Below are 55,961 nucleotides of genomic sequence, written 5' to 3' on the forward strand. Positions count from 1 at the left end.
TCGTACAAAAGCACATCCCGCAGGAGTCCTTCGAAAACCGTAAGTCCAGGCTCGGGGAACTCCTGCGCGACTTCGCGCGCTCAGGACTCACGGGCGGACACGTCATGGACCACAGCGATGAGACATCAGCGTTGCTTCACGCCCTCGAAGCCGACGGCGACCTGCCGCTCCGGCTGCGGACGGCGCCGTGGTGCATGCCCGGGACGACGGAAGACGATTGGGCGGCCTTGGCGCGGAGCGTCGGATCAGGTGGCCGACGCTGGGCAATCGAGGCCATCAAGCTGTTCGTTGACGGGACGATCGACAATGGCACGGCCTGGCTCTACGAGCCTGACCTGTATGGCGAATCCACTGCGCCTTTCTGGCCACGTCCCGAAGAGTATGCCGCGGCGGTCCACTATTTTGCCTCCCGGGGAATTCCCACGGCCACCCATGCCATCGGGGATGCCGGGGTGGAACACGTATTGAATGCCTTCAGTACGCTTCCGCCGGCCGCCAAAGCTGCCCGCGCGCATACAGTGCACCGCATTGAACATATCGAGACCGTCCCGGACGAGTTGGTGGAGGGGTTCAAGAAAGCCGGGGTGGTGGCCAGCATGCAGCCAACACACTGCACGCACTACTCCCGGGCGGACCACAGCGACAACTGGTCCACCCGGCTGGGAAGGGAACGCGCTGACCAGGCCTGGCGGTGCCGTGACCTCCGGGAAGCGGGAATCACCCTGGGCATCGGCTCCGACTGGCCGATTGCACCCTACGAGCCGCTGCCCATCCTGGCGGACGCCCAGCTGCGGCGCCGTGCGGGGCACCCGGAGCAGGAGCCGATTGCACCCGGCCAGGCTTTGACGGCACTGCAGGCCTTGGAGGGTTACACCTCACATGCGGCGAAGGCCGCCGGGCTGTGGGACGTTTCCGGCTCGATCACCGTAGGCAAACGGGCAGACTTCACGATCTTCGAACTGGACCCGCTGACGGCTTCCCCCGATACGCTCGCAGCCGGCACCGTGCTTGGAACAGTGGTGGACGGCCAAGTGCAGTTCATGCTGGACCGGCTCCGCTGAGCCGGCTGCCCTACATCCGGTTCTTGGTCTTCGCAGTTGCCGTGGCCGTCCAGGGGTCTTCGGGCCAGGGATGCTTGGGGTACCGCCCACGCATCTCTGCCCGGACCTGGGCATACGGGCCGGACCAGAAGGAGGCCAGGTCGCCTGTCACCGCCAGGGGCCTGCCGGCCGGCGACAGGAGGTGGAACAGCACAGGGACCCTGCCATTGACCAGCCGGGGAGTGCTGTCCCAACCGAAGCATTCCTGCAACTTGACCGCAACAACCGGCCGAGCGTCGTCGTTGCCGTCGCTGTGATCGGAAACATCCGGGTAGTCCACGCGGATCCGTGAACCACTGGGGACTTCAATGCGTTCCGGAACAAGACTGTCCAAGCCGGCCGCTTCTGGCCACGGAAGCAGTCGGCGCAAGGGCTCTTCAAGATCAATGGACGCAACACCCCTGCCCTCAGCCAAGGCTTCCAGCTCCGGAGCCAACCAATGGTCCAATCCTGCAAGCAGCGCGGGTTCGCTGACGTCCGGCCAGGGTTCGCCCAACTCGCGACGCAGGAGGGCAAGCCGACGGCGCAGCGCGGTTGCACCGGCCGACCACCCAATCGTCGCCAAGCCGCTCTTGGCCAAGGCTTCAGCCACGGCCCTGCGGCCGACTTCCGGCGTGGGGCGCACCGGCGTTGAGGACAAAACAATGGCGCCAAGGCTTCGTTCCAACCGAGCAATGACCCGGCCGTCATCGAAGCGGGCCCGGACAACCTCGCCAAGGAGACCGGGAGCCGTGGCGCGGGCCAATTCTTCCGATAACGGGGCTGCCGAACGGATCACGGCACCAGTCCCGGCGGCATCGCGCCCTTGGGCCCGGGATACCTCCGCCACGGCCAGCCACTGGTGGCCGGCCAGCGAGCTGCCCGCCGGGAGGCCGGCCCGGGTTCCGGACGTCAACAGGTAGGTAGAGCCTTCGCCCGGGACCTGCCTTGCGATGCGGTCAGGAAAGGCCAGCGCGACGATGAAACCGGGCACCTCTGCCCGGCCGGGTTTCTGCGGAGGCACCAGATGGACGTTCGTCGACGCCTCCCGGAGCGTGAGCGTTTCCAACCTCCGGACCTCCTCGGCAAAGCGTTTGGCGGCAGGGTCGGTTCCGTGGAGGGAGGACAGCAGTTTGACGAGGTCTGCACCCGGTGCCCTCTGGTCGCCCGATACGAGGGCCACAGCCTCGGCTGCTGCCTTCCGGCCCACCGCCGCTGATCCATCCAGCAGTGCCCTTGCCAGCCGGGGATCAACCGGCACCAGGGCCAGCGACTTGCCGAGGTCCGTAGCGAACCCGTCAGCACTGATCGCGCCCAGCTCCCGCAACACCTCCACTGCATCGTCAATGGCCGCGGCAGGCGGCTGGTCCGGGAGTGCCAAACCCTCTCCTCGCGGCGAACCCCAACACGCCAGCAGCAACGCCGCACCGGTCAGGTCGGCGACGGCGATCTCCGGGGTCTGGTGGGCCGGCGCGGCGGCAAAGGCCTGCTCGTCGTAGCAACGCACGACCCTGCCGGGACCTTGCCGCGCGGCACGGCCGGCGCGTTGCTCCGCCGACGCCTTTGAACAGGACACCGTCACCAGGCCGGACATCCCCCGCGCTGCGTCCCTGCGTGGCTCGCGGGACAGTCCGGCGTCTATCACGAGGCGCACGCCCGGAACGGTCAGGGAGGACTCCGCGAGGGCCGTGGAGACGATGATCCGTGGCGTGCCGCCGGCCGGCCGGCCTGACACAGCCCTGTCCTGCTGCTTGGGGGCAACCTGACCGTGCAACTCCAGTACTTCGGTCCCGTGACGGGCCAGGGAGCGGAGCCTCGCAGCCACCTCGTTCACCTCGCGGGCGCCAGGGAGGAAAACGAGGGCATCGACGAGCGGATCGCCGTCCAGCGCCTCTGCGTGTGCCGTTGCGGCGGTGCGCGCCACGTGGTCCAGGAATCCGGGCGAGACGCCCCGTCCGTCGAGGCGCGGAGCGGGAGACGGAACCCAATCGACGGTTAGGGGGTGGAGGGCGGAAGGGCAGTCCACCACGGGTGCGGGCGCACCGTCTTCGGCGGTCCGTCCCAGCAGGGTTGCAAACCTCGGCGCATCCACGGTTGCTGACATGGCCACCAGGATGAGGTCCCCGCGCAGTTCACGGACCTCGGCCAGCATGCCAATGAGCAGATCCGTTTCCAGGCCCCGCTCATGAATCTCATCGAGGACAACGGCCTGGACGCCGTCCAGTCCCGGGTCCTTGAGCAGACGGCGCATGAGGATTCCGGGGGTGACGAATTCCACCAGCGTTGCCGGGCCCGCCGTCGATTCTCCCCGGACGGTGTAACCCACACGGGCTCCCTTCGATGCGCCGGCCCGGCTCTTCGCATCCGGGGAAGCCTGCGCATCCAGGGCAGCCAACCGACGGGCAGCCGAGCGCGCCGCTACCCTCCTGGGTTGGGTCACGATGACCCGCGGTCCAGGCTCACCACGCCCGGATACCAGGTTTGCAACCAGGGGCGGCACCAGCGTGGTCTTGCCGGTGCCCGGCGGTGCCTGCACTACTGCCATGCCGGCGTCGTCCGAACGTGCCAGGGCCGCTGCCAGCGCGTCCAGGGAAGCGCCGAAAACCAGGCCCTTGCCCATGGCGTCCAGGTTGAAAGTCACCAGACCATTCTCCCCGGCATTCCAGCCACTTGTTTCCATGCTGGTTGACACGCGCAGGCCGGGCCGCCCCGAATCGGGCGGCCCGGCCTGTTGTCCAGCAGTTGTTATGCGATGGTGGCAGCGTCGATGACGAAGCGGTAGCGGACGTCCGAAGCCAGCACACGCTCGTAGGCTTCATTGATCTTCTCTGCGGGAATGACCTCAATCTCGGCACCCAGACCGTGCTCGGCACAGAAATCGAGCATCTCCTGGGTTTCGCGAATGCCGCCGATGGCCGAGCCGGCGAAGGAGCGGCGTCCGCCGATCAGTGCCCCGGCCCTGACAGGAAGCGGTTCAGCGGGTGCGCCCACGTTGACCAAGGTGCCGTCAAGTGCCAGCAGCTGAAGGTAGGCGCTGATGTCGATCGAGGCACTGACAGTGTTGATGATCAGGTCGAAGGTGCCCGCGAGTTCCTCGAACGTAGCGGCATCGCTAGTGGCGTAATAGCTGCTCGCGCCGAGCTTCAGGCCATCCTCCATCTTCTTCAGTGACTGCGAAAGGACGGTGACCTCGGCACCCATGGCGTGTGCAAGCTTGACAGCCATGTGTCCCAGGCCGCCCAGGCCAACCACTGCCACCTTCTTCCCCGGGCCGGCGTTCCAGTGGCGCAAAGGCGAGTACGTCGTGATGCCCGCACACAGCAACGGGGCGGCAACGTCGAGCTCCAGGCCTTCCGGGATGGAGACCACGAAGTCTTCGTTAACAACGATGTGGCTTGAGTAGCCGCCCTGGGTGATCGAACCGTCGCGGTCGACTGATGCGTAGGTGCCCACGTTGCCGTTCAGGCAGTACTGCTCCTCCCCGGCTTGGCAGTTGGCGCATTCCTTGCAGGAGTTGACCATGCAGCCCACTCCTACGCGGTCACCCGCTTTATGTTTTGTCACTTCGGAGCCAACCTCGCTGACGATGCCGGCGATCTCGTGGCCGGGTGCCAGCGGGTACTGCTGCGGGCCCCATTCACCACGAACCGTGTGGATGTCCGAGTGGCAGATGCCTGCGAACTTGATATCGATTCGGACGTCGAACGGTCCGACTTCACGGCGCTCGATAGTGGTCAGGGCCAGGTCGCCGGTGGCCGAGGGTGCAGCGTATGCGGTAGCGGTAGGCATGTTTCTCCTGCTGGTCATAACTTTGTGGATGATTCCATCAAACCTGACTTTTTCCGCCTGAGGGAGTGTCTGTTGAAACTGGGACCGGGAGTCCTACCCACGTTCAGCCACGCTCCAGGTCTCCGATCTTGCGTTCCAATGCGAAGCGTTCGGCCGCATTGGAGCACTTGTCCAGGGCGGCAAGGAGGGCCTTCTTGGCTTCTTCCCGACGGCCAAGGCGTGTCAGCAGCTCACCGCGGATTGCCGGGACAAGGTGGGAACCGTTCAGGGCACCGCTTCCTTCAAGTTGGTCCACCAATTCCAGCCCGGCTGCGGGACCGGAAGCCATGGCGACGGCGACGGCCCGGTTAAGTTCGACGATCGGAGACGGTGCAAGCCGGCCGAGCGCCTCGTAGAGAATGACGATCCGAGGCCAGTCGGTGTCCCCCGTTGTCCTGGCGATGGCATGGCATTCGGCGATTGAGGCCTGTAAACCGTACGCGCCGAGCCCCCGGCCCGCGGCCAGGGCCGTGGTGAGTGCCGCCCTTCCGCGGCGTATCGCGGACTGGTCCCACCGCCGTCGGTCCTGGTCTTCCAGCAGGACCGGGTGTCCGGCGGAATCCAGCCGGGCAGGAAAGCGTGCGGCGGTCAACTCCATCAACGCCAGCAGGCTGAAAGCCTCCGGTTGGGGTACCAGCCGGACCAGGACGCGGGCCAGCCGGATGCCCTCATTGGCCAGGTCCGTGCGCATCCATGCCTCACCGCCACTGGCGAACGACCCCTCGGTGAATATCAAGTAGAGAACCTGCAGCACCGAGCCGAGCCGGGACGGCAGTTCCGATGCTTCGGGAACCTCAAAGGGAATATGGGCCGCGGCCAGCGTCTTCTTTGCGCGGGTTATGCGCGCCTGAATGGTAGCAACCGGAACCAGGAAAGCTTTGGCAATCTCATCTGTCCCCAAGCCACCCACCACGCGGAGCGTCAGCGCAATGCGGGATTCCTTGGACAGGACGGGGTGGCAGGAGATGAAGATCAGCGCCAGCACGTCGTCGTCGACGGCGACAGGGTTGAACAGCGCGTCCATGGTTGGATCCTCTTCAGTGAGGCCATTGGCCAGCAGCGCTAATTTCCCGTCCCCCGCGGCGCGCCTCCGGAACGCGTCAATGGCCCGACGCCGACCCGCGGTGAGGAGCCAGCCGACAGGCTCGGTGGGGACGCCGTTGACGGCCCAGGACACCAGGGCTTCGGCAACGGCCTCCTGGGCCAGATCCTCCGCAAGCGGAAAGTCCCCCGTATAGCGCGCGAGGGCGCCGACAATGCGTGCGGATTCACTTCGCCACACTGCCTCGACGGCGGCCCTCGCTTGGTTATTGCCCACCCGGATGGCCTCTCGTGCAGCCCGTGGGGGCGGCTAGAGCTGTCCGGTCTGCTCGCGCCACGCGCGTTCCTTCCTGATCCACTCGTTGTCCTGCGGAAATTCGTCGATGCTCGGAACGCGGCGGATCTCGGTTTTGGTGCCGGCGGTCATTGGTGCGCGCTTGGCCCACTCGATGGCTTCCTGCTTGGAGGCGACATCAAGGATGTAGAAGCCGCCAAACAGCTCCTTTGTTTCGCCGTAGGGGCCGTCCGTCACTACCGGTGTCTCGCCGGTGAAGTCCACCACCACGCCCTCATTCGGGTCATCGAGGCCCTCGGCAGCCAGCAGCACGCCCGCACGGATGAGCTCGTCATTGAACTTGCCCATGGCTTCCAGCATCTCGTTGAAGTCGGCTTGCTGGAAGTTCGCAAGGGACTCGTCAGTTGCCCGCATGATCAGCATGTATTTGGCCATTTCAATCAATCTCCTTGGTTTCGGAAGGTCGCTCTCCGACCCTCTCACTACTAAGTCGAACGGATCGAGGGTAAATCGACACGGGAGCCGAAATTCTTTTGACAGACGCAAACAGGATCCCCCGGCTCGTGCGGGGGATCCTGTCTACCGTGCGTTGTTGCTGTAGCTGTTTCTAGCGGCCTCCGCCTCCAATGACTCCGGAGTTGACGGCTTTGGTTACCGCGTCCGCTTCGGCCTGCGTGAGCTTGCCTTCGGATACGGCCTTATCCAGCCTCGCCTTTAGTTGGGCCGCCCGGTTAGCCTGGGCTTCCGAGCGGATCTCGTCGAGGGCGGAGGTGACTTTGGACTCGTCGACGCCCAATGCGGACGCCAGTGACTTCGCCAGGGCGGCTTCCCGTGCCGTGCCGTCCGGCTTGGCGCCTTCGGTGCCTTTTGACGGACGCGTGGTGGGCTTGTTGGCTTCACGGAACGACTTCAGGGCGTCGGTGACCTTGGCCTGGTCAACTCCCAACTTGGTGGCCAGCTTCGAAGCCAGCTGGCCGCCGCCGTCGCGCCAGTGCCCGCCATGGCGGCCCTGGCCGTCGGCCTGGGGTGAACTTTCGGTTGACGATGTTGCACCGGGCGTCGGCGTAGTGGTGGCCGAGGCGACGCCCGTGATGCCCAGGCCGGCGCCCAGGGCCAACGCTCCAGCGGTGACGCCCAGCGTGATCTTCTTCGTTTTTGACATATGCCTCTCCTCACTTTGCAGCCAGGAACAACTGCTTCCCGCCGCCGAGCGGCGGGTGACGTGCGGACAGCCGGTTAGCGCCGTCCAACTTTCAGTTTGAGTCCCGTACCCAAAACCAGGCTGTCTCCAAGCTGTAGTTTTCCTGTGAAACCGGCGGCCACGCGGTGATTCCCCTGGCAACAACGCCGTCCCAACCAAGGTCTAACCGGTGACTTCAGCCCTTGCTGTCCAGCGCTTCCAACAATCTCTGCACGGCCCCGCCGAGGTTCCATTCGGAGCTCAACTGCTGCAGCTCTTTCCTCGAGGCTCCAGGGACGGGCTTCAGCGTGGCACCGGCCTGTTCCAAGCCGGGGATGTCCAGGTCGCGGGCCACTTTCACCACAGCCGGTGCCACCTTCAGGTAGTCGGTCGCGGCAGCCAGCTTGGCCTTCACCCCGGCGGACAGGCCGCCGTCGGGATCCTCGGCCGCCTCCAGAAGCCCTTCGAGCGATCCATGTGTGGCAAGGAGGGATGCTGCGGTCTTTTCGCCGATGCCGGCGACTCCCGGCAAACCATCCGAGGAGTCGCCGCGCAGCGTCGCGAAGTCCGCGTATTGTTGCGGCAGGACGCGGTACTTGCCAACAACTTCCACGTCCGTGAGGACCTCAAGGTTCCGCATGCCGCGTGCTGTGTAGATGACCCGGACGCCACGCGCGTCATCAACCAACTGGAACAGATCGCGGTCGCCGGTGACGACATCCACGGGCATGGTTGCCTGGCTCGCATAGCTGCCGATCACGTCGTCGGCTTCGTGGTCGTCAACGCCCACGACGGCGATGCCCGCGAGGTTCAGCACGTGGCGGATCAAGGGAATCTGGGCGGTGAGGGACTCGGGCACCTCCTCGATGTCCGGACCACCGGCCACCGTCCGCGCCACCCGGTGGGCCTTGTAGCTGGGAAGGAGGTCCACCCGCCAGTTAGGCCGCCAGTTGTTGTCCCAGCAAGCCACAAGGTGGGTGGCTTGGTAGTCCGTAGCGAGCCTGGCGATCATGTCCATCAGCCCGCGGACGGCGTTGACGGATGTCCCGTCGGAACGGCGGATCGTGTCCGGGACACCGTAGAAGGCGCGGAAGTACAGGGAAGCGGTGTCCAGGAGCATGAGGCGAGGCATACCTGATCCTGACACGGCTCTGCTTCATTCCCCGTATTTCTGCAAAGGGTCGTTAAAGCTCCGGGGACTTGAACCGGAATGTGAGCCGCATTACGATTAGTTGAGCGATAATCGAACGTGGTGTTCTATTATCGAACACGCCTATTCATCTCAGTTAGTTACCCACAAAGAAGTGAGGAAAGCCCGTGCAGTTCCACCACCACGGTTATGTATCCGGTGACCCGCGAGTAGAGCCGGCAGCCGGCGTCGGTATTGACCGCCCGGAGGCCCTGCCGGACGAGGTCGACGTCCTGATCGTGGGTACGGGCCCGGCCGGAATGCTGACAGCAGCCCAACTTGCCCAGTTCCCTCACATCACCACACGGATCATTGAGCGGCGTCCGGGGCGCCTCGCTATTGGCCAGGCCGATGGGATCCAGGCCCGCAGCGTGGAGACGTTCCAGGCGTTTGGTTTTGCCGAGCGGATCATTGCCGAGGCGTACCGGATCACCGAAATGGCGTTCTGGAAGCCGGACCCGTCGGACCATTCGAAAATTGTCCGGGCCGCTCGCGCCGTGGACGATCCAGCGGGAATCAGCGAGTTCCCGCATTTGATCGTGAACCAGGCCCGCGTGTTGGACTACTTCGCGGAGTTCGCGGCCAACTCCCCGGCACGGATCAAGCCGGACTACGGCTACGAGTTCGTGGGCTTGAAGGTCTCGGGCGAGGGCGAGTACCCGGTTGAGGTGACGCTTCTTCACACCTCCGGCGCGGAGGAAGGCCAGCAGCGGGTTATCCGTGCCAAATACGTTGTTGGTGCCGACGGCGCCCGCAGCAAGGTCCGCGAATCCATCGGCTGCCACCTCGCCGGGAACCAGGCAAATCACGCCTGGGGTGTCATGGATGTCCTAGCCGTGACTGACTTCCCGGACATCCGGACCAAGTGCGCCATCCAGTCCGGCGAGGGCGGCAGCATCCTGCTGATTCCCCGCGAGGGCGGACACTTGTTCCGCATGTACGTGGACCTGGGCGAGGTCGCTGCCGATGATCACGGCGAGGTCCGCAAGACCACCATTGGGCAGATCATCGCCAAGGCCAACGACATCCTCCACCCGTACACCCTGGATGTCCGCAACGTCGCCTGGCACAGCGTGTACGAAGTCGGTCACCGCCTCACTGACAGGTTCGACGACGTCCTGCCGGACGAACGCGGCATCCGCACCCCACGGGTGTTCATCACCGGCGACGCCTGCCACACCCACTCCGCAAAAGCAGGGCAAGGCATGAACGTCTCCATGCAGGACGGGTTCAACATCGGCTGGAAACTCGGCCACGTCCTCGAGGGCCGGTCCCCGGAATCGCTGCTGGACACCTACTCAGCCGAACGCCAGGTCGTGGCCAAGAACCTGATCGACTTCGACAAGGAATGGTCCACCCTCATGGCCAAAAAGCCCGAGGAATTCAAGGACCCCACCGAACTAGAAACCTTCTACACCAGCACCGCCGAATTCCCCGCCGGCTTCATGACCCAATACGCCCCCTCCATGCTCGTTGCCGAAGCCACCCACCAGGGCCTCGCCACCGGCTTCCCCATGGGCAAACGCTTCAAATCCGCACCAGTACAGCGAGTCTGCGACACCAACCCCATGCACCTGGGCCACCACGCCAAAGCCGACGGCCGCTGGCGGATCTACGTCTTCGCCGACACGGCACAGGCGGGTGCCCCCGGTGCCGTCGCGGACCTGGCCCAGTGGCTCGAAACCGCACGTGACTCACCGCTGGCGGCGACGCCGTCGAACCTTGACCGCGACGCGTGGTTCGATGTCAAGGTCATCTACCAGCAAGACCACACCGGCGTAGACATCACTGCCGTCCCCGCGGTCTTCAAACCCACCGTCGGGCCCTTCAAACTCACCTACCTCGAAAAGGTCTTCGGCACGGACCCCGGCAACGACATCTTTGAACAGCGCGGGCTCAGCCGCGACGGCGTCGTCGTGGTGGTCCGGCCGGACCAATACGTCGCCAACATCCTGCCCCTGACGGCAACGGCAGAACTCGGCCAATTCTTCGCCGGCCTGCGTCCGGCGACGCATGGCGCAGCGGTAGAGGATACCAACCAACTCAGCCACGCCTGACACTGCCGCAAGAGTCTGGTTTTTGCTTCGGTCCGGGCGTACAACGGGCGTATGGGCTACGGGCCGGGTAGGTTCCTGCTGGTCCTTATGCTCAGCACTTGGTTCCTTGGTGGTTGCACGGCCGGCGCACCCGGGCCGACGCCTTCGCCTGCCCCGCCGGGAACCACGGAACCTCTTGAACGAACCATCCTGCACTTCATGGAGGAGGGTGCGACCTCTGTTGTGGTCCAAGTGAGATGGCCGGGCGGGGAATGGTCCAAAGCCTATGGCGTACGCGACCTCGACACTAACGACCCCGCCCGTCCCCAGGACCGCTACACGGCCGCCAGCGTCACCCAGTCGATGGTCGCGGCGGAGGTTCTCAAGCTGGTTGACGAGAAGCGGCTGGAGCTCGACCGCCCGGTCAACGCTGATCTTGCCCGCCTCGTCCCGGCTTTGAAGCCACCTGGGGACGTGACGGTTCGTGAACTCCTGAACCACACATCGGGACTGCCGGATTTCCGCGACGCACTGTACCGGGACCTGCCGGTCAGGGATGTCCTGGAGAAGCAACTCACGCCGGGCCAGGGCTTGATGCTGGCGGCGAAGCTACCGTGGCAATCGTTCAACAAAGGGTTCTTCAACTACTCCGAGTCCAACTACCTGGCCCTGGGGCTATTGATCGAGGATGTGCGCGGTAAACCGCTTGCCGAGGTGCTGCAGCAAGACATCTTCACAGCGCTCGGCCTGGGCAGGACTTCGCTGGGCAAGCAGGACCGGCAAGCCCGCGACAACCTGCACGGATATGTAACGGTGGGGGCCAGCCGCGAGGACGTTACGCAAGCTGAATACCTTGTGGGCTCCCCCGCGGGCGGCTTGGTATCCACTACCGCCGATACCAACGGGTTTTATCGCGCTCTCCTGTCCGGCCGCCTCCTTCCGCAGCCCCTGCTTGCCGAGATGAAGAATACGGGCCTGGGGAGCCACGGCCTCGGACTGCAGCGATTCAGCATCAGCTGTGCGTCGGGGTACAGATTCGGCCAGACCGGCGACGTCGCCGGCTACCTCACTTCCTCGGTCAACAGTGCCGACGGCGGCACCCAGGTTGCGATGGCCATGGCACTGCCACCGATGCCGGCTGACACCGACGCGGCAGAAGTGGCAGGCCGGGTGGGGTTGTATTCGTCGCAGATGGTGTCAGCCTCCCAGGAAACCCTGGATAAGTTCTGCCCGGATTCCAGTGGCGGGCGGCCTTCAACGGGACGAGAATAGGCACGTGGCCCACCCTCGCGCAGAAGGCAGCGGCGACACCCTGAACGATGCCGCCCGCAGGATCCAGCGCGTCTACCTGACCTTGACGCTCGGCAACACCATCGCGGCGTCCTTCATCTGGGGCATCAATACCCTGTTCCTGCTGGACGCAGGGCTCAGCAACCTGGAAGCGTTCGCCGCCAATGCGTTCTTCACAGCCGGGATGGTTTTGTTCGAAGTCCCGACCGGGGTGGTCGCCGACGGGTGGGGACGCAGGACCTCGTTCCTTCTGGGCACCGTCACGCTGGCGGCCTCCACGTATCTGTACTACGTCATGTGGCAAATCTCTGCGCCCTTCTGGATGTGGGCTGTGGTGTCGGTCCCGTTGGGGCTGGGCTTCACTTTCTTCTCAGGCGCCGTGGAAGCCTGGCTGGTGGACGCCCTCCGTTTCACGGGCTACGAGGGCGGTCTGGAACAGGTCCTGGGGCGCGGCCAGATGGTGCAGGGCTTCGCCATGCTGGTGGGCTCGGTAGCCGGTGGCATCATGGCCCAGGCCACCAACCTGGGAGTTCCGTTCCTGGCACGCGTTGCGGTCCTGCTGGCAATGTTTATTGTCGCCTTCCGGCTGATGCACGACGTCGGCTTTGCACCTGAGCGGGCAGGGCGCCCCTTGGCAGCCACGCGGGCGGTTCTTGCCGCCTCCATCGACAACGGCCTGAAAAATCCGCCCGTACGTTACGTGATGTTGGCCGCTCCCTTCAGTGCCGGCGTCGGGATCTACGTCTTCTACGCACTGCAGCCGTTCCTGCTGGAACTGTTCGGCGACCCGAAGGCGTACTCCGTTGCCGGACTGGCGGCCGCGATCGTGGCAGGCTCACAGATCGTCGGCGGTTGGCTCGCACCGCATGCGCGCAACCTCTTCCACAAGCGGACGTCCGTGCTTGTCCTGTCCAGCGTGACGGGGGCAGTCATCCTGCTGGTACTGGGCTATACGCGCATTTTCTGGGTTGCCTTGGTGTTGCTGGCTGTTTGGGCCATGGTTGGCTCGGCCGCCACCCCGGTCAGGCAGGCCTACGTGAACGACTTGATCCCCTCAAAGCAACGTGCCACTGTCCTCAGCTTCGATTCGCTCATGGGATCCAGCGGGGGCGTGGTGGTACAGCCGCTCCTTGGACGGGGAGCCGATCTCTACGGCTATCCTGCATCGCTGGCAATGGCGGGCCTGATCGAACTGTTCGCGGTCCCGTTCCTGCTGGCGAGCCGCAAGCAGGCAGCAGCCGCGGACCGGGCAGCAACAACACCTTCCGGCCCGGGGCGCGAATCGATCGCGTGAGGGTAGATCCGGCCCTACTTGCGCCCCGAAGCGTGTTTTACGCAATAAGCAGTCCATGGCCTGGCCTCAAGCCTGCCCTCGGGTATTGCATCGCCACAAACAGCACAGGTTCCATAGGTACCGTCGTGGATGCGGGCCAGCGCCGCGTCGATCTGCTCCAGGCCCAGTCGGCTCTGGTCCAGGAGCGCCGAGGCCTGCGAGAGCTCGAAGGCTATGGTGCTGCCTTCGGGATCGTGTTCATCGTCGACATTCGAGTCAATGCGGGCGGCGCTGACAGAGGAGATATCGCTGCGCAGGGACGCAAGGAGCGTGAGCTTCCGGGCCCGCTCCTCCTCGAGCAGGATCCGGAAGCGCTGCGTGTCAACCATGGATCAGAGTTCCACCGTCCCGCTTTCGCCAACACTCATGCGTGAATTGGTGACCTTCGACTTGACCCACTGGATTACCGTCGCGGCAGTGCCACCCGGGCTGCTCCAGTACTCCGCGGAGTCCGAGTCGACGCGAAGCAAACATACTTCAGGCGTTTCGGGACCGTCCGGGAACCATGCCTCCACGGCCTGATTCCACATGTGGCGGATCTTTTCACGGTCGGTGACTACCTCCGCAGTGCCCGCTACGGACACCCACTCGGTGTTCTTGCCGAATGAGACATTGACCCGTGGATCGGCCCGGACATGCGCTACCTGGGAAGTGCCCAAGCCCGTGAAGAACCACAAATCACCGTCGTCCCGGACGTCCTGAACCGCCAGCGGACGGCTGACCAGGGCCCCCTCCCCATCCAGGGTTGTCAGCATCCCGATCCGGGAGTGGTTGATGATGTCCGTTACTTTGCCGATGCCTTGCTCTTCAGCCATGCGTTCGCCTCTTTCAGCCTGCCGTCCAAGGGACCATCCCCACTCGCCAGCCTATTAGTAAGCTTCCTTATTTTCTAGTTGTCCGAAAATTCCGTGGTCACTCAGGAGCGTGCGGGCGGCGGTCCTTCAATGATGCTGGGGATGTATTCCAGTAGCTGCGAACGGCCGTCGAAGGTTCTGCTTTCCACCAGGTCCAACGCGATGTCCGGATAGCCATCGTAGATTCGTTCACTCCCGGTACGGCCTGTGATCACGGGAAACACCACCAGGCGAAAGCGATCCACGAGGCCGGCCGAGAGCAGGGACCTGCCAAGGCTGATACTGCCAAGGGTGCTCAAAGTTCCCCCCCGTGTGCGCTTCATCTCCTTTACCTTCTCCACGGCGTCTCCGCGCACCAGCTCCGTGTTGGGCCACGCGGGAGGCTCCTTAAGCGAGTTGGAGAAAATGACCTTCGGCATTGCGGCGAGGCCCGTCAGGCTGGCGCCCTCCTCTTCGGAAAACTCCGAAGCCTGGTCCGCCGCTTGCTGCGAGAGGCTGGACATCACGCGGTAGGTGTTGGCGCCCATCAGCAGGGTGTAGTCTTTTTTCCCTTCTTCCTCCAACCAGGCAAGATACTCCGGTCCCTCCAGTCCCCACCATCCCGGCCAGCCTTCTCCCGAGGCGTAGCCGTCCAGTGTGATGATCAGATCCACCATCAACTCGGCAGACGTCTTTTCTGACTCGGTCTGGCTCACGGTTGGCTCCTTCAATGACGTGTTGCCCGGCTGGTGGCGGCCATGGTAACGCTGAGGGAAACAGACCTTCAAGGGGTTGATGCCGCTATGTTCCTTGCCCGGATTGTGCGCCGGCCACCTTCCGTGCGAGGTCTATGCGATTCGCAGCCCCGGCCTTGCGCAGGACGCTGGAGATGTGTGAACTGACAGTCTTTTCACTGATGAAAAGAGCCGTGGCAATTTCCCGGTAGGTCTTACCCGCCACAAGGTGCTCCAGGATGACAGCCTCCCTCGGAGTCAAGGACCAATGGGCAGGGGCTGTCGACGGCCTTCGGGCAGCTTCGCTCGCCAACGGTATGCGCGAGCGATCCGCCAGGACCCTGAGTGCGGTCTCGACGGGTGTGGCTTGAAGTTCGCGGGCCAACGCCAATCCCCTCTTCAGGATCTCTACCGCATTGCCCTTCCCCCGCCCTCGCAGAAGGATCGTTTCGGCAGCGCGCTGGCAGGCATAAGCTTCCTCCCACGCCAGGGAAGCTTCCTTGCAGGCATCAGCGGCCAGAACCCAGATGCCCGTGGTACCGCCTTGATTCCTGGCGCGTCCAATCTCCGCGTCGTACAGCATGTTGAAGGCCTTAATCTGACTGGCATACAGCGGTGTCAGCGCGCCTGCATCGGTCAGCACCACTGGAAACCGTTCTTTCAGATCAGCTGCTGCGTCCAGAAGTGCGGCCGTAGGCAGGTCAGAGTCTCTGGCGTCCTGAACCATGTCGGCCAAGGCCCTTGCGGCCAAAGGGAGCAGCCACTCGCACATCGTAGGAGGCGGTCCGGGCCGCGATGCGGCCGCCACAGCGACATCCAAGGCATCGCTGGAACGGCCGGCAATCACGTTCAGTTCGGAGCGGACTGCTGCGAAACCGAGGTTTACGAATGCGTCGCTGTCGCGGTTCACCTCCTCCGCCCTTCCGAGATGCGCGAAAGCATCCTGTGTTCGTCCTTGCAGGGCGTCCAAGCGCGCCATGGTGAGCCGGCCGCTAACATCGCCCATCGGCCCGGGATCAAAGCTGACGGCCGTTCGCAAGGCCACTTTGGCGTCCCGCCACGAACCCACGGCCAGGAAACTTGCCGCCTCGTCCGCAGCGATTTTGGACATGAACGAATGTGGAGCCCGAGCCTGTGCCAGTTCCTCGCGGGCAGAGCGCATGATCTCCCCGTATTTCCGGCTGACCCAGCCCTCCTCCGCATTGCCCAACCAGGCCACAGCGTGGCAGTAGGCCCAGTAGTCGCCTCCCGTCAGTGCTTCAGCTGCTGCCTCACGGGCCAATCCCACTGCGGGACGGGGATCGCCCGCAAAAACCCGCTCCATGGCAGAGGCAGTCAGGGCAAAACTGAGCGCCCTGTGGTCACCGACGCGTCGCGCCAAGGACACTACGTCGGAAGTGGAGGGAACACCACGGTATTGGTCCTTCCATAGGCGGACGTGGATCGTTTCAGCCGAGGCCAGGACGTACTGCCAGCTCAGCGGGTCGCCTGCAGCCAACTGCCCGGCCCTTACCACGTCAGCCAAATCCAGGAAGGACTCCCCCACCGACATTCGCAAGTGCATACGCCGCACCAAGAGCGCGGCCACGCCGAGTGGCTCGCGCGCCGGGTCGGCGAGGGTAAGCAAAGACTCGATGGCCCGCAGTTCAGCGCGGAAGTCGCCGGAATTGAAGGCAGCTGTCCGGACACGTTCCCAAAGCTCCTTCATGTCCTTGGGTGCTTGGCGGGCCCTGCTGTGCAAGTCCACGGCCCGCTCCAACAGCTCGAGTGCTTCCGGCCATTCCCCATTTGACTCACGGTGGGAGGCGGCAACGAGTGTCCAGCGGAGGGCCGCGTCCCAGCGGCCGCAGTTGAAGTAGTGGTTCGCAAGTGACTGGGATGCCTGTGCGTCTCCGGTTTGGCTGTCCAGTGCTTCCTCATACACCCTGGCGAACGCAGCATGCCATTCCAGCCGGTCTTCGGCAGCGGTTTCCAGCTCAAGCACTTCCGGAATGAGGGGATGGCGGAACCAGTATGTACCATCGCGTTCCAATTCCACGATGCCTGCGGCCATCGAAGCATCCAGCTCGTGGCGAATCTGGATTCCCGGGATGGAGGCCTTCGCCACCTGGGCGAACCTGGATAGCGGCGCAGGATTGCCGCCCAGGGCAAGGATCTGGGTTAATCGACGTCCTTCCGTAGACAATCCCTGCCATGACCGGAGCACGGCGTCGCGTAGGTCCGCAGGGAACCCAGTTGGGAGGCGGCCATCGCGCACGTCCAGGCCCTCCACCAAGAGTCTGGTGAAGTATGGATTACCGGCAGAGTGGCCGAAGATTTCCGAAACCAGGGACTGCGCGGGCTGGTAACCCAGTAGCGATGCAATCTGGTTTGCGGAGGCCGGGCGGTCGAGGGGACCCAACCGCGCCAGCGAGACGTTCGGCAGCCGCTTTACGTCCGCTAGCCAGCCTTGAAGGGGGCAGCCGTCAACCACGGCTTCCGAGCGTACGGTGCCCACGATTCCCAATGGGCGGTCTACAGGCCCAGCGATGATAAACATCAGCATGTCCAGGGTGTCCGCGTCGGCCCATTGAAGGTCGTCGATAGCAAGCAACAGGGGCCTTCGTGCGGTGACTGATTCGATCCACTGGTCGATGAACTGCGGTGCTTCGGTTCCAACCGCCCCGGGACTGAAGGGCCGCGGCGAAGCGAGGCTGTCCGCGGAGCGGAAGGCGGAGCGCAACGCGTGGTAGTGGATGTCCAAGGATTTCAATGGCAGTGCGGCTCCGGCCAGAACGGCGTATTGGTCCGGAACTGAGGCCCGGACGGCGGCGACCAAGGCAGTTTTGCCAATGCCTGCATCTCCAAGCACCAGGATGGTCCTTGATGTTCCGTCTTTGAGCCCCTCGAGTTGCCGGACCAACTGCGCGAGCTCTTCCTCCCGGCCCACCAAGCGCGGGGCGTCCTGTCCGGCCAACACCGTCATTCCTCAAGACTGGCACTCTGAAGCCCTGAGGGAAAGTCCACGTTCTTCCAGCAAATCCAAGGGTCCAGCTAGCTTTTCCAAGGACCCATTCCTGATGTTAGGACAGCACGCGCAGAGGAGAGTGAAGGAGTCGTTGCAAAAGAAGTCGAAGGGACCTCAGCCATGGAAACGCTCACTCTTTTGGTATCGCGTCTAGGTGCCTGCGCGGTGGTGCTGGCCTCAATCGTTGGCGCCTCAGCCGACGACTCGGTGGCGAAAGAAGCAGGAATCTCTACGTATGTTGACTGCCCCCAGGAACGCATCGGGACGCAACTGGTCCGCTGTGATGTCCTGACTGGCACGGGTGCTGATGCTCCGTTCTGGATCCCCGAACAGAGATAGCCGGGTACCAACAGGCCCTCCCCGGCCAGGCATTCACCACGCCCCGCCGGACTCTGGTCCGGTGTAAGGATCGTTGCTAGCGTGGCGGCATGACTCCGTCCAAGACCCCGGCAGAGATCCTTACCGTTGGCGACGAGGAAGTCCGCGTTTCAAGCCCGGACAAGATCGTCTTTCCAGTACCGGGGATCACCAAACTCGACCTGGTCCGCTATTACCTGGACGTGGCGGAGGGCGCCCTGCGGGGCGCCGGCGGAAGGCCAATGGTCCTGAAACGATTCCCGAAGGGCATCGACTCCGAGCCGTTCTTCCAGAAACGGGTCCCGGACAACCACCCGCCTTTCATCGACACGGCTACGCTGCGCTATTCCTCCGGAACTTCTGCGGAGGAAGCCGTCATCCGGGATGCCGCCGGACTGGCGTGGGTGGTCAACCTGGGGTGCCTGGACCTCAACCCGCATCCCGTGCGCGCAGAGGACCTTGACCATCCCGATGAACTGAGGATCGATCTGGATCCCATGCCCGGAGTGGACTGGTCGCAGATCATTGATGTTGCCTACGTAGCCCGGGAAGTTCTTGATGATGCCGGGTTGGTGGGATGGCCCAAGACCAGTGGATCACGGGGGCTGCACATCCTGGTGCGCATTGCACCGGAGTGGGACTACCGCCAGCTGCGATTGGCCGCGGAAACGCTGGCCCGGGAAGTGGAGAACAGGGCTCCGGGCCTGGCTACGGCACGGTGGTGGAAGGAAGAGCGCGGTGAGAGCGTGTTCGTTGATTTTAACCAGAATGCCAAAGACCGCACCGTGGCTTCGGCCTATTCGGTCCGCCCGCTGCCCGACGCCCGGGTCTCAACTCCTCTCAGTTGGGAGGAGGTGTCCCGGGCTCGTCCGGAGCAATTTACTGTCCTGACCGTTCCCGCGCGCTTTGCCGGCGTGGGCGATCCGCATGCCGGAATTGACGATTCTGCGGGCAGGCTGGATGGGCTCCTGGCCCTCGCTGAGGAGCTTGGCCCGGCCGAGAAAGCCCCACGGAGCGGCGACGGTACGGGACGAAGGAAGTCCGTGATGCCGCTCATTGAAGTGGCGCGGACCATGACAAAGCCCGAGGCCCTTGCCGCCCTGGAGAAATGGAAAGATCTCCATGGCGACGTGGTTCCGGAGCTGCATCCCGCCGATGTGCTGGTGGATGGGATGCGCGGTTCCAGTTCGCTTTGGTATCGCGTGCGGGTCAATCTTCAGCACATACCCGAGGTGAAGCGTCCCGTCCAGGAAGAACTGATCGCCGATTATGATCCCTGGGCGGGCAAGGAGTGGCCGGGCAGGCCGGGCGCCTGAGGCTGCCCGGCCTGGAGCCGGGCCCTGCCTACCTGCGCGGGATGTTGCGGAGGTTGCTGCGAGCCATGCTGACTGCCTCCCCCGCACCACGGTTGAGTACAACCTTGGACATTGCCGTAGCGAACCCAACGACCTGGGAGCCGGAAATCTTCGGTGGAATGGACAGCGCCTGCGGATCGGTGATGAGCTCCACCAGGGATGGCCCGGGGTGTGCGAAAGCCTCCCGATAGGCGGATTCGATGTCTGCGGGGTCGGTGACCCGCACCGCATGGAATCCCAGGGCCGCGGCAACTGCGGCGTAGTTTGCATCCGGCACATCAACGCCGAAGTCCGGCAATCCATCCACCAGCATCTCCAGCTTGACCATGCCCAAGGTGGAGTTGTTGAAGACCACCACCTTCACGGGGAGCCTATGGGCGGCTACCGTGATCAACTCGCCCAGCAGCATGGACAGTCCACCGTCACCGGAAACGGAGACAACCTGGCGGCCAGGGTAGGCCAACTGAGCGCCAATAGCGTGGGGAAGGGCGTTTGCCATGGACCCGTGAAGGAAGGAGCCGATCAGCCTTCGCGTCCCGAGCGGATTGATATAGCGGGCGGTCCACACATTGCACATGCCGGTATCGGCCGTGAATACCGCGTCTTCGGCGGCTACCTGGTTCAGCAGGGAAGCAGCGTATTCGGGGTGGATGGGTTGTTTCTTCTCAACCTTGCGGGTGTAGGCGCCCACCGCTTTGTTCATCAGCCGGTCGTGCTTCTTGAGCATCTGGTCAAGGAACTTGCGGCTCGACTTGGCCTTAAGCAAGGGCATCAAGGCGGCCAAAGTCGGCAGCACGTCGCCATGGACTGCAATGTCGACGTCGGTCCGCCGCCCCAGCCGCTGTGCGGCGTGGTCAACCTGGGCAGTACGGGTATCGGGAAGGAACTGGTCATAGGGGAAATCGGTGCCTAGCAGAAGCAGCAGATCGGCGTCTTCGATGCCCTCGGCCGCGGCGCCATACCCAAGAAGCCCTGTCATGCCGATGTCGAAGGGGTTGTCGTACTGGACAAAATCCTTGCCCCGAAGTGAGTGGCCAATGGGGGCCTTCAGCAGTTCCGCCAAAGCAATCAGTTCGCCGTGGGCACCCTCTACCCCCGCTCCGGCGAAAATGGCGACCTTGCCGGCGTCGTTGATCGCATCGGCGAGTTCCTGGACGCTGGCCGGGTCCGGGACCAACAGGGCCTGCCGGAATGCCGCCGGAAGGGGCGTTGGCGCCGTCGCATCAAGGCCGGCGATATCGCCAGGAAGGGTCACTACGGACACGCCGCGCAGCGCCAGGGCACTTTGGATGGCACTGTGCATGACGCGCGGCGCTTGCTCGGCCGTGCTGATGAGCTCCGAGTACACCGAACATTCGTTGAAGAGCCGGTCAGGGTGCGTCTCTTGGAAAAATCCACTGCCAATCTGTTTGCTGGGTATGTGCGAGGCGATCGCCAGTACAGGCGCCCCTGTCCGGTTGGCATCATAGAGGCCGTTGATCAGGTGCAGGTTGCCCGGACCGCAGGAGCCGGCGCAGACGGCAAGTTTTCCCGTGAGCTGGGCCTCGGCTGCGGCAGCGAATGCGGCAGCTTCCTCGTGCCGGACATGGATCCAGTCAATACCGCCTTTCGCCGCGCAGCCAGTCTGCCGCACGGCGTCCACGATCGGATTCAGGCTGTCGCCCACTATCCCGTAGATCCGCTGCACACCCGCAGCCTGGAGTTGTTCAATGAGCTGCGTGGCTAGTTCCTTGGCCATGGTCCGGGCTACTTCTTTTCCGTCAGGGCCGAACCCTTGTGGGCGGCCAGTGCACCTGTTTTCCCGGACTCCACCACGTACTGCGGATCGTCTTCGCTGGCACGGTGCAGGTTGCCGTCCAACTCGAAATCGCTGGTCTTCTTTTCAACGATCTTGCCGTGGGTCTTGCCCTGGGAGGTATTCCATTCCACGCGTGTTCCCTTGCTTAGTGCCATGCCAGCTCCTTTATTGTTGCTGCTCTGGTTTTCCGGGCGCACCACCATAGTAAGCAGGGTGACAATGTGCCGGGCCGCGTTGCTTCCTCCTCCGCACCGAGTGTCTTAGTCTGATGCAACTGCCACACGACTGCGACGGCTGAACCGCCGCGCCCGAAAGGAGAACCATGTGGATCTGCGCCACATGCGGCGTTGAACGGGACGAGCCGCTGCCGGTTCTCTGCCCTGTCTGCGACGACGAACGGCAGTACGTTGTGGAAGACGGCCAACGATGGGTCACCCTTGACGTGCTGGAATCGTCCGGACAAAGAATCACCATGCATGAGAACGAACCGGGACTCTTCGGGTTGCGGACCGAACCCAAGGTGGGGATCGGACAAACCGCCCAGTTGGTGGTCACAGCCGCCGGGTCTTTGCTGTGGGATCCCCCGGGCTACGTGGACGACGTCACGGTGGAAGCGATCCTCGGGGAAGGGCCTGTCCTGGCCATCGCGGCGAGTCACCCGCATATGTTCGGCGTTCAGGTTGAATGGTCGAGGCGCTTGGGCGGCGTTGCCGTCCTGGTGGCAGAAGCGGACCGGGAGTGGCTGGGCCGTGACGATCCCGCCATCAGGACGTGGTCGGGCACCGCGACCATCACCGATGGACTGATTCTTCACCAGACCGGAGGGCATTTTCCGGGCAGCGCCGTAGCCCACTGGGCTGCTGGAGCGGAGGGCCGCGGAGTCCTGTTGACCGGAGACAGCGTCTTCCCCAATCCGGACCGTCGCTCCGTTGCCTTCATGCGCAGCTACCCCAACCACATTCCGTTGTCCGGGGCTGTGGCGCTTCGCTTGGCCGAACAATTGAACCAGCTGGAATTCGACCGGATGTATGGCAATTTCAATAATGTGATCGCCGCCGACGCCAAGGCAGTACTGCGCGAATCGGCCATCAGGCACTCAGCCTGGGCCCGCGGCGATTACGACCATCTGACCTGAGGGTCCGAAGCAATATCCACCATCAGAGGTAGTCCGTTGCGTGATCGCGGGCGATCTCGAGCAGTGTTGAATGGAAGGCAACCTCCGCCGGGGCATAGACCTTGTCCTGGCGCTGGGCCAGGAAGACCCGTCGCAGCGGCGCATCCGGGCCCAGGCCAATGACCTTTACGTCCGGATGCTGAAGGGCCACGGCGGTCTTGGGGACAAGCGCAACACCCATTCCAACACTCACCATGGCCTGGGCTTCCTGATAGTCGTTGGCCAGGAAGCCGATGGAGGGCTCGAACCCGGCCGCCTGCGCTGATCGTTGCAGGACTTCGACAACCGGATGCGCCTCAGCCCGGACGATCCAGGATTCCTTGCGCAGCTCTTCCATGCCTATCTGGTCCCGTTCGGCGAGGGGGTGCGTCCGGGAAACCAGCAGCACCGTGCTCTCCTGGAAGACTTCCGTAGTCCGGATGCTGTCATCGTGGAACCGGCTCCACGGGTAATCCCAGAGAAGGCACAGTCCGGTGACTCCTGACTGGAGGTCGCTCACCAGTTCCTCGAAGCGGGCACTTCGAAGCGCCAGCCCGATAGCAGGGTATCTCTTTTTGAAAGCGCGGATCACCAGGGGAAGGAACGAGCCCGCAAGGGTGGGAAACGTACCCACCGTGAGGGAACCCCGGCGCAAGCCCGCGATCTGATCGAGGTCGGCCTGGGCAGCGTTCATCTGCGCCACTATCTTCCGGGCATGGGCCGCAAGCATCTGGCCGGCCTCCGTGGGCACCACTCCCCTGGAGCGTCGGTTGAGCAGTGGCTGGCCCACTTCCTGCTCCAGTTTGCGGAGTTGCTGGGACACAGCCGACGGCGTGTACATCATCAAATCGGCTGCAGCAGTGATTGAACCCTGCTCCACCACCTCCACCAGCAAGGCAAGCCGCCGAATATCAAAAAGGCTTTGATCCGAATCGTTAAGCACTGCTTCACCCTTCTGTTGAGGTGGTTCATTCTATGCATTCTCTAAGCCTATTCAGCAATGACAGGCTTGTCAGAGGGGGTCCAGCGCCAGTTCGGGCTGGACCTTGGCCCTTTATTCGTAATGAATTAAGCATCCCTACATCCCCCGCAATTTATCCGACATTGTCTTCATCTGTGATCTGGATCAATCTCGAAGTGTGCCCCTGAACACGTCGGGACACAGAGAGCAAGGAAGAGATCATGAAGATCGAAGCTGACTGGATGCGAGGAGGCACCAGCAAGTGCTGGGTGTTTGTGACGGCGAACCTGGCCGAAACCGGTACCAGCCCGGACGTGTTGCTTCCCCGCTTGTTCGGCAGCCCGGACCACCGCCAGATCGATGGCGTGGGCGGGGCCACCTCCACAACAAGCAAGGCCATGATCCTCAACCGGCCCGTCGATGACGACATCGACGTCGAGTTCACTTTCGCCCAGGTAGGGATCGAAGAGGCCGCAGTGGACTGGGGCAGCAACTGCGGCAACTGCTCAGCGGTGGTGGGTTTGTACGCCATTGAAAAAGGCTGGGTAGTTCCCACGGGTGACGTCACGAAGATCGTCACCCGCAATACCAACACCGGGCAGATCATCATTCAACGGGTGGACACACCCTCGGGCGCCCTGCCCATCACACCGCAGGCGAACATGCCCGGTGTGCCGTTCCCGGGCTACCAGGTAGGCCTCGGATTCCAGGATCCCGAGGGGAAGACCACAGGCAAGCTCCTGCCTACGGGATCGGCCACGGACACAGTCGATGCCAACGGCACCACATGGAGGGTCTCCATGGTTGATGCCGGCGCGCCGGTCGTTATCCTCCGCGCCACGGATTTCGGGCTTGACCCTGAAGATCATGGCGGCTGGTCCCGGCAGGTGGAACCGCATCTGGCAACCCTCGACGTGATCCGTCGCGAAGCGGCTGTCCGGATGGGGCTGGCAGCAACGCCTGCCGAGGCCGCGCGGGCCATTCCCAAAGTGGCACTTGTGGCCGGCCCCGCAGACACGGACATGGAAAGCGACGCCAGCGTCATGATGCTTTCCATGGGCAAGCCCCACCCCGCGCTTGCCATCACCGGAAGCATCGCCCTCACCCTAGCCGCCCGGACCGAGGGAACCGTCCTGCATGAACTGACAGGAGCCGTGCCGGCTGTCCTGCGCCTGCGGACACCGGCCGGAATGATCGAAACCTGGAGCGAACAGCAGGGTGGATCACTTCTGGTCGGCGTCGACCGCACTGCCCGCACTATCGCAAACACCACCATCCATTTGCCCGAGACGCTCGACAACAACGTCGGCGCCTCCCTTGCCGGCGCCACTCGATGAAGAGAGAGCATCATGACCAAGATCGCAGAAAAGACCCCGCCACGCACCGCCCCTGAAGACATACAAGCGCGGCCCGGACGCCGCCGTCGTATCCTTCTGGTGACGGCTGCCGCCATCGCCCTCCTGGGCCTGGCCGCCCTCCTGTTCGGAGGAACCCTGGTCAACCCCTCGGCCGCCGCGGGATCGGAGTCGACCATGACCGCCACGCAGATCATCCCGCTGGTGATCCTGGTCATCATGTTTGTAGTGGCTACCAAGTGGCCCCTCAACATCGGTGTGATGGGGCTCGTTGCCTCCTTCGGCGTCGGCTATTTCGTGCTCGGCATGTCGGACAAGGAAATCCTCGAGGAATTCCCCGCGAGCATCGTCCTGACCATTATCGGTGTCACGTACTTCTTCAGCATGGCCCAGCGCAACGGGTCGATCGACATCATCGTCCAAAGTTGCGTACGGATGGTCAGGGACAAGACCATGCTCCTCCCCTGGGTGTTCTTCCTCATGGCAGCCGCCCTGACCTCGTTGGGAACCTTCTCGCCCGCGGCCGTTGCCTTGCTTGCTCCCGCCGCCCTCGGCCTTGCCTACGAGTCCCGGATCCACCCCGTGTTGATGGGTGCCTTCGTCATCAACGGCGCCCACGCCGGTGGCTTCTCCCCGCTGTCCGTCGCCGGCGTCCTGGTGCATGACATCGCCCACAAAAACGGCTTCCCGATCGATCAGGGCGCACTGTTCCTGGCGAGCTTCGCTCTCAACTTCATCCTGTCCGCGCTCACTATCGTGCTCTTTGCCGTCTTTGGAAAGCTCCGCGACAAGCACGCCAACGAGTATGCAGGACTCGAAACCCCGCGCATCGGCCGGCCCAGCGGCCAGCAGTTGTTCACGTTGGCGCTGATCCTGGTGATCCTTGTTTGCACCCTGGGCTTCCGCATGCCGATCGGATTCGTTGCCCTGTCAGCCGGCCTGCTCCTGGCTTTCGTCAATATCAAGGAACACAAGACCTTCATCGGCGGCATCTCGTGGTCCACCGTCCTGTTGGTGGCCGGCATGATCACCTACGTTTCCCTGCTTCAGCATGTGGGTGTCATCGACACCCTCGCTGAAATGGCCTTGGCACTTGGCGCACCCCTGTTGATCGCGCTGGTCCTCTGCTATGTCATCGGTGTCGGATCCGCATTCGCCTCCTCCACGGCTCTCCTGACGGCATTCATCCCCATGGCCGGTCCACTGCTCGCAACCAGTTCCCTCAGCGCATCCGGCACTGTCGCGGCACTTGCCATTGCTGCCACGGTCGTAGACGTGTCGCCGTTCTCGACGGACGGGGCTCTGGTTGTCGCCAATGCACGCGACGCCGACCGCCAGCGGGTTTACCGCCAGCTCATGATGTACGCCGGCGGAGTGGTCCTCGTGGCTCCCGCACTGGCTTGGGCGCTGCTGGTACCCACGGGCATCATGTAGGCATCACGAACTGCCGGATCCAACGTCCGGCCGGCGTAAGGTAACCTGCAACTCCACCGCAACAGGAAACCCGAAAGACGGGGCAGGCGGACCATACGCACCAAAGGCAGGGTAGCCCACGCGGCTGCCCTGCCTTTCCTGCTGGTACCAAGTAGGCGAAATGGCGGGGGTGAGTACACGAAGGGTAGCAACGGCCGCGAGGTCCCCCACGATTCGAGTACCAACTACTCGGGTCTGGTGATCCACCGCACGGTTAACTGTTTCAAGGAAGCACGGTCAGCCCCAAGCATCACCGGGATTCCCTACCCGCACCGGCGGTCTCCCTCAGCCGGTGCACCGGCCGTCGCAAGGCGGTCCGGCCCTGGACGAAGCCGGTGGCGACAGAGTCTTCTGAGACCGAGACTCTCCCCCCAGCCGCCACCGGCTTCAAGGCCGGGCTTCGCTTGCCGACCAGGACTTCGTGGCCCAGGCGTCCAAGGAACTCGCCCAGAACAGATGCACCCAGAAAGAGGCGATGGAAATCCTTGTGCAGGCCTCCTCGCACCGGAACATCAAGCTCCGCGACCTTGCGGCATCCATCGTGCGGAACGCCGGTGGCGGGCCAACACTGACTCACTTCACGTGAGCCGGAGAAACCGCAGGCTAGTTCGGAACCTCCAGCTGGAATCCGCATTGGCACCGGAGCACGCTGGTGCCAACGTTCACGGCCACGGCTTCCTCCTCCGGGTCCTCGGTGGACAGCGGAGCGTAAATGCTTTTGGTGTTCGAGCCGACCACGGGCATCGCCTCTCCGCAATGAAAGTACTGACCGCCGAATCGCAGCAGCCCTTCCAAGGACCGTGACTTGTTCATGATCGCCGCCACGTCACGGAACCTGGCCGCATGTTGGTAGTTGCCCTGGCATTTCCGGCACACATAACCCACCAGGACCTGCAGTTCACCCGGATGCGGGGGCAGGGATTCGATCGATTCGATCGCAACGTTCTCGTTGGACCCGCAGTGCAGGCATCCGAGGGGCCGGATATCCTGGGTCAGCTTGGGGAGGCTTGGACCACTAATACGGTGCATGGTGGCTCCGGTGTGTCGACGGTGCTGGCCTGTCAGGGTCTGGCAGCAGGACGAGCGTTGCGTCCTGCTACCAGCACACCACTAATAAGGCTGCTTAGCAATATTTCACTGATAACAAATCCGCCACTTTGCTAATGCCCCTTGAACGCTTCCGCCAACCACCAGGCGCCACCGTCGGAGGCAATCCGGGCATCGATAATCAACGGTGACTCCTTGGCGCCGTCCAGCCATTCCTGTACGGCCTGCAAATCCGCCACACTACGCACAGTCACTCCGGCGGCCCCATACCCCCGGGCTATCGCAGCTATGTCAACGGACGGAAAGCGAACCACTGCCAGCTCATCCTCCGTTGCCTCGAAATGATGGACTTCAGCGCCGTAACTGGAATCGTTGTAGACAATTGCCACGAGCGGTATGCGTTCGCGGACCAGTGTTTCCAGCTCGGATATTGCCATCAGGAACCCGCCGTCGCCTGCGCCCAGGACAGGCAAGCGGTCCGGTCGGGCTTTGGCGGCCCCAATGGCTGTGTAGAGTCCCAGCCCGATGGACTGGAAGGCTTGGGTAAAACAGAATCCGAATTCATCGGGAACAGCGAGATACGCGCTTGGGTAACCCATGAAATTCCCGGAATCAACGGACACAATCCGCTCCCGGGGAAGCATTCGGTCAAGCTCGCGGCTCAACACCCTGGGGTCGATGCTTTCGGCAGTAGAGAGATCCTCTGTCTCTTCGGTGTTCCAGCGGGAGTGCAGGGCAATATTTTCGGCAATCTCTACGGTGCGGAGACCCGTGGCGTTGTGACCCCATCCTTCCAGGGCAGCAAGGACGGACCTGGCTGTTTCTCCGCTGTCGCCGAGGATCCCCAAGTCGACAGGACGGTTGGCGCCGAGCGCCGCGTCTTCAACGTCCACCTGCGCCACCTTGGCCCCTGCACCGATCAGGGAGCCATGGCGCATGGTCCACATGTTGAGGGCGCAGCCCCAACCCACGATCAGATCGGCTTGGGATATGGCCTGCGCAGTGAAGGGCGACGAGAATCCGCCCGAAATGCCCAGGTTGTACGGGTCGCCCTCGAAGAGGCCATGCGCGACGGCGGAAGTCGCCAGCAAGGCGCCCGCCGCTTGGGCCAGCGCGGCAATCTCCGGCCCTGCTCCCCGTGCGCCACGGCCGGCGACAAAGACGGGCCGCTCAGCACTGCGGATGAGCTCCGCCAGCTGCGCGACGCCGGCAGCTGCCGGCGCAAACTGCTGGGGTGGCAGAAGGGGTAATTCGGGCGTGCTGTTCCCCGCTACGGGAGCTGCCTGGATATCGGTAGGCAGCGACAGGACTACGGTCCGACGCTCATTGACCGCCTTGCGGTAGGCCCGCACAGTATCGGCGACCGCGCTTTCCGCAGAGTGGATGCGCTCAGCAACTGCGCCCACGCTGCGGGCAAGTCCGTCCTGGTCAATCTTGAAATTTGACCCGACGGCCGACGCCGCCGTGTCCGCCGTGACGACAATCATGGGGGTTCGGCTCTTGGCCGCCTCTCCAATGCCGGTAACGGCGTTGGTCAGCCCGCATCCCTGGTGCGTGGACACCACGCCAACCTTTCCGGACATCCGACCATACGCGTCTGCCATGGTGGCAGCACCGCCCTCATGCCGCGCCGCAGTGTATGCAACGCCCGCCTTGCGAAGTGCATTGGTCACGGCAAAATTGCCGCTGCCGACCACGCCAAAAACGTGCCCGACGCCCAGTCGCGCGAGGGTGAAACCTACGAGTTCACTGACATTCCGAGCCTCGAGCGTCACCGAATCGGTCTGCCCACCGGAGGCCTCAAGCCTGTTTGCTGTCACGGTCATTGTCTTCTCCTTTGAACAGGCTTGGGTAGCGAACGCTTGGATGCTCAGCCCATATGCCGCTTCATTCAATAGTATTGATCAGATTTTACGATCGTCAATAGAGCGAAATATAAGTTCGTGGGGCAGGCTTCCGGTCCTTCGCTTTCAAGGTTGAGCGGGATCCTGAAGTTCCTGCTTGATCTCGGCGCCGACCTCCTGCAATTTCCGTGCCAGTAGCTCAGCACTCAATGCAATGGGACGGTCTGCATGGAACATCAGGCCCACCTGTTGGGCCAGGCCGGCGAGCCGGAGCTCCAGCATTTGCAGCCCCTCCTCCGCGGCGGCCATGGATTCCGGCATGAGGGCCAGGAACCCTGCCTCAGCCACAAGGGTCCGTAAGGTAGCCGGCGTCGAAGATTCCACCCGCTGCCCGGGAGGGGCCAGCCCGGCCAACCGGAAATTCTCTTCCAACTCGTCCCGCAAAGGTGTATTGGCCAGCGGAACCACCCACGGATAACCCACCAGATCCCCCAACGCGACGTTGGGTACCTGGTGGGCGGGATGCGAAGGTGCTGCGACAATCCGGAAGTCTTCCCGGTAGAGCGGGATGAGGCGAAGCCGCGAGGTGCTGGGATGGTCCGTGACGCGACCCACAAGCAGGTCCAGGTCCCCGTTCCCCAACTCCTGAATGAGCGTTTCAGGGGGCGCCTCCCGGAGTGGACCTCCACCCGCGGCCTCTCCGCAGTGAATCGGGCAATGGCTCGTGGAATCAGCAGGTTTGCACCGGTCACGTGCGCACCCAGGCGGACCAGGCCAACTTTGGGATCGGTGAGTTCATCCACCCTCCGGCGCAACGTGCCCAAATGGCCGATGACTGCCGTGGCGTGCTCCAAATAAGCCAGGCCTGCCGGAGTGGGCACCATCCTGCGCCCGGTCCTTTCGAACAAGGAAGCCCCCACGGCGCGCTCAGCTTCACCCAGCGCGCGGCTCAACGCAGGCTGGGTCAGGTACAGATCTTCGGCGGCACGGACCAAGCTGCCGTGTTCGGCGATGGCAACCACTATGACCAAGTGGCGCAGCTTCACATGCGTGGTCAGCAGCCCCCGGAGGTCCATCACCTCATCCTACTTGCGGCATCGGAATCAGCGTGCGCCAGCCTCTGACGCGCGGCGCGGAAACACGGCCTCACGGTCCCAGTCGGCAGCCTCGCGGCCGGCCGCTTTCAAAAGATGCTTGCGGACCTTGCCATTCTCAGTCTGGGGAAGCTCCTCCATCACGCGGAAAAACCGCGGAATCGCAAAGGACGCAAGGCGTGGACGGCAAAACTCGGTCAGTTCCGCAAAATCCACTGGCCCACGAAGGATGAGTGCACCCATGACCTCGTCCTCGCCCAGCTCCGAATCGACGGCGTAGACGGCAACTTCCTGGACTCCGGGGTGTTGGCGCAGGACGTGTTCCACTTCCATCGAGGAAATGTTTTCGCCCCTTCGCCGAATGACGTCCTTGATGCGGTCCACGAAGCGCACCCAGCCCCCGTCTTCCACTACCACCCTGTCTCCGCTGTGGAACCACAAGTCCTGCCAAGCGTTTGCCGTTGCCTCCGGCATGGCGTGATAGCCCGTTGCAACAGCGTACGGTTGGTCGCTGCGGATCAGGAGCTCACCGGCCACGCCGTCCGGAACCGGCACGCCGTCGGCGTCCACCACCCGGACGGTAAAGCCGGGGCGGACCTTGCCCATATAGCCCGCGCGCCATTCCTGGTTGGTTGATCCGATCACCGAGTTGGTTTCGGTGGACCCGTATCCGTCCAACAGCTGCACTCCGAACCTGTCGCGGAACGGTTCGACCAAGCGGGCAGGAGTGGCCGGCGAAAGCGCCACCCGGATGCGGTGGGCACGCTCGGCAGGCGACGGATCCTTTCCCATCAGAATGCCCACCATGGCCCCGAGCAGGTAGGTCACAGTCGCTCCCGCGGAAGCTGCATCCGCCCAGAAACGGGAGGCAGAGAACCGGGGTCCAAGCACGTATTCCCCGCCGCACTCAATGGCCTGCATGAATGCGTTGAGGGCATTCGTGTGGAAGAGGGGCAAGCACGTGTACAGCACATCTTCGGCCCTGAGGCCCAGTTGCTCCGTCATGTTCACGGCCCACCAGTAGAACTGGCCTTGGGGACACAGCACGCCTTTGGAAACCCCTGTGGTTCCCGAGGTGTACAGGATGGCGGCTGTGGCCGAGGGGGCGGAATCCACAGGATCCACCCGCGGCCCCGCCGACGGAAGGGGCAGGATATCGAAGGGCGCCACAGCCCCGCCGCCCTGCCTGCCGATAATCCACGCTGCCTTAAGCGTTCCCGGAGCGACCGCCGCCAGATGAGGCAAGAACTCCTCCTCGGTGACGACCAAGCCTGCTTGCGAGTTCTCCAGAACATGGCGCAATTGCTCACCCCGGCTCGCTGTATTAATGGGAACAGCGACGGCACCGATCCAGGCGCAGCCAAGAATAAGGTCCATCAGTTCCGGCCTGTTCGAGGACATCAAAGCCACAGTCTGGCCGCGCTCTATGCCTGCATCGCGCAATTTGCCGCCAGCCTCAGCCACGGCCCGCACCATCGCCCTGCTGTCGCGGCGGACGTCTCCGCACCGGAACAAGGGGGCATCCGGTGCTTTCCTGGCCCGTTCCAGGAGCATCTCAGGAATGGTCAAGGGGCGCTGCCCGGGCTGGGCAAGGGAAAAGTTCATCGGGGGTCCTCACTGAGGTCGGGGTTGCTTGGGATGTATGCGTGGACGCCGGGGCCGGCGTTCCTGGAATGGGTGAGCGGCACCGAAAGACCCGGCTCCCCTGCGGTACCTGAGAGTCGCGCAATGACCCGGGGTCCGCCGTCGAGCGTCAACGTGGCCAGGACTGTCCCGTCCGCCAGCGTGGAACTCGCCTCCACCGTTCCGCGGTCAACCTCGATCCCGCGGAAGCTGTCCCCGCCACAGACGGTACAAAACAGGCGTGCCGGAAAGAGCCGTGCCTGGCATGCTGCGCATTCCTGGACCGAGAGGCTCATGCTCCACGCTCCAGCACGGTCATGGTGGCGCAGGCGCCGTAGCGGTACAGCACCATGCCATAGCCGCTGACCACCGCATGGCGGGCACGGACTTGCCTCTGGCCTGCGGTGCCGCGCAGTTGCCTGGTTGCTTCCACGAGCCCGTGCATGCCGCCGGCCGCACCTGCCTGCCCTGCGGAGAGTTGGCCTCCCGAAGTATTGACCGGCAGCTCACGCGAGGCGATGCGACGCTTGATGAAGGTCGACGGGTCCTCCCCTGGCGGCAGGACACCGAGATCGGCGAGCTGGGCAACCACCATGGCCGGGTAGTCGTCGTAAACGCAGGCAACGTCCACGTCCCCGGGTCCAATCCCGGCCTCCGTCCAAGCGGCTTCAGCGATGGAACGTAGTCCAGTGGACAGCCCGTTGCCGTCTTGTTGATCGGAGTTGTAGGAAGCACGTACCGCCAGGACGTTCGCACGGGGCCGGCCGTCGCCCGGTTCGGCGACCAGGACCACGGCATCCGCACCGGTTACCGGCGGCACGCAATCGAACCGGCCCAAAGGCGTGGCAACCACCGGGGCACCGAGGTACTCGTCCATCGTGAGGGCCTTCCGGTAGACGGCCCCGGAATTGAGTCCTGCCCATTCCCGCTGGGCTATGGCAATGTGGCCGTAGTCCTCACGCGTGAGTCCAAGGGCGTCCATCTGCCGCGTGGTGAGCATCGCGAACAAGGCGTTGGGTCCGCTCATGGGCAGAGGTGACAAGTGGTCCCGGGTTGCGCTGTTGTAGTTGGCCACCAGCTTGGCGAAGGCCTGCCCCTCCATGAGGTCGCCGGAGGCCAGGACAATGACCTTGGCGTCTCCGGCCTCGATGGCACGAACCGCGTGCTGCAGCATTCCGCCGGCGCTTGCGCCGCCGTTCGTGTCCTGCATCAGCCACGTCAGGCTGAAGCCCATCCGCCACGCCAGGTCGATGGCATGGTCAGGATCGAGCGTAAAGCTGGAGACCGCGAACCCGTCCACGTCGGCCGGAGTGAGGCCCGCTTCTGTCAGGGCCGCCCTGACTGCGCCCGCAATGACGCCTGAAGTGGTGGTGCCCGGTTGGGGATGGCGGGTGTAGGCAGATTGCCCCGCCCCGATGATTGAGACCGGCATGTCGGTCCTTTCAGTAGGGCCGAACGGCACACCTGTGCCGGGCGGCGCGGAAGGGGAAGTGCACGCTAGGAGACGTGTTCCGGCGTCGTCTTTTCGCTGCGGTGCGTATCACCGCTGGTTTGCTTCTGACCGGCGGCGAGCACGGCTATGAGCGTTATCAGCACCATTCCTATGACGTAGACGGAAACGGGTGCGGAAGAGTTGAAGTTCAGGAGCAGGGCCGTGGCGATCAAGGGAGCAAATCCACCGGCAAAGACCGCAGCCACCTCGTGTGCAATGGCCATGCCCGAATAACGGACTTCTGCGGAGAACAACTCGTGGAAGAATGCCGGTTGCGTGCCGATCATTGCGCCGTGGCAGATGCCGTTGCCGATAAGGAACGCGAGGATCACGATCGCGGGAGTGTTGGCATCGATCATGCTGAAGAAGGGAAATGCCATCAAGCCCATTCCCACTGCGCCCAGGGCATAGACCGGGCGGCGTCCGATGCGGTCCGAAAGGTATCCGAAGAACACGTAGGTTCCGAACGAGACAAGCATGGACACCGCCACCGCCATGAGTAAAAGGCCTTTGTCCACGCCCACATGGACGCCGTAGACGATGGAGAACGAAAGGAAGATGTAGGAGCCGCCGTTTTCTGCCACGCGCAACCCCATGGCAATGAGGATTTCGCGCGGATGCGCCCGCAGTGCCTCAACGGCGGCCAGACGGTGCTGCGGCTTGGTTTCCCGGACTTCGCTGAAGTCTTTCGACTCGGGGAGCCTGAATCGGATGTAGGCGCCAACTCCCAAGAGAAGGATGCTGACCAGGAAAGGCACCCGCCATCCCCAGGCCAGGAACTGCGGCTCGGGGAGCAGCTGCACCAGGAAGAAGGCAAGTGAGGACAGCACGAACCCCAGTGAGATCCCGCCCTGGCTGAACGCGGAGAGCATCCCCCGCCGTGAACTGTTTGAATTCTCGCTGATCAGCAGCACACCGCCGCCCCACTCTCCGCCGGCAGCGATGCCTTGGAGGATCCGGAGAAGGATCAACAGCACCGGGGCCATCAGTCCCACCTGCGCGTATGTTGGCAGCAAGCCCATGAGTGCGGTGCTGATACCCATGATGGCCAACGTCAAAACCAAGGAACGCTTGCGGCCGAGCCGGTCGCCGATGTGACCGAAGATCAGGCCGCCCAGCGGCCGCGCGGCGAATCCGACGGCGAAGCCGGCAAACGCGGCCATCGTGCCCACCAGCGGATCAGTATCGGCGGGGAAGAACAACCGGCCGAACACCACCGCGGATGCTGTTGCGTAAAGGAAGAAGTCGTACCACTCAAGCGCGTTGCCTACCAAGGAGGCGGCGACATAGCGGTGGACCCGTGGGCGCAGTCCCTGGGAAGGGAGTTGATGATCTGACATTGCGGCTCCTTGATGGCTGAAACTGGAGGGGTCCTGTGCAGGCCCTGGCCGTATCCCGGGACTACCGGAACAGCGACGTTGCAATTCGGGCGTCCTTCGTGTGATGCAGGTTACGGCGTCGTGCCTTCAGTCTCCCTCCCCCGTCGAGCGCCGTCGAATGCCGAAGCCGGCAGGGTCTATGCATCTTCCGGTATAACGGCCGTTCAGTGAACGAACACCGTTCCCGGGTGCCGGCTACGGTGCTAACGTCGCAGCCATTGGGCCGGACGAGGGCCGGCCCCCGATGACCAACCAGGAGCTTCCATGGAAACGAGCATTGAGAACGGCACGGCGCAAGGGACAGTTGCCGGCCTGATCGACGGGCTGGCCTCGTCACGGATCACGGTGGTTGATCTCACCACACCGCTTTCAGCTGCCACCCCCACGTTGGAGCTGCCCGAACCGTTTGCAAACCTCATCGATTTCTCGCTCGAGGAAGTCTCGGCCTACAACGAACGCGGCCCCTTCTGGAAGCACCACAACATCCACACCGGTGAGCACATCGGGACCCATCTGGACGCGCCCGTCCACTGGGCAACCGGCCGCGGGGGCAAGGACGTATCGCGGATAGAACCGGGCCGCCTGGTGGGGCCGGCCCTTGTGTTGGACGTTACCGACGAGGTTGCCGCTGATCCCGATTTCCTCCTGGATGTGGGCCACATCCGCGCCTGGGAGTCGGAGCACGGACCCCTGCACGACGGCGGCTGGCTCCTCATCCGCACAGGATGGGAGAGCCGCGCCGGCAGCCGGCAGGAGTTCCTCAACAACGACGGGCACGGACGCCCCCACTCCCCGGGTCTAACGGTCGAATGCGCCCAATGGATCGCCCGGGAATCCGGCCTGTCAGGAATCGGTGTGGAGACAGTGGGCATCGATGCCGGTGGAGCCGGAGGGCAAGAGCCGCCCTTCCCTGCCCATCACTTCCTGCTGGGAAATGACAAATACGGCATAACGTCGCTGCGCAACCTGGGAGAACTTCCGCCCGTGGGTGCCGCCATTGTTGTTGCGCCGCTGCCCATTGTGGACGGTACCGGCAGTCCTGCCCGGGTATTCGCGCTACGTGACCAATCCCAGGCTCAGTGATGCAGCTGCATCCTTTGGAGCACCGTAGCTGAAATTTCCTCAACCGACATGGACGCCGAGTTGACGTACGGAATGTTGTTGGCCCGGTACATGTCCTCGGCATTGCGCAGCTCGAAAGTGCACTGTGCCATGGAGGCGTAGGTGCTTCCCGGGCGACGTTCCTGGCGGATCTGGCTCAGCCGCACCGGCTGCGAGGTCAGCCCGAAGCACTTGTTCGCGAACGGCAGCAGGGGCTTTGGCAGGGTCATGCTGTCGAAGTCCTCCTCCACCAAGGGGAAGTTCGCTGCGAGGATGCCGTGCTGAAGCGCCAGGTACATGGTGGTAGGGGTCTTGCCGCATCGTGACGGCGCTATGAGGATCAGTTCGGCCCGTTCCAATGCCCGCAGCGACTGGCCGTCGTCGTGTTCGATCGCGTATTCAACGGCTGCCATCCGCGACTGGTACCGCACGGCGTCACCCACACCATGTGCCTGCCCGGGAAGGCCGTTCGCGGAGGAACCCAGCGCCTGCTCCAACTGCCCGATATGGGCGCCGAACAGATCGAAGAAATGCCCCGCACTTTCGGCCAGCACGGCGCGCACGTCGGGACTGACCGTCGTCGAAAAGACCAGCGGACGGGGACCGGCGGCAGCCACCCTGTCAACGGTGGCTACCACTTCCCGGGCTTGCTCCACAGTGGTGATGAACGGGATGGTGCGGCGTTCGAGCCGGTGCGCGGGAAACTGGGTCAGCAAGGTGTTGCCAAGGGTTTCGGCAGTGATGCCCGTGCTGTCGGAAAGAAAGAACACCGTGGGGGCAGGCTGGGCGCCCGCCCCCACGGCATGCAGCTCGGCCATTTAGACGGCGGTCTGGCTGCCGGAGCGGGCAAGCCGCAGCCAGGTTTCGGTGACGGCATCGGGGTTCAGCGAAATGGAGCTGATGCCCTGCGCGAGGAGCCATTCGGCAAAGTCCGGGTGGTCACTCGGGCCCTGACCGCAGATTCCCACGTACCGGCCCTTGGCGCGGCAGGCACTGATGGCCATCTCAAGCAACTTGGTGACCGCCGGGTTCCGCTCGTCGAATCCTTCGGCCACGAGGGCGGAGTCACGGTCCAGTCCCAAGGTGAGCTGGGTGAGGTCGTTGGATCCGATGGAGAAGCCGTCGAAGTACTCCAGGAACTCGTCGGCGAGCAGGGCATTGGCGGGCAGCTCGCACATCATCACGATCTCCAGGCCGTCCTCGCCGCGGCGCAGGCCGTTCTCGGCGAGCAGGTCGATGACACCGCTTGCTTCATCCAGCGTGCGCACGAACGGAACCATGAGTTTGATGTTGGTCAGGCCCATCTCGTTGCGGACGTACTTCAAGGCCTCGCATTCGAGCTCGAACGCCTGGCGGAAGGCCGCGGACAGGTACCGGGAGGCCCCCCGGTACCCGATCATCGGGTTCTCTTCCTCGGGCTCGAATGCCGGGCCGCCGATGAGGTTGGCGTACTCGTTGGACTTGAAGTCCGAGAGGCGGATGATCACCGGCTCCGGCGCGAAGGCAGCCGCGATTGTAGAGATGCCTTCGGCCAGGCGGCGGACGTAGTAGTCGCGCGGGCCGTCGTAGGCCGCAATCTTCTCGCGGATCTGACGCACCGTGAAATCGTCCAGCGTGGCCGGGCGTTCAACCTCGCCGGCTACGGCCAGCAGGGCGTTGGGGTGGATGCCGATCTGGCGGTTGATGATGAACTCAAGCCGGGCCAGCCCGACGCCGTGGTGCGGCAACCGGGCGAAGCTGAACGCCTGCTCCGGAGTGCCGACGTTCATCATGATCTTCACCGGCGCCTCGGGCATGGTCTCAAGGCTGGTCTCCTGCAGCGTGTATTCAAGCAGCCCCTCGTACACCAGGCCGGCCTCGCCTTCGGCGCAGGACACCGTCACCGGTGTGCCGTCCTTGAGGATCTGTGAGGCGTACCCGGTCCCGACGACGGCGGGAATTCCCAGTTCGCGGGCGATGATCGCGGCGTGGCAGGTCCGGCCACCGCGATCGGTGACAATCGCCGCGGCTTTCTTCATGATCGGTTCCCAGTCAGGGTCGGTCATGTTCGCCACCAGGACGTCGCCCTCCTGGAAGGATGCCATCTGGTCGATTGAGGACAGCACCCGCACCTGGCCTGCACCGATCCGCTGGCCGATGGCGCGGCCCTCCACCAAGACAGTGGAGCGTTCGGCAAGGGTGTAACGCGAAACGGAGCCCCCGGCCTTACGGGATTCCACGGTTTCGGGGCGGGCTTGGAGGATATAGATCTCCCCGTCCACGCCGTCCTTGCCCCACTCGATGTCCATGGGACGGCCGTAGTGGGCCTCAATGGCCAGGGCATGCCGTGCGAGTTGTTCAACCTCGGCATCACTAAGGCTGAAACGCTGACGCAAATCCGCGGGAACCGGCACGAAGTCGACAGTCCGGCCCACTTCCCTGGAGTCGGTGTAGACCATCTGGATGGCCTTCTCCCCCAGGCCCCTCTTGAGGACGGCCGGGCGGCCTGCGGCAAGCGCGGGCTTGTGGACGTAGAACTCATCCGGGTTCACCGCACCCTGGACCACGGCCTCACCCAGACCGTAGGAAGAGGTGATGAACACGGCGTCCTGGAAACCGGTCTCAGTGTCCATGGTGAACATCACCCCGGAGGCGCCGACGTCGGAACGCACCATCCGCTGCACACCAGCAGAAAGGGCGACTTCCGAGTGCGTGAAACCGTGGTGCACCCGGTACGCGATGGCCCGGTCGTTGTACAGCGAAGCGAAGACATCCTTGATTGCCACCAGAATGTTCTCAATGCCGCGGATGTTCAGGAACGTCTCCTGCTGGCCCGCAAAGGACGCGTCCGGCAAGTCCTCTGCCGTGGCGCTGGACCGCACGGCCCACGACACCTCTCCGCCATGCTCATCAGTCAATCGGGCGTAAGCGGCACGGATTTCCTCTTCGAAACCGGCCGGGAACGGAGTCTCCCGAATCAATCCGCGGATCTGCTGGCCGACTTTGGACAAAGCGGCCACGTCGCCGCTGTCCAGGCCTTCCAGAATTTTCTCGATGCGGGCATCCAGGCCCGAACTGCTCAAAAACCGCCGATATGCATCGGCCGTTGTGGCAAATCCGTCCGGCACCTTCACCCCGGCAGAGGCGAGGCTTCCAACCATTTCGCCGAGGGAAGCATTCTTGCCGCCAACCTGGTCAAGGTCGGACAGGCCAAGATCAGAAAACCAGAGAACGTCAGTCATGAGTTGTGTCCTTCGTTGGGCACGCGCTGACAAGCGCTGAAAAATAGGGTGATGCAAGACTGGTCGCATAAGTCGTGCGGAAGCAAACGGATGTGACCAGCACAACTTAACGCAGGCGTCATGAAGCGCCATGACTTGTACAAATGGCCTCGGCCCTCTAAAAGGAGACGTTTCCGGTGATTTGGGCTCGCCCTGCAGGCGGGCATGCCTCGGATTTACCAGGCTTGCCCGGATTCGTATGAGCCGGGACTCCATTCCCGCCCCTGCGGATCGAGCGCCCCACCAGCGGCGGACGCGTGTACTCGACGTCGTCGCTGGCCAGCATGATGACCGCGTCACCAAAGTACACTTCCGCGTGCACCACGTCGCCGTCGGTACCGTCATGCCGCCGAACGGTGGTGAACTCCACTTGTTCCAGCCATCGCAAGGCGGCGCACGCGTCCGGGTAGCTCAAGTAGGCGAACACCCGCGCGTTCATCGCCCGCTCTCCGGCACGCTAGGAACGAGCCCTGCGTTTCACCCAACCCCAGACGCCTGTGGCCACGAACAGGATGAGGCCGATGATGGCGAGCCAGACCAAGCCCTTGACCACGAAACCGACGATCGACAAGACAAGCCAGATGACCAACAGAGCGATGATGAGTCCCATACGGAGATGGTACGCGCCTGAGCAAGCGCCGTCTTTCGACTTTGCGAGCGTTTTGGCCGATTCACGTAATTAACTTGAAAGTTAATTAACTGGTTGGTAAAGTAGCGCTGTGGAGTCTTTCGAATGAACCCTGCACCCACCCGCCTCGACACGGCTTTCGCGGCACTGGCAGATCCGACCCGACGGGCGATCCTTTCGATCCTTTCGAAAGGAGACGCCACTGTCACCGAACTCGCAGCACCTTTTGCCATGTCCTTGCCTGCTGTTTCCAAGCACCTGAAGGTCCTCGAGGCAAGTGGGCTCATCTCCCGCACCCGCAATGCCCAGTTCCGGCCATGCCATCTGGAAAGAGCGGCTTTGGACGGCGTCGGCGACTGGATCGAGGAACACCGCAAGGTGTGGGACGAACGCCTCGACAAGCTTGATCAGCACCTCAGGGGACTTCAAAGCGGCAGGGAGAACAAGGATGGCTCCTAGCGGGATGGAAGCCGACGCGGGTCTGGAATTTTCGCGGGTCTTCGATGCGCCACCCGAAGTGGTCTTCGAATGCATGACCCAGCCCGGACACCTGACCCATTTCTGGGCCCCGGCAGGAGCCAGCGCCCCTGTCGAGGAGATCAGGGTGGATCTGCGGCCCGGTGGGCGGTTCGAGACGCTGATCGTCAACGATGTAACCGGCGCCACCTATGCAACGCGGTCCGTATTTACGGAAGTCCACGCGCCGTCCAGCCTCGTTTGGCACGAGGAACACACCGGCATGACGGTCCGCGTCACGCTCACGGCTTTGCCGGCTGGTAAGACGTTGTTCCACCTGCACCAAACCAACGTGCCCGATATCGTCCGGCTCCCCCGGAACCAAGCAGGTTTCAAGACAACGCTCGACAAATTCGACAACTATCTCAACCAACTGGCAGGCGGAGCGAAGCAATGAAAACAGCCATATCCCATGACGGCACCACATTGGCAGTCGATGTCACCGGCAACGGGCCGGCCCTGGTGGTGGTTGCAGGAGCATTCTGCGACCGGCACTCCAAAAAAGGCCTGAGCGCATTGCTCAACGAGCGGTTCACCGTTCATGAATACGATCGCAGGGGCCGTGGCGCGAGCGGGCCGCTCGGAGAGGCCTCGGTGGAACGGGAAGTGGAGGACCTCGCTGCCGTTGTGGCCGGAACGGGCGAAGTACCGTTCGTCTTCGGCGACTCCTCCGGTGGAGCGCTGGCCCTCGCCGCAGCCGGCTCCGGGGTTGGTTTCCGCAAAATTGCCGTTTACGAACCGCCTTTCACGACCGGTCCCAGCACCGCCCTCGCCGACGAACTGTCCACCCTCGTGGAAGCAGGGGACCGGTCGGGCGCGGTGGAGCGCTTCCTGGAACTCATGGGGACGCCTGCACAGGCCATCCAAGGCATGAAGCAAGGGTCCCATTGGGGCCATCTCGAGGCGCTGGCCCACACGCTGCCCATCGACGTCAGGCTATGCAACGACGGCCGAGTCCCTGAGGAACTCCTGGCGGGGATCCATGCTCCCATCCTGGCCATGGCCGGCAGCAACAGCCCGTGGGCTGTCGGCGTCACCAATTCTGTTGCCGCTGCGGCAGCCAATGCCGAGGCCCTGGCCCTTCCCGGTCACGGCCACGCCGTTCCCGACGACGTGTTGAGCGAAGCACTCATCAACTATTTCCAATAACGACGGCGGCGCCCGCCACGGCTTCGGCAGGACACCGCGCAATCAGGCATGGCAAGAGCCCGCGATAGTCTGGGCCCATGCTCATTGACGTACCTGCCGCCAACGGCACCGCAGAGGCCTTGATTACCCGCCCCACGGACGGAACAGGCGACTATCCCGGCGTAGTTTTCTACATGGACGCCTTCGGGATACGCCCCAGGATCCAGGAGATGGCCCAACGCATCGCCGACTGGGGCTACGTTGTGTTGGTACCCAACGTCTTCTACCGTGAGGGAACCATAGCCGACCTCGCTCCCACCGCGGACATGTCCACCCAAGAGGGCAGAGAAGCCGCCGGCAAAGCAGCGTTTCCCCGTGTGGGCCGCCTTACTTCGGAAAAGGCGCTGCCTGACATCCGGTCATGGGTTGCGGCACTTACTGGACTGGACGGGGTGGCGCCAGGGCCGATCGGGACCACTGGCTACTGCATGGGCGCCCGGCTGGCCGTACGGACTGCCAACTCACACCCGGAACTGGTGGCCGCATGCGGAGGTTTCCACGGTGGGGGCCTCGCCACGGACGCACCGGACAGTCCGCACCTGGGCCTCAACAGCGCCCGCGCCCGCTTCGTGTTTGGGCACGCGGATCACGATCCGAGCATGGGACCCGACGCCGTTGCCCGCCTGGGCGCGGCCCTGGACGAGGCAGGCCTTGAGGCCTCCAATGTGGTCTACGCGGGGGCGCCGCACGGCTACACCATGGCTGACACGTCCGCGTATCATCACGAAGCTACGGAGCGACATTTTGCCGAACTCCGGGCTCTGCTGGACAGCACGCTCAAGGGATAAGTAAACAGTGCCACCGCTTCTCTATGCCGATCTCGACGAGGCCGCAGCACGCCTGCGCCGCAAGGGCGAGGAAGGAACCCGGCAAATCGTCGGGTTGGTGGGTCCCCCGGGTGCAGGCAAGACCACTGCCGCCGGGCTACTCAGCAATCTCTTCGGTTCCGAGAGCGCTGTTGTACCCATGGACGGTTTCCATCTTGCGAACACCATCATCGATGGCACGCCCCTCAAGGAGAGGAAGGGGGCCATCGACACATTCGACGTGGGCGGCTACCTTTCATTGCTGGAACGGCTACGGCACAACCACGAAGACGTCATCTACGCGCCCTCTTACAGGCGAGGCTTGGAGGAGCCGATAGCGGCGTCCATAGCGGTGCCAAGGGAAGTGAAATTTGTGTTCACCGAAGGAAACTACCTCCTTGCCCGACGAGGTCGCTGGGGCGAGGTGCGGAACTACCTGGACGAAGCCTGGTTCGTGGAGACGCCGTCGGAGACCCGTATCGCCCGGCTGATCGAGCGGCACGTGGCTTACGGCATGGAACCGGCCGCCGCCGAGGTCTGGGCAAACGGATCCGATGAAACCAACGCCAGGTACATCGAAACCACCAAGGCTTTCGCTGACCTGATTGTCCGGTGGGGCTAGCCGCCGACCTCAGTCGATGTAATCCTCATCATCCGCGCGACGGATGACCAGGGTCCCCGCCGCGGTCTTCTCGCGTACGGCGCGGACGATTTGCGCCCGCGCCTCTTCCACTTGGGAAGCCCTCACCGGTCCGGAGGTGGCCATTTCAGAGAGCAGGATTTCCCTGTTTCGTTCAGAAATGTTGCCCTTTACCGCTTCCAGCACGACGGCGGGCGCGCCCTTCAGCGCTGTGGCCAGCACCCCTGTACTTACTTCCCGCAGAATGCGCTGCAGATCCCGCGGGTCAAGCCTGACAAGGTCCTTGAAGGTCACCATCTGGGCGCGCACCTCTCCTGCGAGGTCGGCGTCCACCAGGTCAAGTCCACCAAGGATGGCCCGCTCTGTACCGGAGTCCGTGCGGTTGATGATGTTCACCAACGGCTGGACGCCGCCCACTTTTTCGCCGGTGCGCCCGTGGGTGGCCGCGGAACCGGCCCGCAGTTTCAGATTGTCGGCCACAATCTCGATGACTTCCGGTGCAACGGGGCCCATGGTGGCGATGCACCGCGCAACCTCTACTGCCACACCGTCGTCGAACCCTGCCAGGACCGCCGAGGCCTTTCCGGGACGGACGTGCGCGAGGACCAATGCGGTTGTTTGCGCCAGCTCACCGTCCAGCAGTGCAACTATTTGTTCGGCCGCCATTGATTCGAGGAAATCAAACGACTTCCCCACCAGCGCGCCCGTGAGCCGGTCCATGAGCCCCGCCGCTTTATCGGCCCCGAAAGATGCCTCCAACAACCCTGCCGCGAAGTCACGACCGCCGCGGGCGGAGCGGCGTCCCATCCTGACGTATTCGTGGAACTCGCTAAGGACGGCGGAGGCCACTGAGGAGGAAACATTGCGAAGGCGCACAAGCTCACCGGCAATTTCCTCCGCCTCCGGTTCGGAGAACCGGGCAAACACGGACGCTGCACTGGCTGGACTCATTTGCATCAGAACCACGGCGACCTTTTGGGCTCCCGTCAATGATGCGCCAGGGGCAACGACTTCCTGGGAGCTCACCCAAGCGACCATTCCGCGGAGGTGGGCGGGGCTTCATCCAGCGCCCGTTCGAACCGGCAGATCACATCCATCAAACTTCCCATCCCGGCTATGTCCACCACGTACAGCGTGTGCGGTCCCCGTTCCGGCCGGCGTGTTGGGGGAGACGACCGGACGGAACGGGAACACTGAAAAAGCCTAGTTCCGCTCACGCCGCCATCCGGCAGTGAAGGTATCGATGCGTGCACAAGATCCCAGCGTGGGCGTCACTGCGTGCAGCCGCCCGAACGTGCTGCCCGCCATGCACGGAAAGGAACAGCCAAGCACCAGACACTGCACGAAATGAAACTGCCCTGCACACGGCAAAGCACGGTGGCACCTTAGTGTTTTGCAATGCTGAACTTCACAGCCACCAGGGCGTCACCCCGGGGAAGCGGCCAACGCCGCAACCCATTCGGTGGATGGCTGGCGCGAGCGTGGCCGTCCGTCCTTGGGGCATTGACACCGAGCGCCAAAGTTCGCGTCCGGGTACTCCTTGCCAACCGGGCCGCATCAACGGCCTTCCAACCAATCCGCTCTTTGGACACCGGCGTGATCGCAGGCGTTGAAGCACTTACGCGTTTCACCGGGTTGGCAATGAGATCACCCGAAGCCATGTTCGCTGACGCCGCCTCGGCCGGATGCCTGGTGGAACTGGAGTTCCTGGCCATGGAGGCAGCGCTCAAGGCCGCAGTCGCCCTGCCGGCACCGCTTTACGTTTCCATAAATCTTTCGCCACAGGCATGTCTTGACCCGCGCTTGGAGAACCTCATCCGCAACTCACCGGTCAAGCCCTCACGGGTGGTTCTGGAGCTGACCGAGCACAGCCCCGTGGCGGACTATGCTGCCTTGCGGGCCCGTTTGGCGCGAGTACGGAAATCGGGCCTGCGCATCGCCGTCGACGACACCGGCGCCGGTTTTGCCTCCATGCGCCATGTTCTGCAACTGAAGCCGGAGTTCATCAAACTTGACCGTGACATGGTGTCCGGGATTGACACCCACGACGTCAAAAAGGCCTTCGGAACAGCCATGGTGGAATTCGCAGCCAGCATCGGAGCCACGCTGGTGGCCGAAGGAATCGAAACCGAAGGGGAACTTGCCACGCTGAGGGAGATCGGGGTGCCTGCGGGCCAGGGATACCTGCTTGGTCGCCCTGCGGCCGCGCCCTCGGAATGGGTCGAACGGAATTGAGTACGCGGCGGGCGCGGGCCCTCTCTGCGGTGGTGATTCCGTGATCTCCGCCACGAATGCGCAAGCGTCCTCTGCAGGAGACCTAGACTTGGAGATCCTCGGTACGCAGAGCGCGCTCTGACTGCATCGATCCCCTTCGGAATTCCGGCTGCCAAGCAGCCATAAGGCCTCACCTCATGAAATCCACGCCATCGACCAGCCCCAAGGACACGCAGCCCGATATCTTGGACCAACTCCAAGGGCTGAAGCACTATAGCGTCCCGGCGGGCTTGAACCTCGAGGAGAAATTTGAACATTGGCGGTGCTGGTACGGCAGCGCCATAGACACTCCTGCGCGCCTGGAAAAGGCCGGGAGGCACATTCGTCCGCAGTTCAATCCAACTGCCTTGAGCTTGGAAGGCCCCGGTTTCAGCCTGGTCGATGTGACCAATGAACCGGCCAGCTGCAGTTGGAGTGCACCTCCTGAACCACAGAACTGGTTGCTGTACTTCAGGAGTTCATGCACAGGGTTCAGCTTCTCCGGCAGCACCGAAGAGATCACTCCCGGAACGGTCAGGTTCATGGACCACTCCTCCCCCGGCAGCTTCTACGCACCGGCCGGACTGAGTGCGGTGCGGATTCATTTTGACCGTCACCTGCTGGGCCTTGATGACAGGACAATGAAGCGGTTGGAGCGGCTGGCAGACATCAGGCAGCACCCCATGGTCCGCGGCCTGATCCTTCCGGCGCTGTCCAGCTGGCAGGACGCAAACCTCCAAACGGAGCTGCCGCGTCTGCAGCCGGTCTTCAGATCGATGATGACATCGTTGATCAGCTCACTCCTGGAAGCGCCGGCCGACGATAGCGACGTCCGCCCGGCCCGCATTGCGGCGATCAAGAAGTTCATTCGCAGAAACTACCGGAATCCGGCGTTGGACGTGGCCGAAGTCGTCGCGTACTCCTTCCTCTCCCGCCGGGCGCTCTACTACCTCTTCGAGAATGAAGCCTTCCAGGTGAACCAGTACATCCGTGCGCTCAGAACACTGGAAGCCCTGGAGCTCCTTGCCGACCCGAATTCCTGGAAACGCTCCTTGGGAACCATTTCCGAGGCCAGCGGATTCACGAATCTGCAGGCGATGCGCCGGGCCGTCAAGGAAGCAACCGGACTAACGCTTGGTGAAGCGCAGGCCGATCCGGGGCTCTCTCTGATCCACGCTGCCCGCCTGAGGGAACAGATCGGACCGTAACCTACGATCCGCCCGCTTCATCGTCCGGAGCGTCTTCGTTCTCCGGAGTGTCATGCACTTTTTTGGGAATCTTGCCCTCTACGTCCGCAGGCACTGGTGGATCCTTCTCTTCATCTGTCGACATGGGCCAAGCATAAACGGCCGGACCGGCGGCGGAATCGGCTCGCGTACGTTCACGGCGTCGTCAGTCGAATGGTTAGGCTGGTCGGATGGCGACAGTTATTCTCGTGCGGCACGGCCGCACCACGGCCAACGCCACCGGGTTGTTGGCTGGTCGGGCCCCCGGTGTCTCCCTGGACCAGATCGGCCGCGAGCAGGCGGCTCTAACCGGAGACCGGCTCTCGGCCGTGCCCGTAGTGGGAGTGGTTTCAAGTCCTCTTGATCGGTGCCTGGAGACCGCCCGGTTCATCCTCGACCGGCAACCTGGCAGTCCTTACGCGCCGGTGGAGGAAGACCTGACCGAGTGCGATTACGGCCAGTGGCAGGGGCGGGCCCTCACTGAGCTGGCAAAGGAGCCAATGTGGCCGGTCGTACAGTCGCAACCGTCCGCCGTCGTCTTCCCCGGGGGCGAATCCATGGCTGCAATGCAGGCGCGCTCGGTAGCAGCGGTTCGTCGCCACGACGCAGCCTTTGAGGCCGAGCACGGGCCGGATGCGGTCTGGGTGGCGGTAAGCCACGGCGATGTCATCAAGTCGATCCTCGCCGATGCCCTTGGCATGCACCTTGACCTGTTCCAGCGGCTCAGCGTTGGCCCGGCCTCCGTGTCGATCGTCAACTACGGCACCGCTCGGCCGAGCGTCCACGCGACCAACACTGAGGCGGGAGATCTGTCGTGGCTGGCGAAAGGCCTGCGATCGGGTGATGCTCCGGTTGGCGGCGGCGCGGGTCGGACGACGACCTGAGCGTCGTGTGCATAAAATACTCACATGCCTACGCGTGTTCACGAGTTTGCTTGGCCTGACCGGGTTGTCATCGGCACCGTTGGTGTCCCGGGAGAGCGCACGTTCTACCTGCAAGTACGGGCAGGGGCGCAGATTGTGAGTGTTGCCCTTGAGAAGCAGCAGTCCGCTCAACTTGCCGAGAAGATCGATGAAATTCTGGATCAGCTCATCACCGTCAAGGGCAATCCCTTCAGCGTTCCGACGAGTAGTCCTGTTGAGCTCGACGACGACGAGCCGCTCGAAACTCCCGAGGAGCAGTTCCGCGCCGGCGCAATGAGCCTCGGTTGGGATCCGACAACGGCCCAGGTGGTCATAGAGGCCTACCCCCTCAGCGATGTCGACACGGACGACGACGACGAACCGCTTGACGGCAATGACGACGACACCGAAATGTTGGTGGTCAGGATGCCGGTGGGTACCGCCCGGGCATTCACCAAACGCACCCGTGAAGTGGTGTCCGCGGGTCGTCCGACATGCGCGCTCTGCGGCTATCCCATGGACCCCGACGGGCACACCTGCACCCTTCCCGAGGTCTGATGGCGGCGCCGGACCTCGCGGTAGCCGAACTGACGCTCACCGGCCGCATCACGACTGCCTCGAATGCAACGTTCCTGGGCAGCATCGGCGACATACCCGTGGTCTACAAGCCGATTGCAGGCGAGAGCCCGCTGTGGGATTTTCCCCACGGTTCCCTGGCCCACCGCGAGCTGGCCGCCTACTTGGTCTCCCAGGCCTTCGGGTGGGACATCGTGCCGCGCACCTGGCTGCGCGATGGTCCCTTGGGGACCGGGATGGTCCAGCTCTGGCAGGAACAGGACCCGGCCCAAAGCGCCGTGGACCTTGTCTCAATTGACCAAGTCCCCCGGACCGGGGGGAAACAGATTCTTGAAGGACGCGACGAGACCGGACGGGAAGTCGCCCTCGTCCACGAAGACTCGCCGGCATTGAGGCGAATGGCGGTGTTCGACGTCGTGGTCAACAACGCCGACCGAAAGGGCAACCACATCCTCGCCATGCCGGAAGGGCACCGCCACGGCGTCGACCACGGACTGACCTTTCACGCCGACCACAAACTGCGGACCGTCCTTTGGGGGTGGATGGGAGATTCGCTGGCCCCCGAGGAACGCGAGGGCCTGCAGCGCGTCGGCCAGGAACTGCGCGGCCAATTGGGACATGACCTCGCGGAGTTGCTCACTGCCGACGAAGTGGCTGCGCTTGAATCCCGCTGTGACCGGTTACGCTCGGTGGGTTCCTTTCCCGCGCCGAGCGGGGACATGCCGGCGCTCCCCTGGCCGCTGTTCTAGCGGAATCACGACGACGCGGAATCACGACGGCGGCACGGCGGCGGCACCGCCGCTCAGACGAACCAGCGCCACCAGCGCGGCTGTTCCGTTTCAAGCGCCGGTTCCGGTTCGGGCTCCTCCCCCAGGGCCAAGGCCGCCTCGACGATGTCCTCGGCCGTGAGCATCATGACGGCATCCCGGTCAAGCTCGTTCAGGCTTTGCTCCTTGTCCAGTGACAACCGCAGCGCCTGCCGGTTGACTGCCTGCTCGAACAGCGTCCGCGCGAACCGTGCGTTCCCTGAGTCCTCGCCGGCGTGCAGCCCCATGAAGACCCGCCGGAGCATTTGCCCGGCACCGGGTTCCAGCGTGTACTCATGCTGGGCAAGCATGCGGTTGAAAATGGTCTGCAGCTCTTCGACGGAGTAGTCGGGAAACGTGATCTCGCGGGCGAACCGCGAGCGTAGTCCGGGGTTCGAGAGCAGGAATGCTTCCATGAGCCGCGGGTAGCCGGCCACGATGACCACCAGCCGGTGGCGATGGTCCTCCATCCGCTTCAACAGGACCTCGATCGCTTCGGGCCCGAAATCGGTCCGGCCGTCTTCGGGGGCCAGAGCATAGGCCTCGTCGATGAACAGGACTCCGTCCAACGCGCGCCCGATCACCCTGTCAGTTTTGATGGCAGTGGCTCCTACGTACTGCCCCACCAGTCCGGAACGGTCAACCTCCACCAGGTGACCTTTTTGCAGCAGACCTACCGCACGGTACATCTCAGCAAGGAGCCGGGCCACAGTCGTTTTGCCCGTGCCGGGGTTTCCCAGGAAGACGAGGTGCTGGGACGTTGCGACCTCCGGCAGTCCATGCTCCTTGCGGCGCGCCTGGACCTGGAGGAGGGCAACGAGGGCCCGTACTTGCTCTTTCACGGTCTCCAGCCCTACCAAGGCGTCGAGCTCGGACTGCAGCTCGTCCAAGGGTCGGGCCGGTGGGGTCCGGGCACCTACGAGATCGCCGACCAGGTCGTCAACACGCTCCGAACCCGGCAGCTTGAGCTGGTTGGCCAGATGACCGATGGTTTCGCGCAGGTCATCAAGCGGATTGCGGCTGGCAGCCATAGACCAACTGTAGTACCCGACCGGGCGCTAATGATCCCTGCGGGCAAACCGGTTCCTGGCTGAGTTTTTCAGGAGGATTCCGGCAAGGATCGGAATAGCGATGAAGATCAGCGCCCCCGGTTTCATGTGAACACCGAACTTGCCGTCCAGGTGGAATCCTTCGAGGACAGGTAAGCCGAATATCGAATGGGGAAACGATTGATCTCCTATTGCGTCCCGTGCATCAGAGGAAGCCCAGACGAACATGAACCCCAACACAGCCAAGCAGACAACGGTGACCAGCGTGGTCATGACAATGGCAATTGATGCCCCGCGAGGGCGCGAAGATTTCATGGTGATTCCTTCGGTATGAGTAGATGCGTCGGCAGTCATCATCTACTTGTGAAGAGGGGCCCGATTTCATGACGGTCTTAATGCGAAGACACCTTGAGAGATCTGTACTGCAGCGTGACTGGCTGCCGCCAGTTAGTCTTCCCGATCTATTTCGAGGTGGTCGAGACCGCTCAGATCCAACCAGTACCGGGTGGGCGTCCCTACCAACCGCAGCAGGACGCCCTTGCAATCACGACAGCGAACCACCACGCCAGGCGCGTCGACAAAGACCATAGCCGCCCCAAAGGCGCGCACTGAACCGCAATGGCGGCAGCGTCCGAGGGCTGCGATGATGTCGACGCGGAAAATTTCGGACAGGGCGCCGGCCGCGGCGTTTCCGTCCACATGCGGAATCGGATCGTGGGCTGCGCCGACAATGTCTTGGTCTTGGTCTTGGTCCTCGGGTTCGGGGAAAGCGAAGTCATGGGCGGTGCTCACTGTATGCCTCCCGTCCCGCCAAACCGCTCTGTCTTTATCGAATCAGCCGAATAGCCGGCCATCACGAGCCAGTCCGCAACGGTCTCCACAAAAACCGTTTGTCCGCACACAAAGACGTCCGGGTTCTCATCGGCCGGGAAAATCCTCGCCAAAAGTGTGTCCGACGTAAGGCGTGCCGGCATGAACGGCCAGCCCTCCGGCGTCGAACGCGTGTAGACGTAGTCGACACTCAACTTGGCCGACTCGCGGTCCAGAAGGCGCAGTTCGTCACGGTAGAGCGCGGTCTCTGGTGACTTGAGTGAATACAGCAGCCTGAAGGGAGAGGTATCGGTGGAAAGCTGATGTGCGCGGATCATGGACATCAACGGCACAACGCCCGAGCCTCCCCCGATCAGCTGCACGGGGTTGGCCTTGCCGTGCCGCCAAACAAACCAGCCGCCCACAGGACCCCTGATTTCCAAGCGATCCCCTACGGCCAGGTCCCGGACAAGATAAGGCGACACCTCGCCGTCGGGCAGTTCGTCAACCGTAATTTCCAAATGACCGTCCATACTGGCCGATGCCACCGAATAAGAGCGTATGGCTGTGTACCCGTCGTCGGCGGTGAGGCGGATGTCGATATGTTGGCCCGGCAGATGTCCCATCAGCCCCTCCACCCGGAACCGGATTGTCCGGGCCTTGGCATTCTCCTCGACTCCGCCCACCACTTCCGCGACTTGCCACACGGAGCTCACGGCACGTGCCTCATGAGTAGCGTTCCTCCCGCCATGGATTGCCGTGGAGGTGATACCCGTTCGATTCCCAGAATCCAGGGACGTCCTCGCCTGTCAGCTCCAGGCCGTGAATCCACTTGGCGCTTTTCCAGAAATACAGATGCGGTATCAGAAGCCTTGCCGGGCCGCCATGGGCCCGCTCAAGCTGTTTGCCATCGAATTCCCACGCGACCCATGCTTTGCCGCCCAGGAGATCCCACAGCGGGACATTCGTCGTGTAGCCGCCGAAAGAATGCGCTGTGGCAAAGTCGCTGGAAGTTTCGACGTTTTCGAAGAGCGTGTCCAATGAAACCCCACGCCACTCCGTTCCCAGTTTCGACCAACTGGTCACACAGTGAATATCCTGGGTAATTTCCTCTTGCGGCAAGGCCAGGAACTCACTCCAGGACCAGGAACTCCGCTTCCCGTCCTCCGTGGAGATGAAGAACTCCCATTCCTCGACGGGAATCATCGGAGCGGGGCCCGCCGTCAGCACGGGAAAGTCCTGCGTTTCATGCTGCCCGGGAGGCAGGGCGGGATTCCCGGACCGACGCCCCCGGAAACCGGGCGAAATGATACCCATGATGCACCTCCGCGATGGAGCCCCACCCGGCCTTTGACCGTGATGCCCTCACCATAGGTCAAGCTCCAGCCCCGGTCCAGAGATCTTCCGTCCGGGGCACTCCCTTAACAGCCCAGCAGCCACCCCCTCGCGGCCGCGGGGTCCTTTGTCCACGGGTTCTTTCATGTGATGGGCACGACTACCATTGGCAGCATGGGTGCACAAGAAGGTCCGGCCTTCCGTGCACGTGCCGCCCGCACTGACGGGCCGGCCCTGGGGCGGCTTCTTTCCCTCCTCGTCGACGGCGTCTCCGCTGAGGAGCTTGAACCCCAGCTGGAAAGCATGCAGGCCACCAGCCTCATCGACCCGACGACGGCCGCTGCCGTGCGAAGCCTCAACACCAGGCTTTGGGAAGCAGGCAGGCGCGAGGGCCTGCTCCGCGTCCTGTATGACACCGCCACGGACCTGACGGGTATCCGCGATGTGGAGGCTGTCCTCAAAGCCATCGTGCGCAGGACCCGTTCCCTCATCGGCAGCGATATTGCCTACCTGAGCCTGAATGACTACGCGACCGGGGAGTCCTACATCCGGGTAACAGACGGCGCCGCAACGGCACAGTTCCGCAACATCCGGATGCCCCTCGGGGAGGGCGTCCTGGGTGCTGTGGCTACCGGTGAGGCACCTGCCCAAAGCGCTGATTACCTCCGCGACGACACCAAGTCACACCTTGAGTCAAGCGATGCTGCCGTCGCGGCCGAAGGCGTCAAAGCCATCATGGGTGTCCCGTTGCGGGTGGAGGGCAAGGTCATCGGAGCCCTCCTCGTGGCCGACCGTCGTGCGCACACCTTCAGCAGTGACGACGTCGCCCTGATGGAATCCATCGGCACCCATGCCGCCGTCGCCCTCGAAAACGCCCGCCACTTCACCGAAATGGCGGATGCCCTCGCCCGGCTGGACCAAGCCCAACGTGAGAACCTCGCGCATGTCAGGGCACTCGAGGAGCTGGCATCCCTTGACCGGCGGCTGATGGAAACGCTCGCTTCCACGGACAGCCTGCCCGCCCTGCTGCGGCTGCTGGGCGAGTCGATGGACAGCGAGGTTTTCGTGGTCTCGCCAACGGGCCAGGCGATGGCGGGTCCCGTGCCGGGTTCCGACTTCGGCAGCCCGGCCGCGTTGAGCGCCGCCGAGACGTCTGCGGCCCGGACGCTGCCCGTTCCCTTCACGGCCAATGGACGGGACTACACCGTGATGTCCGCTGTTGCCGGTGATCAGCATCTCGCATCACTCGTTGTTGCGGGGCATCTGACACAAGAGAGAACCGCAGTACTTGAACGCAGTGCCCTGGTGCTCAGCGCGGCGCTGCTTTTTGAGCGTACCTACCAGGAAGCGCAGTACCGTCTCCAGCTTGAGCTGATCGACGAGCTCCTGAACCCCCGCTCCGAAAACGTGGAGGCAGTGAAAAGGAGGGCGGGCCGGTTCGGGCTTGCCGAGAACCTCCAACTCGTGGTGCGCGTGGTGGGAGTCAGCGACGACCAACGCCAGCGGGCGCTGGCGGTACTCAGGCGGCATACCGAGGGCCGCCCCGGCATTACCGCGCTGCACGAATCGCATCTCTGCATCATTGAGCCCCCCACCTACGGCGGGGAGGGACCTGCTGCCCGGGCAATATCCGGCAGGACAGCTGGTGGCCAAGCAATTGTCGACGCACTCAAGCGGCAGCGCATCGAGGCCAGCGTGGGCTCGTCTGAAGCCGTGACGGGATTCCCGCGGTTGGCTGCGGCCCACGCCGAGGCCCACGCGGTATTGGGCGCCCTGCAGGCCTTGGGACGGCACGGGGAGGCCGCGGACAAGGCCGCACTCGGCACGGCCGGCATGCTCCTCGGAGCAATGGAGAGCCCGTTTGCCGCCCAACTGCTGGCCGCCCAGCTGGGCCCGCTCCTGGACTACGACACAAGGCGCGGCACCGGGCTGGTTCAGACGGCGTGGACTTTCCTTGAACACGACAGCTCCTTGGCTGCTGCGGCCAATGCCCTGCATATCCATGTCAACACGTTGCGGCAGCGGCTCGCCCGGATCGACAACATCCTGGGCGAAGACTGGCGCCGCGGCGGACGCTCCCTGGACGTGCACGTGGCTTTACGGCTGTGGCGGCTGCAATCAGCCGGAGTGGGCGGACGTACGCCCTGAAGCCGATGGGGGCACGCAAGGGTGTCACATCGCCACATGTTGACGCCATCATTGTGGCTGGTAGATCCATATGCTGCCTCACACGACTCTGGAACGATGAGATCCACGGCACCTGTCAGGTAGCCGAAGACCCCACATCCTTGAGGAGTTAGTCACAATGTCGTGTGCGCATGAGGCGGGCATCCGTCCCACTACTTTCGGCGTCCTGCGGTTGCCGCGGACCGTTGTCGTCGGCGCCGGGCAGCGCTTCGCCGTCGCCGGAATCGCGGCCGAAATGGGCAGCAACGTCCTGGTTTGCACCGACCCCCGGGTTGCCGCCTCAGAGGAACTGAAGGCACTGGTGCGGTCCCTTGAAGGCCAGAACCTCACTGTCCGCGTGTTCGGCGGGACCGAGGCGGAACTCCCTGTCCCCGGCATCATCGCCTGCGTTGAAGAACTCAAGGGCCAGGACATCGACGTCATCATCGGATTTGGCGGGGGAAGCTGCATGGACATGGCCAAGGTCGTGTCAGTGCTACTGACCCACGGTGGCGTGCCCAGCGACTACTACGGCGAGTTCAAGGTCCCGGGACCGGTCAAGCCGGTGATCGCACTGCCAACGACGGCGGGCACAGGCTCGGAGGCCACGGCCATCGCCGTCGTGTCCGACCCTGAACTCGGCATGAAAATGGGCATCTCGAGCCCGCACATCATTCCGTTCGCTTCCGTTTGCGATCCCGAACTCACCTATTCCTGCCCGCCATCGCTGACGGCGGCCACGGGCGCAGATACGTTCGTGCACCTGGTCGAATCCTTCACTGCAATCACCCGGGACCCCACCCCGACCCTTGCCAGCGAACGTGTCTTCGTTGGCAGGAATGTCCTCACCAACTCCCTCGCCCTGGACGGAATCCGCCTGGTGGGCCGCAGCCTGGCCACCGCCTACAAGGATCCGGGCAACGTCGACGCCCGCGGAGACATGATGCTGGCAGCACTCTATGGCGGCATCGTCCTCAGCAACGCCGGCACCGCTGCCGCACACGCCATCCAGTACCCGGTCGGCGCGCTGACGCACACGCCGCACGGCGTCGGCGTCGGGCTGCTGCTCCCCTACGTCGTCCGCCACAACTTCAGTGTGATCATCCCCCAACTGGGTCAGATCGCCGAGGCCCTCGGACGCGACACCAAGGGCATGGACGCCCGGGACGCAGCGATCCCAGGTGTCGAAGCCATCGACGAAGTCATCGCCGCCATCGAACTGCCCGCCACCTTGGCGGAACTGGGCGTCAAGGAAAACGACCTGGCCAGGATCGCCGAACTGTCACTGAACTCAAAACGGCTCATCGACAACAACCCCCTTCCGCTCGACCTCGCAGCAGTCGGGTCCATAGTGCAGGCCGCCTTTGCAGGCGACCGCACCATCAGTTGAGCCAACACCCCATACAAGAAGCAAAGGTTCTGCCATGACCCTCCTTTCCACCCTGGAACCGCTTGATCTCGAAGGACTGACGGTTCCCCGCCAACTGCTCATCGCAGGACGCTGGCGGGACGCCGCGAGCGGCGGAACGGTCGACGTCGTCAACCCCTCCGACGCGACCGCCATCACTGCGATCGCCGACGCCGACGTCGCTGACGGTCTCGCCGCCGCCGACGCTGCCGCGGACGCACTGGCCGCTTGGGCCGCTACTCCCCCGCGCAAACGAGCCGAAGTCCTGAGCCGCTGCTTTGACCTGATGACCGAGCGAAGCGAGGAACTTGCCCGGCTTATCTCCCTTGAAAACGGCAAGGCACTTCCGGACGCCCGCGGAGTGGTGGCCTACGCCGCGGAGTTCTTCCGCTGGTATGCAGAGGAAGCCGTCCGGATCATCGGAGACGTCTCAATCTCCCCCTCCGGAGCCAACCGCATACTGGTCCAGCACCAGCCGATCGGCGTTTGCGTCCTGATTACGCCGTGGAACTTCC

The 55,961-nt window shown here is 63.5% G+C and carries 54 protein-coding genes and 2 pseudogenes (2 of these 56 only partly in view); 24 read left to right on the forward strand and 32 right to left on the reverse strand.

Annotated features, from left to right (window positions below):
• Positions 1-1,061 carry the 3' portion of an amidohydrolase gene (locus ACIPY2_RS04895; protein WP_400265254.1) on the forward strand. 589 nt of this gene lie to the left of the window's left edge, so 1,061 of the gene's 1,650 nt are visible here — the last part of the coding sequence; its start codon lies off the left edge, out of view; its stop codon occupies positions 1,059-1,061.
• Positions 1,062-1,071: 10 nt separating this feature from the next.
• On the opposite strand, the gene hrpB is transcribed toward ACIPY2_RS04895, so the two are convergent.
• The 6 genes from hrpB to ACIPY2_RS04925 all read right to left on the reverse strand — a co-directional run bounded on the left by hrpB (position 1,072) and on the right by ACIPY2_RS04925 (position 8,555).
• Complete coding sequence (gene hrpB / locus ACIPY2_RS04900) at positions 1,072-3,699, reverse strand: ATP-dependent helicase HrpB (RefSeq protein ID WP_400265740.1); 2,628 nt, start codon at positions 3,697-3,699, stop codon at positions 1,072-1,074.
• Between the two features lie 125 nt (positions 3,700-3,824).
• Positions 3,825-4,868, reverse strand: a complete 1,044-nt coding sequence (locus ACIPY2_RS04905) for an NAD(P)-dependent alcohol dehydrogenase (RefSeq protein WP_400265255.1) — start codon at positions 4,866-4,868, stop codon at positions 3,825-3,827.
• A 103-nt stretch (positions 4,869-4,971) separates the two neighbouring features.
• On the reverse strand, positions 4,972-6,225 hold the full coding sequence (locus ACIPY2_RS04910) for an RNA polymerase sigma factor (RefSeq protein ID WP_400265256.1): 1,254 nt from the start codon (positions 6,223-6,225) through the stop codon (positions 4,972-4,974).
• 33 nt (positions 6,226-6,258) lie between these two features.
• Positions 6,259-6,678, reverse strand: a complete 420-nt coding sequence (locus tag ACIPY2_RS04915; protein ID WP_400265257.1) for a YciI family protein — start codon at positions 6,676-6,678, stop codon at positions 6,259-6,261.
• A gap of 172 nt (positions 6,679-6,850) precedes the next feature.
• Positions 6,851-7,405, reverse strand: coding sequence for a hypothetical protein (locus ACIPY2_RS04920; protein WP_400265258.1), 555 nt, complete (start codon positions 7,403-7,405; stop codon positions 6,851-6,853).
• 214 nt (positions 7,406-7,619) lie between these two features.
• On the reverse strand, positions 7,620-8,555 hold the full coding sequence (locus tag ACIPY2_RS04925; RefSeq protein ID WP_400265259.1) for a 5'-3' exonuclease H3TH domain-containing protein: 936 nt from the start codon (positions 8,553-8,555) through the stop codon (positions 7,620-7,622).
• Between the two features lie 185 nt (positions 8,556-8,740).
• On the opposite strand from ACIPY2_RS04925, the gene ACIPY2_RS04930 reads away from it, so the two are divergent.
• From ACIPY2_RS04930 to ACIPY2_RS04940, 3 genes are read left to right on the forward strand one after another with little or no spacing between them, the layout of a single operon-like run.
• Positions 8,741-10,669: an FAD-binding monooxygenase gene (locus ACIPY2_RS04930; protein WP_400265260.1), complete on the forward strand. Its 1,929-nt coding sequence runs from the start codon at positions 8,741-8,743 to the stop codon at positions 10,667-10,669.
• 51 nt (positions 10,670-10,720) lie between these two features.
• Complete coding sequence (locus tag ACIPY2_RS04935) at positions 10,721-11,920, forward strand: serine hydrolase domain-containing protein (protein ID WP_400265261.1); 1,200 nt, start codon at positions 10,721-10,723, stop codon at positions 11,918-11,920.
• A gap of 40 nt (positions 11,921-11,960) precedes the next feature.
• Positions 11,961-13,232, forward strand: coding sequence for an MFS transporter (locus ACIPY2_RS04940; RefSeq protein ID WP_400265741.1), 1,272 nt, complete (start codon positions 11,961-11,963; stop codon positions 13,230-13,232).
• Positions 13,233-13,246: 14 nt separating this feature from the next.
• Here ACIPY2_RS04940 and ACIPY2_RS04945 read toward each other — a convergent pair whose 3' ends face one another.
• The 4 genes from ACIPY2_RS04945 to ACIPY2_RS04960 form a co-directional block, all read right to left on the reverse strand.
• On the reverse strand, positions 13,247-13,600 hold the full coding sequence (locus tag ACIPY2_RS04945) for a TraR/DksA family transcriptional regulator (RefSeq protein WP_400265262.1): 354 nt from the start codon (positions 13,598-13,600) through the stop codon (positions 13,247-13,249).
• Positions 13,601-13,603: 3 nt separating this feature from the next.
• Positions 13,604-14,086 (reverse strand): pyridoxamine 5'-phosphate oxidase family protein, encoded by a 483-nt coding sequence (locus ACIPY2_RS04950; protein WP_400265263.1) that lies wholly within the window; start codon positions 14,084-14,086, stop codon positions 13,604-13,606.
• Positions 14,087-14,187: 101 nt separating this feature from the next.
• Complete coding sequence (locus ACIPY2_RS04955; protein WP_400265742.1) at positions 14,188-14,781, reverse strand: dihydrofolate reductase family protein; 594 nt, start codon at positions 14,779-14,781, stop codon at positions 14,188-14,190.
• A 124-nt stretch (positions 14,782-14,905) separates the two neighbouring features.
• Complete coding sequence (locus ACIPY2_RS04960; protein WP_400265264.1) at positions 14,906-17,803, reverse strand: AAA family ATPase; 2,898 nt, start codon at positions 17,801-17,803, stop codon at positions 14,906-14,908.
• A gap of 162 nt (positions 17,804-17,965) precedes the next feature.
• On the opposite strand from ACIPY2_RS04960, the gene ACIPY2_RS04965 reads away from it, so the two are divergent.
• Together ACIPY2_RS04965 and ligD are read left to right on the forward strand one after the other, a co-directional pair.
• A complete protein-coding gene (locus tag ACIPY2_RS04965; protein ID WP_400265265.1) occupies positions 17,966-18,184 on the forward strand; it encodes a hypothetical protein in 219 nt (72 codons plus the stop codon).
• Positions 18,185-18,273: 89 nt separating this feature from the next.
• On the forward strand, positions 18,274-19,518 hold the full coding sequence (gene ligD / locus ACIPY2_RS04970) for a non-homologous end-joining DNA ligase (RefSeq protein WP_400265266.1): 1,245 nt from the start codon (positions 18,274-18,276) through the stop codon (positions 19,516-19,518).
• Positions 19,519-19,546: 28 nt separating this feature from the next.
• On the opposite strand, the gene ACIPY2_RS04975 is transcribed toward ligD, so the two are convergent.
• Both ACIPY2_RS04975 and ACIPY2_RS04980 read right to left on the reverse strand, forming a co-directional pair.
• Complete coding sequence (locus ACIPY2_RS04975; protein WP_400265267.1) at positions 19,547-21,295, reverse strand: pyruvate dehydrogenase; 1,749 nt, start codon at positions 21,293-21,295, stop codon at positions 19,547-19,549.
• A gap of 8 nt (positions 21,296-21,303) precedes the next feature.
• A complete protein-coding gene (locus ACIPY2_RS04980; protein ID WP_400265268.1) occupies positions 21,304-21,510 on the reverse strand; it encodes a DUF2945 domain-containing protein in 207 nt (68 codons plus the stop codon).
• 167 nt (positions 21,511-21,677) lie between these two features.
• Between ACIPY2_RS04980 and ACIPY2_RS04985 the strand changes: the two genes are divergently transcribed.
• Positions 21,678-22,490 (forward strand): hydrolase, encoded by an 813-nt coding sequence (locus ACIPY2_RS04985; protein WP_400265269.1) that lies wholly within the window; start codon positions 21,678-21,680, stop codon positions 22,488-22,490.
• Positions 22,491-22,512: 22 nt separating this feature from the next.
• Here the strand turns inward: ACIPY2_RS04985 and ACIPY2_RS04990 are convergent, their stop codons facing one another.
• Positions 22,513-23,451, reverse strand: a complete 939-nt coding sequence (locus tag ACIPY2_RS04990) for a LysR family transcriptional regulator (protein ID WP_400265270.1) — start codon at positions 23,449-23,451, stop codon at positions 22,513-22,515.
• 239 nt (positions 23,452-23,690) lie between these two features.
• On the opposite strand from ACIPY2_RS04990, the gene ACIPY2_RS04995 reads away from it, so the two are divergent.
• The 3 genes and pseudogenes from ACIPY2_RS04995 to ACIPY2_RS05005 all read left to right on the forward strand — a co-directional run.
• The gene (locus ACIPY2_RS04995) at positions 23,691-24,806 is read left to right on the forward strand and encodes a PrpF domain-containing protein (protein ID WP_400265271.1); all 1,116 of its coding nucleotides are present in this window, start codon (positions 23,691-23,693) and stop codon (positions 24,804-24,806) included.
• A 12-nt stretch (positions 24,807-24,818) separates the two neighbouring features.
• Positions 24,819-26,258 carry an SLC13 family permease gene (locus tag ACIPY2_RS05000; RefSeq protein WP_400265272.1) on the forward strand — a complete coding sequence of 480 codons (1,440 nt, stop codon included), beginning with the start codon at positions 24,819-24,821 and terminating at the stop codon, positions 26,256-26,258.
• Positions 26,259-26,703: 445 nt separating this feature from the next.
• Positions 26,704-26,883: pseudogene (locus ACIPY2_RS05005) on the forward strand (ANTAR domain-containing protein); the annotation flags it as partial.
• A 17-nt stretch (positions 26,884-26,900) separates the two neighbouring features.
• Here ACIPY2_RS05005 and ACIPY2_RS05010 read toward each other — a convergent pair.
• From ACIPY2_RS05010 to ACIPY2_RS05045, 8 genes and pseudogenes are all read right to left on the reverse strand, one after another.
• Positions 26,901-27,326 carry a hypothetical protein gene (locus ACIPY2_RS05010; protein WP_400265273.1) on the reverse strand — a complete coding sequence of 142 codons (426 nt, stop codon included), beginning with the start codon at positions 27,324-27,326 and terminating at the stop codon, positions 26,901-26,903.
• 131 nt (positions 27,327-27,457) lie between these two features.
• Positions 27,458-29,170, reverse strand: a complete 1,713-nt coding sequence (locus ACIPY2_RS05015; protein ID WP_400265274.1) for a thiamine pyrophosphate-binding protein — start codon at positions 29,168-29,170, stop codon at positions 27,458-27,460.
• Positions 29,171-29,314: 144 nt separating this feature from the next.
• Positions 29,315-29,830: a LysR substrate-binding domain-containing protein gene (locus tag ACIPY2_RS05020; RefSeq protein ID WP_400265275.1), complete on the reverse strand. Its 516-nt coding sequence runs from the start codon at positions 29,828-29,830 to the stop codon at positions 29,315-29,317.
• 281 nt (positions 29,831-30,111) lie between these two features.
• Positions 30,112-30,264 (reverse strand): annotated as a pseudogene (locus tag ACIPY2_RS05025) (LysR family transcriptional regulator); the annotation flags it as partial.
• 27 nt (positions 30,265-30,291) lie between these two features.
• Positions 30,292-31,887: an ATP-dependent acyl-CoA ligase gene (locus ACIPY2_RS05030; protein ID WP_400265276.1), complete on the reverse strand. Its 1,596-nt coding sequence runs from the start codon at positions 31,885-31,887 to the stop codon at positions 30,292-30,294.
• Positions 31,884-32,201 carry a zinc ribbon domain-containing protein gene (locus ACIPY2_RS05035; RefSeq protein ID WP_400265277.1) on the reverse strand — a complete coding sequence of 106 codons (318 nt, stop codon included), beginning with the start codon at positions 32,199-32,201 and terminating at the stop codon, positions 31,884-31,886. Before ACIPY2_RS05035 ends, ACIPY2_RS05030 begins: the two co-directional genes overlap by 4 nt.
• Positions 32,198-33,337 (reverse strand): thiolase family protein, encoded by a 1,140-nt coding sequence (locus tag ACIPY2_RS05040; protein WP_400265278.1) that lies wholly within the window; start codon positions 33,335-33,337, stop codon positions 32,198-32,200. Before ACIPY2_RS05040 ends, ACIPY2_RS05035 begins: the two co-directional genes overlap by 4 nt.
• Before the next feature lie 65 nt (positions 33,338-33,402).
• Positions 33,403-34,737: an MFS transporter gene (locus tag ACIPY2_RS05045; protein ID WP_400265279.1), complete on the reverse strand. Its 1,335-nt coding sequence runs from the start codon at positions 34,735-34,737 to the stop codon at positions 33,403-33,405.
• Positions 34,738-35,040: 303 nt separating this feature from the next.
• Between ACIPY2_RS05045 and ACIPY2_RS05050 the strand changes: the two genes are divergently transcribed.
• Entirely contained in the window at positions 35,041-35,859 is an 819-nt protein-coding gene (locus ACIPY2_RS05050; protein WP_400265280.1) for a cyclase family protein, read from the forward strand.
• Here ACIPY2_RS05050 and ACIPY2_RS05055 read toward each other — a convergent pair.
• The 4 genes from ACIPY2_RS05055 to ACIPY2_RS05070 form a co-directional block, all read right to left on the reverse strand.
• On the reverse strand, positions 35,853-36,695 hold the full coding sequence (locus tag ACIPY2_RS05055; protein WP_400265281.1) for a pyruvate, water dikinase regulatory protein: 843 nt from the start codon (positions 36,693-36,695) through the stop codon (positions 35,853-35,855). The two genes, ACIPY2_RS05050 and ACIPY2_RS05055, sit on opposite strands and share 7 nt — an antisense overlap.
• On the reverse strand, positions 36,696-39,098 hold the full coding sequence (ppsA, locus tag ACIPY2_RS05060; RefSeq protein WP_400265282.1) for a phosphoenolpyruvate synthase: 2,403 nt from the start codon (positions 39,096-39,098) through the stop codon (positions 36,696-36,698). It lies immediately after the preceding gene.
• Positions 39,099-39,255: 157 nt separating this feature from the next.
• Entirely contained in the window at positions 39,256-39,576 is a 321-nt protein-coding gene (locus ACIPY2_RS05065; RefSeq protein ID WP_400265283.1) for a hypothetical protein, read from the reverse strand.
• Positions 39,577-39,594: 18 nt separating this feature from the next.
• Positions 39,595-39,747: a hypothetical protein gene (locus tag ACIPY2_RS05070; RefSeq protein WP_400265284.1), complete on the reverse strand. Its 153-nt coding sequence runs from the start codon at positions 39,745-39,747 to the stop codon at positions 39,595-39,597.
• A gap of 123 nt (positions 39,748-39,870) precedes the next feature.
• Between ACIPY2_RS05070 and ACIPY2_RS05075 the strand changes: the two genes are divergently transcribed.
• The 5 genes from ACIPY2_RS05075 to ACIPY2_RS05095 all read left to right on the forward strand — a co-directional run bounded on the left by ACIPY2_RS05075 (position 39,871) and on the right by ACIPY2_RS05095 (position 42,897).
• Positions 39,871-40,224: an ArsR/SmtB family transcription factor gene (locus ACIPY2_RS05075; RefSeq protein WP_400265285.1), complete on the forward strand. Its 354-nt coding sequence runs from the start codon at positions 39,871-39,873 to the stop codon at positions 40,222-40,224.
• Positions 40,214-40,678, forward strand: coding sequence for an SRPBCC domain-containing protein (locus tag ACIPY2_RS05080; RefSeq protein WP_400265286.1), 465 nt, complete (start codon positions 40,214-40,216; stop codon positions 40,676-40,678). The genes ACIPY2_RS05075 and ACIPY2_RS05080 overlap by 11 nt, the downstream gene beginning before the upstream one ends.
• Positions 40,675-41,430 (forward strand): alpha/beta fold hydrolase, encoded by a 756-nt coding sequence (locus ACIPY2_RS05085; protein WP_400265287.1) that lies wholly within the window; start codon positions 40,675-40,677, stop codon positions 41,428-41,430. Before ACIPY2_RS05080 ends, ACIPY2_RS05085 begins: the two co-directional genes overlap by 4 nt.
• A 77-nt stretch (positions 41,431-41,507) precedes the next feature.
• Positions 41,508-42,257: a dienelactone hydrolase family protein gene (locus ACIPY2_RS05090; RefSeq protein ID WP_400265288.1), complete on the forward strand. Its 750-nt coding sequence runs from the start codon at positions 41,508-41,510 to the stop codon at positions 42,255-42,257.
• A 7-nt stretch (positions 42,258-42,264) separates the two neighbouring features.
• The gene (locus tag ACIPY2_RS05095; protein ID WP_400265289.1) at positions 42,265-42,897 is read left to right on the forward strand and encodes a nucleoside/nucleotide kinase family protein; all 633 of its coding nucleotides are present in this window, start codon (positions 42,265-42,267) and stop codon (positions 42,895-42,897) included.
• A gap of 9 nt (positions 42,898-42,906) precedes the next feature.
• Here the strand turns inward: ACIPY2_RS05095 and fliG are convergent, their stop codons facing one another.
• Entirely contained in the window at positions 42,907-43,941 is a 1,035-nt protein-coding gene (gene fliG / locus ACIPY2_RS05100) for a flagellar motor switch protein FliG (protein ID WP_400265290.1), read from the reverse strand.
• 372 nt (positions 43,942-44,313) lie between these two features.
• Between fliG and ACIPY2_RS05105 the strand changes: the two genes are divergently transcribed.
• Together ACIPY2_RS05105 and ACIPY2_RS05110 are read left to right on the forward strand one after the other, a co-directional pair.
• Positions 44,314-45,150, forward strand: a complete 837-nt coding sequence (locus ACIPY2_RS05105) for an EAL domain-containing protein (RefSeq protein WP_400265291.1) — start codon at positions 44,314-44,316, stop codon at positions 45,148-45,150.
• Positions 45,151-45,326: 176 nt separating this feature from the next.
• Entirely contained in the window at positions 45,327-46,376 is a 1,050-nt protein-coding gene (locus ACIPY2_RS05110; protein ID WP_400265292.1) for a helix-turn-helix domain-containing protein, read from the forward strand.
• A gap of 1 nt (position 46,377) precedes the next feature.
• On the opposite strand, the gene ACIPY2_RS05115 is transcribed toward ACIPY2_RS05110, so the two are convergent.
• Positions 46,378-46,500, reverse strand: a complete 123-nt coding sequence (locus tag ACIPY2_RS05115) for a hypothetical protein (RefSeq protein ID WP_400265293.1) — start codon at positions 46,498-46,500, stop codon at positions 46,378-46,380.
• An 85-nt stretch (positions 46,501-46,585) separates the two neighbouring features.
• Here ACIPY2_RS05115 and ACIPY2_RS05120 point away from each other — a divergent pair, with 85 nt between their 5' ends.
• From ACIPY2_RS05120 to ACIPY2_RS05130, 3 genes are read left to right on the forward strand one after another with little or no spacing between them, the layout of a single operon-like run.
• The gene (locus ACIPY2_RS05120; protein WP_400265294.1) at positions 46,586-47,278 is read left to right on the forward strand and encodes a histidine phosphatase family protein; all 693 of its coding nucleotides are present in this window, start codon (positions 46,586-46,588) and stop codon (positions 47,276-47,278) included.
• A gap of 24 nt (positions 47,279-47,302) precedes the next feature.
• Entirely contained in the window at positions 47,303-47,854 is a 552-nt protein-coding gene (locus ACIPY2_RS05125) for a DUF3090 domain-containing protein (protein WP_400265295.1), read from the forward strand.
• A complete protein-coding gene (locus ACIPY2_RS05130; RefSeq protein ID WP_400265296.1) occupies positions 47,854-48,621 on the forward strand; it encodes an SCO1664 family protein in 768 nt (255 codons plus the stop codon). The genes ACIPY2_RS05125 and ACIPY2_RS05130 overlap by 1 nt, the downstream gene beginning before the upstream one ends.
• 53 nt (positions 48,622-48,674) lie before the next feature.
• Here the strand turns inward: ACIPY2_RS05130 and ACIPY2_RS05135 are convergent, their stop codons facing one another.
• The 5 genes from ACIPY2_RS05135 to ACIPY2_RS05155 all read right to left on the reverse strand — a co-directional run bounded on the left by ACIPY2_RS05135 (position 48,675) and on the right by ACIPY2_RS05155 (position 51,854).
• The gene (locus ACIPY2_RS05135; RefSeq protein ID WP_400265297.1) at positions 48,675-49,709 is read right to left on the reverse strand and encodes an AAA family ATPase; all 1,035 of its coding nucleotides are present in this window, start codon (positions 49,707-49,709) and stop codon (positions 48,675-48,677) included.
• A gap of 27 nt (positions 49,710-49,736) precedes the next feature.
• Positions 49,737-50,042 (reverse strand): hypothetical protein, encoded by a 306-nt coding sequence (locus ACIPY2_RS05140; protein ID WP_400265298.1) that lies wholly within the window; start codon positions 50,040-50,042, stop codon positions 49,737-49,739.
• A gap of 132 nt (positions 50,043-50,174) precedes the next feature.
• Positions 50,175-50,519: a DUF6510 family protein gene (locus ACIPY2_RS05145; RefSeq protein ID WP_400265299.1), complete on the reverse strand. Its 345-nt coding sequence runs from the start codon at positions 50,517-50,519 to the stop codon at positions 50,175-50,177.
• Complete coding sequence (locus ACIPY2_RS05150; protein WP_400265300.1) at positions 50,516-51,253, reverse strand: ferredoxin reductase; 738 nt, start codon at positions 51,251-51,253, stop codon at positions 50,516-50,518. The genes ACIPY2_RS05145 and ACIPY2_RS05150 overlap by 4 nt, the downstream gene beginning before the upstream one ends.
• A 10-nt stretch (positions 51,254-51,263) precedes the next feature.
• Positions 51,264-51,854, reverse strand: a complete 591-nt coding sequence (locus ACIPY2_RS05155) for a molybdopterin-dependent oxidoreductase (protein ID WP_400265301.1) — start codon at positions 51,852-51,854, stop codon at positions 51,264-51,266.
• 192 nt (positions 51,855-52,046) lie between these two features.
• On the opposite strand from ACIPY2_RS05155, the gene ACIPY2_RS05160 reads away from it, so the two are divergent.
• The 3 genes from ACIPY2_RS05160 to ACIPY2_RS05170 form a co-directional block, all read left to right on the forward strand.
• The gene (locus ACIPY2_RS05160) at positions 52,047-54,020 is read left to right on the forward strand and encodes a helix-turn-helix domain-containing protein (protein WP_400265302.1); all 1,974 of its coding nucleotides are present in this window, start codon (positions 52,047-52,049) and stop codon (positions 54,018-54,020) included.
• A 157-nt stretch (positions 54,021-54,177) separates the two neighbouring features.
• The gene (locus ACIPY2_RS05165) at positions 54,178-55,428 is read left to right on the forward strand and encodes an iron-containing alcohol dehydrogenase (RefSeq protein WP_400265303.1); all 1,251 of its coding nucleotides are present in this window, start codon (positions 54,178-54,180) and stop codon (positions 55,426-55,428) included.
• 34 nt (positions 55,429-55,462) lie between these two features.
• Positions 55,463-55,961, forward strand: the 5' portion of a protein-coding gene (locus ACIPY2_RS05170; protein ID WP_400265304.1) for an NAD-dependent succinate-semialdehyde dehydrogenase. The gene runs 977 nt beyond the window's last position; the window shows 499 of its 1,476 coding nt (coding positions 1-499); its start codon is at positions 55,463-55,465; the stop codon falls past the right edge of the window.

It is taken from the genome of Paenarthrobacter sp. NPDC089675 (genome assembly GCF_044749185.1).
Taxonomy (GTDB): domain Bacteria; phylum Actinomycetota; class Actinomycetes; order Actinomycetales; family Micrococcaceae; genus Arthrobacter.

What these genes read in the sequence shown, in the direction of transcription:
- ACIPY2_RS04950 (WP_400265263.1), bottom strand. Translation starts at nt 14,086, where the DNA reads ATGGCTGAAGAGCAAGGCATCGGCAAAGTAACGGACATCATCAACCAC.
- ACIPY2_RS05135 (WP_400265297.1), bottom strand. Translation starts at nt 49,709, where the DNA reads ATGGCTGCCAGCCGCAATCCGCTTGATGACCTGCGCGAAACCATCGGT.
- ACIPY2_RS05105 (WP_400265291.1), top strand. Translation starts at nt 44,314, where the DNA reads ATGCTGAACTTCACAGCCACCAGGGCGTCACCCCGGGGAAGCGGCCAA.
- ACIPY2_RS04960 (WP_400265264.1), bottom strand. Translation starts at nt 17,803, where the DNA reads ATGACGGTGTTGGCCGGACAGGACGCCCCGCGCTTGGTGGGCCGGGAG.
- ACIPY2_RS05130 (WP_400265296.1), top strand. Translation starts at nt 47,854, where the DNA reads ATGGCGGCGCCGGACCTCGCGGTAGCCGAACTGACGCTCACCGGCCGC.
- ACIPY2_RS04925 (WP_400265259.1), bottom strand. Translation starts at nt 8,555, where the DNA reads ATGCCTCGCCTCATGCTCCTGGACACCGCTTCCCTGTACTTCCGCGCC.
- ACIPY2_RS05080 (WP_400265286.1), top strand. Translation starts at nt 40,214, where the DNA reads ATGGCTCCTAGCGGGATGGAAGCCGACGCGGGTCTGGAATTTTCGCGG.
- ACIPY2_RS05030 (WP_400265276.1), bottom strand. Translation starts at nt 31,887, where the DNA reads ATGAACTTTTCCCTTGCCCAGCCCGGGCAGCGCCCCTTGACCATTCCT.
- ACIPY2_RS05110 (WP_400265292.1), top strand. Translation starts at nt 45,327, where the DNA reads ATGAAATCCACGCCATCGACCAGCCCCAAGGACACGCAGCCCGATATC.
- ACIPY2_RS04920 (WP_400265258.1), bottom strand. Translation starts at nt 7,405, where the DNA reads ATGTCAAAAACGAAGAAGATCACGCTGGGCGTCACCGCTGGAGCGTTG.
- ligD (WP_400265266.1), top strand. Translation starts at nt 18,274, where the DNA reads ATGACTCCGTCCAAGACCCCGGCAGAGATCCTTACCGTTGGCGACGAG.
- ACIPY2_RS05035 (WP_400265277.1), bottom strand. Translation starts at nt 32,201, where the DNA reads ATGAGCCTCTCGGTCCAGGAATGCGCAGCATGCCAGGCACGGCTCTTT.
- ACIPY2_RS05075 (WP_400265285.1), top strand. Translation starts at nt 39,871, where the DNA reads ATGAACCCTGCACCCACCCGCCTCGACACGGCTTTCGCGGCACTGGCA.
- ACIPY2_RS04995 (WP_400265271.1), top strand. Translation starts at nt 23,691, where the DNA reads ATGAAGATCGAAGCTGACTGGATGCGAGGAGGCACCAGCAAGTGCTGG.
- ACIPY2_RS05125 (WP_400265295.1), top strand. Translation starts at nt 47,303, where the DNA reads ATGCCTACGCGTGTTCACGAGTTTGCTTGGCCTGACCGGGTTGTCATC.
- ACIPY2_RS05155 (WP_400265301.1), bottom strand. Translation starts at nt 51,854, where the DNA reads ATGGGTATCATTTCGCCCGGTTTCCGGGGGCGTCGGTCCGGGAATCCC.
- ACIPY2_RS05040 (WP_400265278.1), bottom strand. Translation starts at nt 33,337, where the DNA reads ATGCCGGTCTCAATCATCGGGGCGGGGCAATCTGCCTACACCCGCCAT.
- ACIPY2_RS04975 (WP_400265267.1), bottom strand. Translation starts at nt 21,295, where the DNA reads ATGGCCAAGGAACTAGCCACGCAGCTCATTGAACAACTCCAGGCTGCG.
- ACIPY2_RS05065 (WP_400265283.1), bottom strand. Translation starts at nt 39,576, where the DNA reads ATGAACGCGCGGGTGTTCGCCTACTTGAGCTACCCGGACGCGTGCGCC.
- ACIPY2_RS04965 (WP_400265265.1), top strand. Translation starts at nt 17,966, where the DNA reads ATGGAAACGCTCACTCTTTTGGTATCGCGTCTAGGTGCCTGCGCGGTG.
- ACIPY2_RS04980 (WP_400265268.1), bottom strand. Translation starts at nt 21,510, where the DNA reads ATGGCACTAAGCAAGGGAACACGCGTGGAATGGAATACCTCCCAGGGC.
- ACIPY2_RS05120 (WP_400265294.1), top strand. Translation starts at nt 46,586, where the DNA reads ATGGCGACAGTTATTCTCGTGCGGCACGGCCGCACCACGGCCAACGCC.
- ACIPY2_RS04905 (WP_400265255.1), bottom strand. Translation starts at nt 4,868, where the DNA reads ATGCCTACCGCTACCGCATACGCTGCACCCTCGGCCACCGGCGACCTG.
- ACIPY2_RS04985 (WP_400265269.1), top strand. Translation starts at nt 21,678, where the DNA reads ATGTGGATCTGCGCCACATGCGGCGTTGAACGGGACGAGCCGCTGCCG.
- ACIPY2_RS05115 (WP_400265293.1), bottom strand. Translation starts at nt 46,500, where the DNA reads ATGTCGACAGATGAAGAGAAGGATCCACCAGTGCCTGCGGACGTAGAG.
- ACIPY2_RS05160 (WP_400265302.1), top strand. Translation starts at nt 52,047, where the DNA reads ATGGGTGCACAAGAAGGTCCGGCCTTCCGTGCACGTGCCGCCCGCACT.
- ACIPY2_RS05140 (WP_400265298.1), bottom strand. Translation starts at nt 50,042, where the DNA reads ATGAAATCTTCGCGCCCTCGCGGGGCATCAATTGCCATTGTCATGACC.
- ACIPY2_RS04935 (WP_400265261.1), top strand. Translation starts at nt 10,721, where the DNA reads ATGGGCTACGGGCCGGGTAGGTTCCTGCTGGTCCTTATGCTCAGCACT.
- ACIPY2_RS05010 (WP_400265273.1), bottom strand. Translation starts at nt 27,326, where the DNA reads ATGCACCGTATTAGTGGTCCAAGCCTCCCCAAGCTGACCCAGGATATC.
- ACIPY2_RS04945 (WP_400265262.1), bottom strand. Translation starts at nt 13,600, where the DNA reads ATGGTTGACACGCAGCGCTTCCGGATCCTGCTCGAGGAGGAGCGGGCC.
- ACIPY2_RS04915 (WP_400265257.1), bottom strand. Translation starts at nt 6,678, where the DNA reads ATGGCCAAATACATGCTGATCATGCGGGCAACTGACGAGTCCCTTGCG.
- ACIPY2_RS05090 (WP_400265288.1), top strand. Translation starts at nt 41,508, where the DNA reads ATGCTCATTGACGTACCTGCCGCCAACGGCACCGCAGAGGCCTTGATT.
- ACIPY2_RS05050 (WP_400265280.1), top strand. Translation starts at nt 35,041, where the DNA reads ATGGAAACGAGCATTGAGAACGGCACGGCGCAAGGGACAGTTGCCGGC.
- ACIPY2_RS05085 (WP_400265287.1), top strand. Translation starts at nt 40,675, where the DNA reads ATGAAAACAGCCATATCCCATGACGGCACCACATTGGCAGTCGATGTC.
- ACIPY2_RS05015 (WP_400265274.1), bottom strand. Translation starts at nt 29,170, where the DNA reads ATGACCGTGACAGCAAACAGGCTTGAGGCCTCCGGTGGGCAGACCGAT.
- ACIPY2_RS05070 (WP_400265284.1), bottom strand. Translation starts at nt 39,747, where the DNA reads ATGGGACTCATCATCGCTCTGTTGGTCATCTGGCTTGTCTTGTCGATC.
- ACIPY2_RS05045 (WP_400265279.1), bottom strand. Translation starts at nt 34,737, where the DNA reads ATGTCAGATCATCAACTCCCTTCCCAGGGACTGCGCCCACGGGTCCAC.
- ACIPY2_RS05055 (WP_400265281.1), bottom strand. Translation starts at nt 36,695, where the DNA reads ATGGCCGAGCTGCATGCCGTGGGGGCGGGCGCCCAGCCTGCCCCCACG.
- ACIPY2_RS05000 (WP_400265272.1), top strand. Translation starts at nt 24,819, where the DNA reads ATGACCAAGATCGCAGAAAAGACCCCGCCACGCACCGCCCCTGAAGAC.
- ACIPY2_RS04955 (WP_400265742.1), bottom strand. Translation starts at nt 14,781, where the DNA reads ATGGTGGATCTGATCATCACACTGGACGGCTACGCCTCGGGAGAAGGC.
- ppsA (WP_400265282.1), bottom strand. Translation starts at nt 39,098, where the DNA reads ATGACTGACGTTCTCTGGTTTTCTGATCTTGGCCTGTCCGACCTTGAC.
- hrpB (WP_400265740.1), bottom strand. Translation starts at nt 3,699, where the DNA reads ATGGGCAAGGGCCTGGTTTTCGGCGCTTCCCTGGACGCGCTGGCAGCG.
- ACIPY2_RS05165 (WP_400265303.1), top strand. Translation starts at nt 54,178, where the DNA reads ATGTCGTGTGCGCATGAGGCGGGCATCCGTCCCACTACTTTCGGCGTC.